This is a genomic window from Paenarthrobacter sp. NPDC089988 (genome assembly GCF_044748465.1).
Taxonomy (GTDB): Bacteria; Actinomycetota; Actinomycetes; order Actinomycetales; family Micrococcaceae; genus Arthrobacter.
The window spans coordinates 168,018-224,555 of the sequence record NZ_JBIVGD010000003.1 but is presented as its reverse complement, the minus strand read 5'-3'; the positions used below and the strand labels follow the sequence as shown (position 1 = coordinate 224,555).

Annotated in this window: 51 protein-coding genes (2 of these 51 running past the window's edge); 24 read left to right on the top strand and 27 right to left on the bottom strand. The window is 64.9% G+C overall.

The genetic code is table 11. The features are described 5' to 3' along the window. Window positions 1-157, bottom strand: the beginning of a protein-coding gene (locus tag ACIPV6_RS06390) for a GNAT family N-acetyltransferase (RefSeq protein ID WP_400270064.1). The gene continues 416 nt to the left of window position 1, outside the view; 157 of the gene's 573 nt are visible here — the first part of the coding sequence; the start codon lies at window positions 155-157; its stop codon lies beyond the left edge, outside the window. Window positions 158-202: 45 nt separating this feature from the next. Beyond that, on the bottom strand, window positions 203-1,024 hold the full coding sequence (locus ACIPV6_RS06385; RefSeq protein ID WP_400270063.1) for an endonuclease/exonuclease/phosphatase family protein: 822 nt from the start codon (window positions 1,022-1,024) through the stop codon (window positions 203-205). Window positions 1,025-1,242: 218 nt separating this feature from the next. Here ACIPV6_RS06385 and ACIPV6_RS06380 point away from each other — a divergent pair, with 218 nt between their 5' ends. Then, window positions 1,243-1,932, top strand: a complete 690-nt coding sequence (locus ACIPV6_RS06380; RefSeq protein WP_400270062.1) for a fasciclin domain-containing protein — start codon at window positions 1,243-1,245, stop codon at window positions 1,930-1,932. Window positions 1,933-2,017: 85 nt separating this feature from the next. On the opposite strand, the gene eda is transcribed toward ACIPV6_RS06380, so the two are convergent. From eda to ACIPV6_RS06355, 5 genes are read right to left on the bottom strand one after another with little or no spacing between them, the layout of a single operon-like run. Continuing rightward, the gene (gene eda, locus ACIPV6_RS06375) at window positions 2,018-2,653 is read right to left on the bottom strand and encodes a bifunctional 4-hydroxy-2-oxoglutarate aldolase/2-dehydro-3-deoxy-phosphogluconate aldolase (RefSeq protein ID WP_400270061.1); all 636 of its coding nucleotides are present in this window, start codon (window positions 2,651-2,653) and stop codon (window positions 2,018-2,020) included. Beyond that, window positions 2,646-4,103: a mannitol dehydrogenase family protein gene (locus tag ACIPV6_RS06370; RefSeq protein ID WP_400270060.1), complete on the bottom strand. Its 1,458-nt coding sequence runs from the start codon at window positions 4,101-4,103 to the stop codon at window positions 2,646-2,648. The genes eda and ACIPV6_RS06370 overlap by 8 nt, the downstream gene beginning before the upstream one ends. Further along, window positions 4,094-5,005: a PfkB family carbohydrate kinase gene (locus ACIPV6_RS06365; RefSeq protein WP_400270159.1), complete on the bottom strand. Its 912-nt coding sequence runs from the start codon at window positions 5,003-5,005 to the stop codon at window positions 4,094-4,096. Before ACIPV6_RS06365 ends, ACIPV6_RS06370 begins: the two co-directional genes overlap by 10 nt. Window positions 5,006-5,052: 47 nt before the next feature. Then, window positions 5,053-6,264: a D-mannonate dehydratase ManD gene (gene manD / locus ACIPV6_RS06360; RefSeq protein WP_400270059.1), complete on the bottom strand. Its 1,212-nt coding sequence runs from the start codon at window positions 6,262-6,264 to the stop codon at window positions 5,053-5,055. A 23-nt stretch (window positions 6,265-6,287) separates the two neighbouring features. Beyond that, window positions 6,288-7,670 carry an MFS transporter gene (locus ACIPV6_RS06355; RefSeq protein WP_400270058.1) on the bottom strand — a complete coding sequence of 461 codons (1,383 nt, stop codon included), beginning with the start codon at window positions 7,668-7,670 and terminating at the stop codon, window positions 6,288-6,290. 154 nt (window positions 7,671-7,824) lie between these two features. On the opposite strand from ACIPV6_RS06355, the gene ACIPV6_RS06350 reads away from it, so the two are divergent. Continuing rightward, entirely contained in the window at window positions 7,825-8,559 is a 735-nt protein-coding gene (locus ACIPV6_RS06350) for a GntR family transcriptional regulator (protein ID WP_400270057.1), read from the top strand. A gap of 73 nt (window positions 8,560-8,632) precedes the next feature. On the opposite strand, the gene ACIPV6_RS06345 is transcribed toward ACIPV6_RS06350, so the two are convergent. The 11 genes from ACIPV6_RS06345 to purU all read right to left on the bottom strand — a co-directional run bounded on the left by ACIPV6_RS06345 (window position 8,633) and on the right by purU (window position 22,724). Continuing rightward, complete coding sequence (locus ACIPV6_RS06345) at window positions 8,633-8,815, bottom strand: hypothetical protein (RefSeq protein ID WP_400270056.1); 183 nt, start codon at window positions 8,813-8,815, stop codon at window positions 8,633-8,635. Window positions 8,816-8,826: 11 nt separating this feature from the next. Beyond that, on the bottom strand, window positions 8,827-10,863 hold the full coding sequence (locus ACIPV6_RS06340) for a BCCT family transporter (RefSeq protein ID WP_400270055.1): 2,037 nt from the start codon (window positions 10,861-10,863) through the stop codon (window positions 8,827-8,829). Window positions 10,864-11,134: 271 nt separating this feature from the next. Next, window positions 11,135-11,941 (bottom strand): IclR family transcriptional regulator, encoded by an 807-nt coding sequence (locus tag ACIPV6_RS06335; RefSeq protein WP_400270054.1) that lies wholly within the window; start codon window positions 11,939-11,941, stop codon window positions 11,135-11,137. A gap of 49 nt (window positions 11,942-11,990) precedes the next feature. After that, window positions 11,991-13,238, bottom strand: a complete 1,248-nt coding sequence (locus ACIPV6_RS06330) for a molybdopterin molybdotransferase MoeA (RefSeq protein ID WP_400270053.1) — start codon at window positions 13,236-13,238, stop codon at window positions 11,991-11,993. A gap of 105 nt (window positions 13,239-13,343) precedes the next feature. Further along, window positions 13,344-14,561: a formaldehyde dehydrogenase, glutathione-independent gene (gene fdhA / locus ACIPV6_RS06325; protein WP_400270052.1), complete on the bottom strand. Its 1,218-nt coding sequence runs from the start codon at window positions 14,559-14,561 to the stop codon at window positions 13,344-13,346. A 135-nt stretch (window positions 14,562-14,696) separates the two neighbouring features. Then, window positions 14,697-15,113, bottom strand: a complete 417-nt coding sequence (locus tag ACIPV6_RS06320) for a heme-binding protein (protein ID WP_400270051.1) — start codon at window positions 15,111-15,113, stop codon at window positions 14,697-14,699. A 145-nt stretch (window positions 15,114-15,258) separates the two neighbouring features. Further along, window positions 15,259-17,580 carry an FdhF/YdeP family oxidoreductase gene (locus tag ACIPV6_RS06315; protein ID WP_400270050.1) on the bottom strand — a complete coding sequence of 774 codons (2,322 nt, stop codon included), beginning with the start codon at window positions 17,578-17,580 and terminating at the stop codon, window positions 15,259-15,261. A gap of 44 nt (window positions 17,581-17,624) precedes the next feature. Continuing rightward, window positions 17,625-18,518: a bifunctional 5,10-methylenetetrahydrofolate dehydrogenase/5,10-methenyltetrahydrofolate cyclohydrolase gene (locus ACIPV6_RS06310; protein ID WP_400270049.1), complete on the bottom strand. Its 894-nt coding sequence runs from the start codon at window positions 18,516-18,518 to the stop codon at window positions 17,625-17,627. Then, window positions 18,515-19,141: a cyclodeaminase/cyclohydrolase family protein gene (locus tag ACIPV6_RS06305; protein WP_400270048.1), complete on the bottom strand. Its 627-nt coding sequence runs from the start codon at window positions 19,139-19,141 to the stop codon at window positions 18,515-18,517. The genes ACIPV6_RS06310 and ACIPV6_RS06305 overlap by 4 nt, the downstream gene beginning before the upstream one ends. A 126-nt stretch (window positions 19,142-19,267) precedes the next feature. Next, window positions 19,268-21,760, bottom strand: a complete 2,493-nt coding sequence (locus tag ACIPV6_RS06300) for an FAD-dependent oxidoreductase (RefSeq protein WP_400270047.1) — start codon at window positions 21,758-21,760, stop codon at window positions 19,268-19,270. A 46-nt stretch (window positions 21,761-21,806) separates the two neighbouring features. Beyond that, the gene (gene purU, locus ACIPV6_RS06295; RefSeq protein ID WP_400270046.1) at window positions 21,807-22,724 is read right to left on the bottom strand and encodes a formyltetrahydrofolate deformylase; all 918 of its coding nucleotides are present in this window, start codon (window positions 22,722-22,724) and stop codon (window positions 21,807-21,809) included. Window positions 22,725-22,858: 134 nt separating this feature from the next. Between purU and ACIPV6_RS06290 the strand changes: the two genes are divergently transcribed. Continuing rightward, the gene (locus tag ACIPV6_RS06290; RefSeq protein WP_400270045.1) at window positions 22,859-23,539 is read left to right on the top strand and encodes a GntR family transcriptional regulator; all 681 of its coding nucleotides are present in this window, start codon (window positions 22,859-22,861) and stop codon (window positions 23,537-23,539) included. Between the two features lie 286 nt (window positions 23,540-23,825). Here the strand turns inward: ACIPV6_RS06290 and ACIPV6_RS06285 are convergent, their stop codons facing one another. Then, window positions 23,826-24,758 (bottom strand): LysR family transcriptional regulator, encoded by a 933-nt coding sequence (locus ACIPV6_RS06285; protein ID WP_400270044.1) that lies wholly within the window; start codon window positions 24,756-24,758, stop codon window positions 23,826-23,828. Between the two features lie 159 nt (window positions 24,759-24,917). Between ACIPV6_RS06285 and ACIPV6_RS06280 the strand changes: the two genes are divergently transcribed. Then, window positions 24,918-26,222, top strand: coding sequence for an SRPBCC family protein (locus ACIPV6_RS06280; protein WP_397326186.1), 1,305 nt, complete (start codon window positions 24,918-24,920; stop codon window positions 26,220-26,222). Continuing rightward, window positions 26,219-27,646 carry a ferredoxin reductase gene (locus ACIPV6_RS06275; protein ID WP_400270043.1) on the top strand — a complete coding sequence of 476 codons (1,428 nt, stop codon included), beginning with the start codon at window positions 26,219-26,221 and terminating at the stop codon, window positions 27,644-27,646. Before ACIPV6_RS06280 ends, ACIPV6_RS06275 begins: the two co-directional genes overlap by 4 nt. Here ACIPV6_RS06275 and ACIPV6_RS06270 read toward each other — a convergent pair. After that, window positions 27,643-29,796, bottom strand: coding sequence for a glycogen debranching N-terminal domain-containing protein (locus ACIPV6_RS06270; protein ID WP_400270042.1), 2,154 nt, complete (start codon window positions 29,794-29,796; stop codon window positions 27,643-27,645). The two genes, ACIPV6_RS06275 and ACIPV6_RS06270, sit on opposite strands and share 4 nt — an antisense overlap. Before the next feature lie 226 nt (window positions 29,797-30,022). On the opposite strand from ACIPV6_RS06270, the gene ACIPV6_RS06265 reads away from it, so the two are divergent. From ACIPV6_RS06265 to ACIPV6_RS06230, 8 genes are all read left to right on the top strand, one after another. Beyond that, the gene (locus tag ACIPV6_RS06265; protein ID WP_400270041.1) at window positions 30,023-30,361 is read left to right on the top strand and encodes a hypothetical protein; all 339 of its coding nucleotides are present in this window, start codon (window positions 30,023-30,025) and stop codon (window positions 30,359-30,361) included. Window positions 30,362-30,437: 76 nt separating this feature from the next. Continuing rightward, a complete protein-coding gene (locus ACIPV6_RS06260; protein WP_400270040.1) occupies window positions 30,438-31,835 on the top strand; it encodes a cryptochrome/photolyase family protein in 1,398 nt (465 codons plus the stop codon). Between the two features lie 173 nt (window positions 31,836-32,008). Continuing rightward, window positions 32,009-33,508: a CoA-acylating methylmalonate-semialdehyde dehydrogenase gene (locus ACIPV6_RS06255; protein WP_400270158.1), complete on the top strand. Its 1,500-nt coding sequence runs from the start codon at window positions 32,009-32,011 to the stop codon at window positions 33,506-33,508. After that, window positions 33,508-34,605: an enoyl-CoA hydratase/isomerase family protein gene (locus ACIPV6_RS06250; protein WP_400270039.1), complete on the top strand. Its 1,098-nt coding sequence runs from the start codon at window positions 33,508-33,510 to the stop codon at window positions 34,603-34,605. Before ACIPV6_RS06255 ends, ACIPV6_RS06250 begins: the two co-directional genes overlap by 1 nt. An 83-nt stretch (window positions 34,606-34,688) precedes the next feature. Next, window positions 34,689-35,612 carry a 3-hydroxyisobutyrate dehydrogenase gene (mmsB, locus tag ACIPV6_RS06245; protein WP_400270038.1) on the top strand — a complete coding sequence of 308 codons (924 nt, stop codon included), beginning with the start codon at window positions 34,689-34,691 and terminating at the stop codon, window positions 35,610-35,612. Window positions 35,613-35,649: 37 nt separating this feature from the next. After that, entirely contained in the window at window positions 35,650-36,423 is a 774-nt protein-coding gene (locus ACIPV6_RS06240; protein WP_400270157.1) for an enoyl-CoA hydratase, read from the top strand. Between the two features lie 115 nt (window positions 36,424-36,538). Continuing rightward, window positions 36,539-36,844: a DUF4190 domain-containing protein gene (locus ACIPV6_RS06235; RefSeq protein WP_397326590.1), complete on the top strand. Its 306-nt coding sequence runs from the start codon at window positions 36,539-36,541 to the stop codon at window positions 36,842-36,844. Between the two features lie 303 nt (window positions 36,845-37,147). Beyond that, a complete protein-coding gene (locus tag ACIPV6_RS06230; RefSeq protein ID WP_400270037.1) occupies window positions 37,148-37,381 on the top strand; it encodes a hypothetical protein in 234 nt (77 codons plus the stop codon). A 1-nt stretch (window position 37,382) separates the two neighbouring features. On the opposite strand, the gene ACIPV6_RS06225 is transcribed toward ACIPV6_RS06230, so the two are convergent. The 3 genes from ACIPV6_RS06225 to ACIPV6_RS06215 form a co-directional block, all read right to left on the bottom strand. Further along, a complete protein-coding gene (locus ACIPV6_RS06225) occupies window positions 37,383-38,045 on the bottom strand; it encodes a TenA family protein (protein WP_400270036.1) in 663 nt (220 codons plus the stop codon). A gap of 206 nt (window positions 38,046-38,251) precedes the next feature. Then, window positions 38,252-38,761, bottom strand: coding sequence for a MarR family winged helix-turn-helix transcriptional regulator (locus tag ACIPV6_RS06220; RefSeq protein ID WP_400270035.1), 510 nt, complete (start codon window positions 38,759-38,761; stop codon window positions 38,252-38,254). Window positions 38,762-38,785: 24 nt separating this feature from the next. Then, entirely contained in the window at window positions 38,786-40,504 is a 1,719-nt protein-coding gene (locus ACIPV6_RS06215) for an AMP-binding protein (RefSeq protein ID WP_400270034.1), read from the bottom strand. 142 nt (window positions 40,505-40,646) lie between these two features. Here ACIPV6_RS06215 and ACIPV6_RS06210 point away from each other — a divergent pair, with 142 nt between their 5' ends. After that, window positions 40,647-41,861: an acyl-CoA dehydrogenase family protein gene (locus tag ACIPV6_RS06210; protein WP_400270033.1), complete on the top strand. Its 1,215-nt coding sequence runs from the start codon at window positions 40,647-40,649 to the stop codon at window positions 41,859-41,861. 157 nt (window positions 41,862-42,018) lie between these two features. Here ACIPV6_RS06210 and ACIPV6_RS06205 read toward each other — a convergent pair whose 3' ends face one another. Further along, entirely contained in the window at window positions 42,019-44,220 is a 2,202-nt protein-coding gene (locus tag ACIPV6_RS06205; RefSeq protein ID WP_400270032.1) for an HNH endonuclease signature motif containing protein, read from the bottom strand. A gap of 212 nt (window positions 44,221-44,432) precedes the next feature. Here ACIPV6_RS06205 and ACIPV6_RS06200 point away from each other — a divergent pair, with 212 nt between their 5' ends. The 3 genes from ACIPV6_RS06200 to ACIPV6_RS06190 all read left to right on the top strand — a co-directional run bounded on the left by ACIPV6_RS06200 (window position 44,433) and on the right by ACIPV6_RS06190 (window position 48,415). Further along, window positions 44,433-46,244, top strand: a complete 1,812-nt coding sequence (locus tag ACIPV6_RS06200; RefSeq protein ID WP_400270031.1) for a thiamine pyrophosphate-requiring protein — start codon at window positions 44,433-44,435, stop codon at window positions 46,242-46,244. Window positions 46,245-46,271: 27 nt separating this feature from the next. Beyond that, complete coding sequence (locus tag ACIPV6_RS06195; RefSeq protein ID WP_400270156.1) at window positions 46,272-47,075, top strand: CPBP family intramembrane glutamic endopeptidase; 804 nt, start codon at window positions 46,272-46,274, stop codon at window positions 47,073-47,075. An 89-nt stretch (window positions 47,076-47,164) separates the two neighbouring features. Next, window positions 47,165-48,415, top strand: a complete 1,251-nt coding sequence (locus ACIPV6_RS06190; protein ID WP_400270030.1) for an Nramp family divalent metal transporter — start codon at window positions 47,165-47,167, stop codon at window positions 48,413-48,415. A 1-nt stretch (window position 48,416) separates the two neighbouring features. On the opposite strand, the gene ACIPV6_RS06185 is transcribed toward ACIPV6_RS06190, so the two are convergent. Further along, window positions 48,417-48,884, bottom strand: a complete 468-nt coding sequence (locus ACIPV6_RS06185; RefSeq protein ID WP_400270029.1) for a hypothetical protein — start codon at window positions 48,882-48,884, stop codon at window positions 48,417-48,419. 479 nt (window positions 48,885-49,363) lie between these two features. Next, a complete protein-coding gene (locus ACIPV6_RS06180; protein WP_400270028.1) occupies window positions 49,364-49,927 on the bottom strand; it encodes a MarR family winged helix-turn-helix transcriptional regulator in 564 nt (187 codons plus the stop codon). Window positions 49,928-50,010: 83 nt separating this feature from the next. On the opposite strand from ACIPV6_RS06180, the gene idi reads away from it, so the two are divergent. From idi to ACIPV6_RS06150, 6 genes are read left to right on the top strand one after another with little or no spacing between them, the layout of a single operon-like run. Then, window positions 50,011-50,559 carry an isopentenyl-diphosphate Delta-isomerase gene (gene idi / locus ACIPV6_RS06175; protein WP_400270027.1) on the top strand — a complete coding sequence of 183 codons (549 nt, stop codon included), beginning with the start codon at window positions 50,011-50,013 and terminating at the stop codon, window positions 50,557-50,559. Next, complete coding sequence (locus ACIPV6_RS06170) at window positions 50,556-51,662, top strand: polyprenyl synthetase family protein (RefSeq protein WP_400270026.1); 1,107 nt, start codon at window positions 50,556-50,558, stop codon at window positions 51,660-51,662. Before idi ends, ACIPV6_RS06170 begins: the two co-directional genes overlap by 4 nt. After that, window positions 51,659-52,564: a phytoene/squalene synthase family protein gene (locus ACIPV6_RS06165; protein ID WP_400270025.1), complete on the top strand. Its 906-nt coding sequence runs from the start codon at window positions 51,659-51,661 to the stop codon at window positions 52,562-52,564. The genes ACIPV6_RS06170 and ACIPV6_RS06165 overlap by 4 nt, the downstream gene beginning before the upstream one ends. After that, window positions 52,561-54,228: a phytoene desaturase family protein gene (gene crtI / locus ACIPV6_RS06160; protein WP_400270024.1), complete on the top strand. Its 1,668-nt coding sequence runs from the start codon at window positions 52,561-52,563 to the stop codon at window positions 54,226-54,228. The genes ACIPV6_RS06165 and crtI overlap by 4 nt, the downstream gene beginning before the upstream one ends. Beyond that, on the top strand, window positions 54,228-54,593 hold the full coding sequence (locus ACIPV6_RS06155) for a lycopene cyclase domain-containing protein (RefSeq protein WP_400270023.1): 366 nt from the start codon (window positions 54,228-54,230) through the stop codon (window positions 54,591-54,593). Before crtI ends, ACIPV6_RS06155 begins: the two co-directional genes overlap by 1 nt. Next, on the top strand, window positions 54,590-55,909 hold the full coding sequence (locus ACIPV6_RS06150; RefSeq protein ID WP_400270022.1) for a prenyltransferase: 1,320 nt from the start codon (window positions 54,590-54,592) through the stop codon (window positions 55,907-55,909). Before ACIPV6_RS06155 ends, ACIPV6_RS06150 begins: the two co-directional genes overlap by 4 nt. Here ACIPV6_RS06150 and ACIPV6_RS06145 read toward each other — a convergent pair. Beyond that, window positions 55,904-56,428 (bottom strand): MarR family winged helix-turn-helix transcriptional regulator, encoded by a 525-nt coding sequence (locus tag ACIPV6_RS06145; RefSeq protein ID WP_400270021.1) that lies wholly within the window; start codon window positions 56,426-56,428, stop codon window positions 55,904-55,906. The two genes, ACIPV6_RS06150 and ACIPV6_RS06145, sit on opposite strands and share 6 nt — an antisense overlap. A gap of 88 nt (window positions 56,429-56,516) precedes the next feature. Here ACIPV6_RS06145 and ACIPV6_RS06140 point away from each other — a divergent pair, with 88 nt between their 5' ends. Further along, a protein-coding gene (locus ACIPV6_RS06140) for a TspO/MBR family protein (protein WP_400270020.1) crosses the window boundary here: on the top strand, window positions 56,517-56,538 show its 5' end (the start). Its footprint extends 794 nt past the window's final position; 22 of the gene's 816 nt are visible here — the first part of the coding sequence; it begins with the start codon at window positions 56,517-56,519; the stop codon falls past the right edge of the window.

The window sequence follows — 56,538 nt, the reverse complement described above, 5'->3', positions numbered from 1 at the left end:
CGACGTATTTGCCGCGTTCCTGTTTCTGGAGGCTCTGGTTGAGCTTGGAGGGGATGCGGTAGCTAAGGCACCAGCACACGTTGGAATCGGGTTTTTTGGGGCCCACCATGGTCTTGACGTCGTCGAACACCGTGGCGGGACGGACTTCGATAGCCATCCGCCCATCCTGACATCGGTCACCTTGGCGCGCCAGAGCGGCGGGTCAGTACCTGAGGTCCGCCTGGACGGCGTAGTGGTCCGAGGGATGCACGCCAGCCACGGTTCCGGTGCCGAGAAGCGACGCCGCTACCGGATGACCGGCTCCTCCGCGCCTGGGCGTTGCGGAGAAGATGTAGTCGATCCGGCGGTCAGGCCACAACAACTGCCGGGCGGCCGCATTGGCGTTGGACCACGTGTGTCCCGCGCCGGAGCCGGCAACTTCCCACGCATCGTAGAAAGAGAGTCCCTTGGCCGGTGGTGCGGTACGTCCGGTCAGCAGACGCATCTCATCGCTGTCAGGATCGGCATTGAAGTCACCGGCGAGGATCAACGGGGTGCTCTCGTCTTGAGTTTCCTGGAGGTGGAGGCACAGTTTCCGGACGGCGTCCTGACGTTCCTGGCTTTGATCCAGCCACCACGCGTCCATCACGACGCCATGGGCGGAGAGCTCCCCGCGGGGTCCCTGAATGACCACGGAGAGCGCGCGCAGCTCCCCGAAAGTACGGCTTGCGCTCGCCGTGATGGGCCACCGGGAAAGAATTCCGACGCCGGACAACGCGGCTGGGTCTTCCTGGGCAGCAACTCCTGTGAACGAGTGATGGGGCAAGCCGAGCGGTCCTGCCAAGCGTCGGCATTGGCTGTCCTGGCCCCTCTGCCAGGACTCCGCGAGGACAACGATGTCCGGCTGGGCCTCCTTCAAGGCAGAGACGATGGCGGATTCCCTCTGCTCCCATGGACCATAAAGTCCCCACACGTTCCACGTGACGACACGGACACATGAAGTGATGAGTTCGCCGTAGAAGTGCGGAGGGATGTCCAACGCCATCCGCCCATCCTGTCACCATTCCAACGCGGGGGTCACTCACGGGCCTACTTGATCCCCAGGCGTTGGAAAAGTTTTTTGAAATCCCACCCATCCATGTGATCCCGCCCTCCGAATGGCTGGTGAGACACAAACTGCAGGTGAGGCAAAAGCGTCGCAGGCAGACCGTGTCCCACACCCAATGGATCCAACGCCCTGGTTCCACAAACAAGGAGAATGAGATGTTGTCCACAAAGCGCCCCGCCCTCGCCTTCGTTGGCCTCACTGCAGCCGCCCTTCTCGGACTCACGGCCTGTGGTGGTTCAGGTAGCTCCAGCTCTTCCGCGTCTTCGTCCGCCGCACCGTCGGCTTCGTCCATGGCGCCGTCGCCATCGGCTTCTTCCAGCTCAGCCATGGCCTCCAGTGCAGCCATGGACCCGGCCCGTGACCTGGTTGGCCCGGGTTGCGCCGGCTACGCTGCGCAGGTTCCGGACGGCGCCGGTTCTGTTGTCGGCATGGCGCAGGATCCCGTAGCTGTTGCCGCTTCCAACAACCCGTTGCTCAAGACCCTCACCGCGGCTGTCTCGGGCAAGCTGAACCCGAAGGTGGACCTGGTCTCCACCCTGAACGGCAGCGAATTCACGGTGTTCGCTCCGGTTGACGACGCCTTCGCGAAGATCGACCCCGCCACGATCGAGGCCCTCAAGACGGACGATGCCACGTTGAGCAAGATTCTCACCTACCACGTAGTCCCCGGCCAGCTGACCCCGGACCAGATCGTTGGAACGCACAAGACGGTGCAGGGTGGCGAAGTGACCGTTGCCGGCACCAAGGATGCTCTGACAGTTGACGGTGCCAACGTGATCTGCGGCGGCGTCCACACGGCCAACGCCACGGTCTACCTGATCGACACCGTGCTGATGCCCAAGTAGGCCTCTGGTCCATCAGCCTTAACACAACGCAGCAGGCGCCGGATATCCGGCGCCTGCTGTTGTGTTGTATGGGTTCTTCAGGAGGTCAGCGGCCCTGGCTTTGGAGGGCGGACGCCTGGCGGGCCAGTTCCGATATGGCTGTCCAATCCCTGGCTTCAACCAGGGAACGCGGGGTCAGCCAACTGCCGCCGACGCACGCCACGTTGGGCAGTTTCAGGTAGTCCGGTGCGGACTCCAGGCTGATACCGCCGGTGGGACAGAACTGGACTTGGGGGACGGGTGCGCCGATCGCGGACAGGTAGGAAGGTCCGCCTGCCGGTCCCGCGGGGAAGAATTTCATGACCTTCAAGCCGTGCTCCAGGACGGCCATGACTTCGCCAACCGTCGCGACGCCGGGAAGCAGCGGAACGTCCAGCGTCAGCATGTGGCGCAACAAGCCGGGAGTGACGCCGGGACTGACCAGGAAGCGGGCGCCTGCGGACACCGCGGCGTCGGCTTGAGCCGGGGTGAGGATGGTCCCTGCACCCACCAGGATGTCCGGCACCTCGTCAGCGATCAGACGAAGGGAATCCAGTGCTGTGCCGGTCCGCAGGGTCAGCTCAATGATGCGGATTCCACCATCCACCAACGCGCGGGCCAGGGGAACTGCCTGTGAGGGGTCTTCTATGGTCACCACCGGAACGACGGGGGAGACGGTCAGGACGGAGGCGGCGTCAGCCATGGAGGATCTCGTTTCCCAGGCCCGGGAGCCCGTGTTCGTCGATGACGGAGTACCAGTGTTCAAGCAGTGCGGCGAAACTGGCATCAGTTGCCAAGGCTTCATCGAAAATGCTTCGCACGTCCAGCAAGGTGTTGACCACTGCCCGCGCGGACAACTCCTGCGGCAGCGCGGCACGCAGTTCTGCCGCCAGGGGATCATTCAGGGCCGCAGCGGGAGTGATCGCGACGTGACGCATCCAGGCTGCCACGGCGAGCGCCGCCCAGCGTGGTGGGCGGCCGACGTCGAGGTTTGCCCTGACGGTACTGAGCAGCCGGAGCCCGATTTTCTGTGAACCGTCGCTGCCCACCTTCGCCGTGGTATGGCCCAGTGCCGGATTCGCGAAGCGGCCCAGCACCTGCTTGCAGTATGTTTCCCCGTCCAGGCCGTCCGGCAGGTGGAGGGTTGGCAGGACGTCGTCGAACATCATGCGTTCGCATGCGGCGCGGAAAGCGGGCTCGGACACGGCCTCTGCAATGGTTTCCTTGCCGACGGCCAGGCCGAGGTAGGCAAGCAGGGAATGGCTCGCGTTCAGCAAGCGGAGCTTCGCGGCTTCCCACCCGGGGACGTCGGTGCTGAAGACTGCGCCTGCGTCTTCCCACCGCGGGCGGGGACCGGCGAAGTTATCTTCGATGACCCATTGCATGAAGGGTTCGGCGACTACGGCGGCTTCGTCGCGGAGGCCCACTTCATGCTCGACGGCGTCAAGGTCGCCTGCTGTGGTTGCGGGGACCATGCGGTCCACCATGGTGCTGGGGAAGCTGACGTTGGAGGCGATCCACGCCAAGAGGGGTGCGCCTTCGGTTTCAGGAAGTGCCGTGGCGAAGGCGTGCACCAGCTTGTGCGTGAGTTCGCCGTTGCCGGGAAGGTTGTCGCAGGAAACCACGGTGATCGGCCCCGAGCCCAGCCGGGACCGTTCCTGCAGGCCCCGCACGATCTGGCCGATCGCGGTTTGTGGTGGATGTCCTGCGAGGTCGGCCTGGACCTGTTCATCGTCGAGGTTCAGCGAGCCGGTCTGGGGGTGTATCCGGTAGCCCTTTTCCGTAATGGTCAGGGTGATCACCGAGACCGAGGGCAAGGCGATGCGCTCAACGACTCCGGCGGGGTTGTCCCGCCCGGAAATGGCCTCGATGACGCTTGACACCACCCCAACAGGGACCGCGCCGCTGCCGCGTTCGGCCACAGTGAAGAGCCCGTCCTGGGGTGCGAGTTGTTGCACCACAGTGTCCGAGCGTTGCGTTACGCCGATGATTCCCCACCCCAGTTCGCCGGTGGATCGCATGGCTTCCTCGGTGAAGACAGCGGTATGCGCACGGGCGAAGGCACCGAGGCCCAGATGGACGATGCCGGGCGTGAGGGCCGAGCGGTCGAGGCCAAGCGGCCTATCGCCCAGGGAAGCGAGGCTCAGGCGCATACCGGTTGCCCCTCGGAGTGTGCTGTGGTCTGTTCGAATGTTGGGATGAAGCCCGTCCCGCCTTTGCCGCCAACCACCAGTGAGGCCGCAGCAGCACCGTAGCGCGCGGCCTGCGGCAGGGAATCGCCCAGGACAAGGCGGGCGGTGAGGGTACCTACGAACGCATCGCCGGCCCCGGTCTGGTCCACAACGGCAGGGGCCGGGACGGAGGGGACCCATTCGGACAGGCCGGGGCCTACCAGTTGGACTCCTTCCGCACCGCACGTGACTGCCACGTTGGCGGCGCCCAAACTGAGGAGCATGGTGGCCGCGTCCACAGCGGACGACGCTCCAAGCAGCGCGCTGGTTTCGCTGGGGAACGACGGCGTCACAAGGTGGGCCTGCGGTGCCAGCTCAGCCAGGGCTCCTGCGGCGGCGGATGCGGTGGTCAACCTTGGCCGGAAGTTGGGGTCGTAGATGAAGCGCTGGGCCAAGGATGCTGCCTTGAACACAGCGGTCCGTGAGGATTCGGAGATGGCGCAGGCAATTCCACCGGCCAGCACGGCACCCGCGGAGGCGAAGACGGACTCGTCGATGTCCTGCGGGCCCAGCGTGGATCCGACGCTCCCGGATCGGGCGTAGGAGAATTCACGCTGGCCCACCGGATCTGAGTGCACCAAGTACACGCCCTGCTGGCCCGGACGGAACTTCAGGAGATCCGTCGCAATGCCGAGTTCCGCGATCCTGGCCGCGATCGCCTTGCCGAGATCGTCGTCGGGCAGTACGGCGAGCAGCCCCGTGCGTGCCCCGGCGGCTGCGGCCGCAGCAGCGACGTTCAGGGCGTCACCGGAGCTGCCGAGTTGGGCCGGCACGCCGTGGCCGAACGGAACATCGGTGGCGACTTCCACCAGGATCTCGCCCATCACGACGACGTCGAACGGCTTGCGCTGCGGGTCTTGGTTCACAGGATTCACCAATCGTGGATCGAACCGTCGAGGCGGCGGTTGATGGGCAGGTATTTGGCGTCGAAGGGGTAGGCGGCGGCCGCTTCTTCGTTGAATTCGACGCCGATGCCGGGAGCGTCGCCGGGGTGCATGTAGCCGTCGCTGAAGGTGTAGGAGGTCTTGAAGACTTCACCGGCGGGATCGCGGTGGCCCATGTATTCCTGCACCCCAAAGTTGGGGATGCTCAGGTCCACGTGCAAGGCTGCCGCGAAGGAAACGGGTGACAGGTCGCCCGCACCGTGGGACCCCGAACGGACACCGTAGAGGTCGGCGAGAGAGAAGATCCGGCGAAGGTGGGTGATGCCGCCAGCGTGTGAAACGGAGGTACGGATGTAGTCGATCAGCCGTTCGGTGATCAGCTGCTGGCAATCCCAGATCGAGTTGAAGACCTCGCCCACGGCAATGGGCGTGGTGGTGTGTTGGCGGATCAGGCGGAATGCCGACTGGTCTTCTGCCGGAGTGGGATCCTCGATCCAGAACGGCCGGTACTGCTCCAGCGACGAGCCCAGGCGGCCAGCCTCAATCGGCGTGAGGCGGTGGTGGACGTCGTGCAGGACATGCACTCCGTAGCCGAACTGATCGCGGACGTGGGCCATCATTTTCGGTGCGAAGTCCAGGTACACAGAGGTTTCCCACGTGTCCTCCTGCGGCACATGGCTGCTGGCGGGCTCGTAGAGTTTCCCGTCCACCGGCGCAATCCCGTAGGTCTTGTCCAGTCCAGGAACGGCGGCCTGGGCACGGATGGCCTTGTAGCCCAGGTCCAGGTGGTGCTGGAAGTCGGCGCTGAGATCCTCCAGGGTGGTGCCGCTGGCGTGGCCGTAGACCATGACGCCCTCGCGGGCGGCACCGCCCAGGAGTTCGTAGACTGGCATGCCGGCGGCTTTGCCTTTGATATCCCAGAGTGCGACGTCGATCGCGGCGATCGCTGTCATGGTCACCGGGCCCCGGCGCCAGTAGGCGCCCTTGTAGAAGTATTGCCAGGCATCCTCGATCCGGCGGGCGTCGCGTCCGATCAGCAGGGGGCACAGGTGCTCCGAGAGATAGGACGCGACGGCGAGTTCCCGGCCGTTGAGGGTAGCGTCACCGATGCCGGTGATTCCGTCCTCTGTTTCAATAACGAGCGTCACGTAGTTCCGTCCCGGGGACGACACCACTACCCGTGCATCGGTGATTTTCACTGGTTGTTCCTCTTAGGTCGTGGCTATTTGAGCGAGCTGGTGCTCGGGTTGATGGTGTTGCCTGCGGTGGTTTCCTGGGGGACAGCCCACTCGGCGTACTCCTTGCCGCCACGTTGGCTGGGGGCGGTTTCGGGAAGGAACGCCAAGCAGATGACACTGACCAGGATCAAGGCCGAGACGTAGATGGCCACGCCTCCGATCGAACCGCCTCCGGCGACCAGCAACGCCGTCGCAATGACAGTGAACGGTCCACTGGCGATCATGGCCCCAAACTGCCAGACAATAGAGACACCGGTGTAACGGCCGCGTACAGGGAACAGTTCGGGGTAGTAGGAGGCCTGCGGTGCGTAGGTTCCTGCGTGTCCCAGTGCCAGGCCGGCCACGAGGATGGCCACGATCGGCAGGGTGTCCCCGCTGGCGATTGCGCCGAAGGCCGGCCAGATCAGCACCAGGTTGAGGATGGCTGCGCCGAGGAAGACCTTCTTGCGGCCAATCTTGTCCGTGATCCAACCCCACACCGGAATCATGATGAGTTCCACGACGATCGCGATGATGATGGCCTCCAGCACGAAGGCAGAATCATTGCCAAGGTTCTTCGAGTAGGCCACCAGGAACACGGTGTAGAAAGGGAACACTGCGGCTTCGACGAATTTCGATCCCATGCCGAGGAAGACTTCCTTGCGGCTCTGTTTGAATACGAGCTTCATGGGTGCTTGCTGTTGCTTGGCGTTTTCCTTCGCGGCCTTGAACGTTGCCGACTCATTCACCCGAAGCCGGATGTAGAGGCCGATGGCCACTACCACGATGCTGAGGAGGAACGGGACGCGCCAGCCCCAAGCAAGGAAGTCCTTCTCCGAGAGTTGGGTGGTGAGGAAGGCGAAGAGCGCGGACGGGACCAGGTAGGCGGCCGGGGATCCCATCTGGACCAGGCTGGCATAGAAGCCGCGCCGCTTTTGGGGTGCTGCTTCTGCGGTGAGGAGCACCGCGCCGCCCTGCTCGCCGCCCACGCCGAAGCCCTGGAGCAGGCGCACGAAGACCAGGATGACGGCAGCCCAGAGTCCGATGGTCTCGTAGGTGGGCATGAGGCCGATGGCGAACGTGCCGAGGCCCGTAATGAGCAGGGTCCAGACGAGTACCTTCTTGCGCCCGATCCGGTCGCCGATGTGGCCCCAGACGATCCCACCGAGCGGGCGGGCGAAGAAGCCCACCGCGTACGTGGAGAAGGCGGCCAGGGTGCCCACCAGAGGGTCGATGTCCGGGAAGAAGATCTTGTTGAAGACCAGCGCCGAAGCTGTTCCGTAGATAAAGAAGTCGTAGTACTCGGCCATGGTTCCGATGAAGGAGGCGCCCGCGGTCTTGCGGGCCTGCTTGGCATCGTGAACCGGCGGCGCAACGCTTTCGGTCATCATTTGCTCCTTTGCAGGCGATGAAGTCAGGGAGATTTTTATGGGGGAATGAGTGGCGGGCTTAAGGAGGAATCAGAGGCTTCCGAACCCGCGGTAATAACTACCATACAAGCACTACCATTCTAGTTTGTCAACGATGGCTTAGACTGGTGCTGTGGCTACCAAGAAACCGGAACCGGACCCCTCCGCCCCCCGTCTTTCTGTGCGGGACCGGACCTTGGATGTGCTGCGCCGCCGGATCATCTCCCTGGAACTGCCGCCCGGTTCGCCACTTTCGGAAAACGAGTTGGCGCAGGAGCTTGGGGTCAGCCGAACGCCTGTCCGCGAGAGCCTGATCCTCCTGCGGGAAGAAGGGCTCGTTGAGGTCTTTCCGCAGATTGGCTCGTTCGTTTCCCTGGTGGACCTGGCCCGGGTTGGGCAGGCGCAGTTCATCCGCGAAGCGATCGAATGTGCGTCGTTGGCCGATGTTGTCGCCGAGCCTTCGGGGATCGCCGGCCTCCGCGAGATCCTGCAGGCCCAATGGGATGCCGAAGCAGCCGGAGACATCGACCGGTTCTTCCGCCTGGATGAGGACTTCCACCGGGAGTTGCTGCAGCTGGCCGGCCACGAAGCCGCCTGGAATGCGGTCAATTCGGCCAAAGCGCACCTCGACCGTGCGCGTCGCCTGAGCCTCATCGACGCCGGACATGTCGCCACGCTCATCAAGCAGCACACCGCCGTCGTGGACGGACTGGAGAACAGCGACCAAGCCGCCGCCGACGCCTCGCTCCGCCTCCACCTTCGCGGTGTTTTCAAGGACATTGAACGGATCCAAGGGGCCACGCCCGAGCTGTTTTCCGATGGCTCCAAGCCGCGGGCGTCCCGCAGGAGCGTCGCCCGGCTTTCCTGAACTCCGGAAACAACAAAGCAGGCGCCGGATATCCGGCGCCTGCTTTGTTGTTCTGTATGGGTTCTTCAGAAGGTCAGCGGCCCAGGTCGCTGTCCACGTAGGAGCCCGTCCGCGAGTGCTCGGAGCCGCACGGGCAGCCGCCGATCAGTTCAATCCGGACGGTCACGGGGTTGGTGCCATCCACGGTGACGGACATCCGGTCCTTTGAATCATTGATCACGCGGACGGTGCTTGCCTCTACGGGGGTTTGGGGCATGGCGGTTCTACCTAACTGCTGGGTGGCTGGGGTTGGTTGTTTTCTGCCCGTGGGCTGTCGACTGTCGGAAGGCTGCCCGTGGGCGTGCCGCCGGGACAATCGGCGTCGGGGCATTTTTCGGCGCACTCGTGCCTGGTAACGAGATCGAACTGGACTCCGCGGTGTTGTTCCACGCCGGTGCGGATGGCCCGTTCCACCACGGAGGTGGCGAGCCGCCGGCGCAGGGAGAGTGGATCGCGCCGCAGGTCCTTGGCCAAGGCGAAGCAGAGCAGCAGCATCACGATGATGAACGGCAGTGCCGCCACAATGGTGACCCGTTGCAGCCCGGACAGGGCCTCGGAGGGTTCGTCACCACCGGCCAGGAGCATGACGGCGGCAACGGCGCCTGTGAGGCAACCCCAGAAGATGACCACTCCGCGGCGGGGATGTTCCGCACCGTTGGAGCTCAGGGAGCCCATGACGATCGAGGCCGCGTCTGCGCCGGTGATGAAGAAGATGGCCACGAGCGCCATGGCCAGGACAATGACGGCTCCCGTGAGCCAGTCCGGCATATGCAGGTTCTTCACGAGGTCGAAGAGGGCGCCATCGAAGTTGATGGACGGTGCGCCGTTCACCATGGTCACGAGTCCGGGGGTTCCGGCCCTGTCCGCTTCTTGCTGGACGTTGAACGCGGCGCCGCCAAAGATGCAGAACCAGACCACGCTGACGATGCTCGGGACCAGCAGCACACCGGTGACGAACTGGCGGATGGTGCGGCCGCGGCTGATGCGGGCAATGAACAGTCCGACGAAGGGCGTCCAGGAGATCCACCAGGCCCAGTAGAAGATGGTCCAGCTGGTCAGCCAACGGCGCAGCGCGTCGTCGCCTACGGCTTCGGTCCGCGAGGACATTTCTGCGAGGTCGCGGGCGTAGTCGCCGATCGAGGACGGGATGAGGTTGAGGATGAACAACGTGGGTCCGGCGACGAACACGATGACGGCCAGCACCACGGCCAGGACCATGTTGATGTTGGAGAGCCACTGGATGCCGCGGCTGATGCCGGACACTGCCGAGGCTACGAAGCAGAATGTCAGGACTGCGACGATGACCACCAGGATTGGCGTCCCCACTTCACCCATCCAGCCGTTGGACGTCATGCCGCTGCCGATTTGCAGGGCACCGAGGCCCAAGGACGCAGCGGTACCGAACAGGGTGGCGAAGATGGCCAGGATGTTGATGAACTTCCCTACCGGACCCTCAACCATGCGGATGCCGAACAGCGACGTGAAGGCTGCGGAGACCAGCTGCCGGCGTCCCAGCCGGTAGGTGCCGTAGGCCATGGCGATGCCCACCACGGCGTACATGGCCCACGGATGGAGTGTCCAGTGGAAGATCGAAGTGGCCATGGCTGTCTGGACGGCTGCTGGAGTGCGTCCATCCACCGTTCCCGGCGGCGGGGAAATGAAGTGGTACAGCGGTTCGGCCACACCGTAGAACATGAGGCCGATGCCCATGCCGGCGGCGAACATCATGGCCACCCAGGACACGGTCTTGTACTCGGGCTTTTCGCCGTCCCTGCCCAGCGGGATGTTGCCGAACTTGCCCAAGGCAAGCCACAGCACGAAGATCACGAACAGCGAGGCGAGCACCATGAACAGCCAGCCGGTGTACTCCATGACCCAACTGAGGGCTCCCTTGGAGGTATCGGACAGGCTGTCACGGCCAACGAAGCCCCAAACCACGAAGGCGACGGCGATGGCGCCCGTGATCCCGAAGGTGACTTTGTCGAGGGTAAGTTTGCGGTTCCGGCGGGCAGAGACGGCCTGCTCGGTTTTGGCGTGGCGCAGTTCTTCCAGGATCTGCTCGTACTCTTCCGAGTCGGGCAGGGATTCTGCGCCTCCGTCCTCAACGTCGAGGACTGCGGGGTTGGTTTCGTTGGGGGAGACGCTGAGGGCTTCCTTGGGCGTTTCCGTGCGGGTGCGGGTTTCTGTAGAGGGAGCATCGGCCGGCTGGTCGCTGGCCGGTAACTCCTCCGGTGTTAAGGGTTTGGTGCCACTGTTTATAGCCATGAGCGGGTCCTTTGCTCGGAATCATGGGCTTGCGTGTATGTGTGGATGCTTGGGCCTGGTTGGGGATCCCGGGCGTTCCGCAGTAATCAACAACATTCGCGGTAAGCAACAGAGTGCGCTGCATCACACCCAAAGTCAAGGGGTAATGGCTCTTTAACGGCAGTTTGATATATCAATTGGCTGGAAGCTGCGAAGTTGCGTATGATGAAGTGCGTTGCGCAATAGCACGCCAGGAGGGTTGGCGGGAGGCGCAGCTGCCTGCGGCTCGGCCTTAGCGGTGCCGGTAGCCCATCTTGGCGCTGATGCTCAGGCCTGCCTCGCGAAGGCCGTCGATGAGTCCTGGCTGGTCCTCGGGCATAAAGCGGAACGCCGGGCCGGAGATACTCACGGCCGCGATGACATGACCCAAGTGGTTGAAAATGGGCACGGCAACGGCAGTCAGGCCGATCTCGAACTCCTCATGCACCACCGCGTAACCGTTCCGCGCGACGTCGTGCAACTGCTTTTCGAGCACTCCCCGGTTGGTGATGGTCCTGGGCGTCCGCGCGGAGAGTCCCACGGCTTTGAAGACCTGGCTCCGTTCGTCGGCCGTGAGGGCAGCCAGGAGCACTTTGCCGCTGGAGGTCGCATGCAGCGGCGTCAGGCTGCCCACCCAGTCGTACGTGGCCAAGGTTGAGGGACCCATGGCCTGGTCCACGTTGACTGCGTAATTGGAGCGCAGCACAGCCAGGTTGACGGTTTCCTTGTATTCGGAGGCCAGTGCTTCCAGGACTTCCCTGGCCTCGTGCACCACGCTCAGCCTGCCGGGGATGGAAGAGGCCAGGCGCAGGATTCCGAAGCCGAGCTGGTACTTGCCCCGCTCGCTGTTCTGCCGGACCAGTTCACGCGTGACCAAGGAACTCACCAGCCGGGACACCGTGGACTTGTGCACACCCATTTCGTCGGCGATCTCGCTGACGCCGGCGTCTCCCTTGCGGGCAAGGATTTCCAGGATCTGGAGGGCGCGGTCCACTGACTGGACGCCTCCGCCCTGGGCGTCTGCGTCCTTGTCGATGTCCGGGTTGCTGGGTACGGCCATGATTCTCATCCTAGACCGGCCCGGACCGCCCCCCGGGACACTCAGCGGCTCATAGGGGCCTCCCGCCGGGCGTGGTCCACGGCAAGGGCATGACGGGAACACCCTGGCCCGCCTCAACGCCTTCGGGTGGAACGGCCATGAACCCATCCGCCCAAGCCAGTCCCCGCATCATTCCCGGGCCGGTGTACGGGACGGGGAGAGCGAGTCCGTGCTCGATCGTGCAGGGCACCAGCCGCGTCCTGCCGGGGTCGGCGTCAATGTCCGCGCCGGACGTCAGGTTTACGGCAGCGGGCAGGTCCCGCTTTTCGAGGGCGGCAAGCAGCGGCCCGCCAAGGGTGATGAGGGCGATCATGGCGGCGAGCGGATTTCCCGGGAGCCCGATCACGAACCGTCCGTCCGGAAGCTCCGCCAGGACCGCGGGGTGGCCTGGCCGCATGGCTATTCCGTCAAGCAGCAACCGTCCGCCCATCGCGCGAACTGCGGCGCGGAAGTGGTCGGTCCCGGATTTGCCCGTCCCTCCGGTAGTGATGGTGACATCCGCCCATGGACCGTCCGGGCCGGAGAGGGCCCACAGCCACTCCTGGTACGAGTCGCCAATCCTGAGCTGACCGCCGGGCAGGCCGCCCAGTTGCGAAATGACCGTTCCGAGCTGCGGCCCGAAGGTATCGCGGACTTGCCCGGGGCCGGGCTCACCTGAGGTGACCACTTCCGATCCGGTAAGTACGACGGCGACCATCGGCTTGCGCCGAACCTCCACCTCGTCGTGGCCTGCTACGGCGGCGAGGGCAATATGTGCCGGATTCAGGAGGGTGCCTGCAGGAATGAGGACATCGCCGGCGGAGGCCTCCTCGCCGGCGGGGCGGATGTGGCGGCCCGGGAGTATCTCTCCGGGCTTCGCGTCGGGTTTGAGCGAAAGGTGTCCTGGCGCGTCGCCGGTTACGAGGCCGCTTTCCTTCCGAAGGATGCCTGAGGCCCCTGCGGGTCCCAGGCCGCCTGTCGCGATGATGCTTGCCTGGTGCGGCCTCAATGCCGTTCCCGGCGTGATGAGCGTCCATGGCCCGCTGCCGCAGATGGCCCAGCCGTCCATGGCCGAGGAAGCATAGTGCGGGATGTCCCGGGTTGCTGCCACGGCGGAGGTCAGCTCGCGTCCTATCCCGTCCTGAAGTGGTACCAGGAGGGAGCCAAGCGGTGCGGCGCAGTCAAAGGCAAGCTGGCGCGCCTGGGCCCAAGTGGGCGCGTGTTGGTGACCGCTGGGCGGGCTGGCGATGGGAGGGTCGGCGACGGCCTGTGCGAGCATGGCGGCCCACTTCCTGGTGCGGGGTGCTGTTAAGTGCAGATGCCGGGGGCGGCAGGGCCTTCCCGTGGTGCTTACCCTGCCGCTCCCGGTATCTGTGGTTCCGTACTAAGCCTTCACGTATCCGTTGGGGTTCAGTACGAACTTTGTTGCCGCTCCGGCGTCGAACTCCGCGTAGCCGCGGGGTGCGTCTTCGAGCGGGATGGCCTTGGCGTTGACGGCCTTGGCGATCTGGACCTTGTCATGGAGGATCGCCATCATGAGTTGGCGGTTGTACTTCATCACCGGGCACTGTCCGGTGGTGAAGGACAGGGATTTGGCCCAGCCGGTGCCCAGGGAGAGCGAGAGCGAGCCGTGCTGGGCTGCCTCGTCGATTCCGCCCGGATCACCGGTGACGTAAAGGCCCGGGATACCCAGGGCACCACCGGCGGCCGTGACGTCCATGAGGGAGTTCAGCACCGTGGCGGGTGCCTCGTGGGAGGCGTCCTTGCCGTGGCCGCGGGCCTCGAAGCCCACGGCGTCGATGCCGGAATCCACTTCCGGGACGCCGAGGATCTGCTCGATCTGGTCCTTCGGGTCGCCCTTGGAGACGTTGACGGTTTCGCAGCCGAAGGAACGTGCCTGGGCCAGGCGGTCCTCGTTCATGTCGCCCACAATCACGACGGCGGCGCCCAGCAGTTGGGCGCCGACGGCAGCGGCGATACCGACGGGGCCGGCACCGGCAACGTAGACGGTGGAGCCGACGCCGACACCGGCGGTAACGGCGCCATGGAAGCCGGTGGGAAAAATGTCCGAGAGCATGGTCAGGTCCAGGATCTTCTCCAGTGCCTGGTCGCGGTCCGGGAAACGCAGCAGGTTCCAGTCTGCGTACGGGACCAGGACATACTCTGCCTGGCCTCCCACCCAGCCGCCCATGTCCACGTAGCCGTAGGCGCTGCCGGGACGGTCGGGGTTGACGTTGAGGCAGATGCCGGTCTTGCGTTCCTTGCAGTTCCGGCAGCGGCCACAGGAGATGTTGAACGGCACCGAGACGATGTCGCCCACCTTGATAAATTCGACGTCGGGCCCAACCTCAACCACTTCGCCGGTGATTTCGTGGCCAAGGACCAAATTCTGCGGTGCCGTGGTCCGGCCGCGGACCATGTGCTGGTCCGAACCGCAGATGTTGGTGGTCACGGTGCGCAGGATGACGCCGTGGGGCACCTTCCTGCCAACATTTGCAGGGTTGACGCCCGGTCCGTCCTTCAACTCGAACGTCGGGTACTCGGTGTTGATGATCTCAACTACACCGGGTTCCTTGTAGGCGACTGCTCTGTTTCCTGACATGACACTCCTTTGGCCATTTGCTGATGGAAATGGGACTGGCCAGTTGCCCGAAAGCGGCGCTTCGGTGAGGAAATACCTCCCCAGGTTTCAGGCCACCGAAGCACCGTTCACGGGCAACTGGACAACTTTTGTGCTTTAGGCGGCGTCCTGGAGTTGAACGGCGGCCCCTGCCGACGCCACCGTGTGGTCGTTCTCCACGGTGCTGCCGCTGACGCCGATCGCTCCGATCACGGTGCCGTTGCTGTCCTGGAGCGGGATGCCGCCGGGGAAGGTGATGAGCCCGCCGTTGGAGACTTCGATGTTGAACAGCGGTCCGCCGGGTTGCGACAACCCACCGATGGATCCCGTTGGCATATCGAAGTAGCGCGCCGTGCGTGCCTTCTTGATGGAAATATCGATGCTGCCCAGCCAGGCCCCGTCCATGCGGGTGAAGGCTTTGAGGTTGCCGCCGGTATCAACGACGGCGATGTTCATGGCCGTGCCGGTTTCGCGTGCTGATCCAAGTGCGGCGGCCAGGACGGCCTCCGCGTTGGCTTGGGTGATGTCAGACAATGCTTCTCCTTTGATTCATGTCTTGTCACGGGCGTTTTTCAATGGGAAGTCTGTGGGTGGCGATAGACGACCACTGATATCTTCTAAAGCATCGGAAAGATATATCAGTCACATACTATGACACCGATCACACGATGTACAGGTCCTACGCGGCTTCCATCCGGATGATGACGGACTTCGACGTGGGCGTCCCGCTGGTATCGGCCACCGAATCCAAGGGCACAAGCACATTGGTTTCGGGGTAGTAGGCCGCAGCGCAGCCCTTGGGCGTCGAATAGGCAACGATCCGGAAGTTTTCCGCGAGGCGCTCGACGCCCTGGAACTCCGAGATCAGATGTACCAGCTGCCCGTCGGTGAAGCCGAGTTCGTCGATGTCGGCTTTGCTGACCAGGACCACGCGGCGGCCACCGTGGATGCCACGGTAGCGATCGTCCTTGCCGTAAATGGTGGTGTTGTACTGGTCGTGCGATCGCAGCGTTTGCAGCACCAGGCGGCCCGGAGGGATCTTGATGTATTCCAGCTCGTTTCCGGTGAAGAGCGCCTTGCCGGTGGGGGTGTCGAACGCCCGGGCGTCCCGCGGGGGATGGGGCAGCACGAAACCGCCCGGATGGGCAATGCGTTCCTCGAAGTCTTCAAAGCCATCGATCACCGCCTCGATGTGCTTCCGCACCAAGGAGTAGTCGTCCCGCAGGGAGATCCAGGATGCTCTCGGAGTATTGGGCAACGGCCGGCCCCCAGCATCAGTGAAGAGCTTGTGCGCGAGGTTGCACACAATGGCCACCTCGGAGTGGAGGTGTTCGCTGGCGGGCTTGAGTCGGCCGCGGGAGGCATGGACGGCGCTCATGGAATCCTCCACGGTGACGCGTTGGTCGCCCGAGGCCTGGGCGTCCTTCTCCGTGCGGCCCAGGGTGGGCAGGATCAGGGCCCGGCGGCCAGTGGAGAGATGGGAGTGGTTAAGCTTCGTGGAGATCTGCACGGTCAGGGCAGTGTTGGCCAGTGCATCCTCGGTGACCAGGGAGTCCGGGGCGGCCCGGACGAAGTTGCCGCCCATGCCCATGAAGAAACGGACCTTGCCGTCCCGCATGGCACGGATGGCCGCGACCGTGTCGTAGCCATGCTCACGCGGTGAGAGGAACTCGAACTCGTGATCCAGCCGGTCGTGGAACGTCGAAGGCATCTTTTCGAAGATGCCCATGGTGCGGTCGCCCTGCACGTTCGAGTGGCCGCGTACCGGGCACACGCCGGCCCCGGGCTTGCCGATGTTTCCTTGGAGGAGGAGGACGTTGACCACGTCACGCAGGGTGGGCACAGAGTGCTTGTGCTGGGTCAGTCCCATGGCCCAGCACACGATTGTGGCGTTGGAGGCCAGGAGCCGTTCGCCGGTGGCGTGGATCTGTTCCAGGGTCAGGCCGGAGGCTTCAACAATGTCATCCCACTCCACCTTCTCCAGGTGCCGCAGGTAGTCGTCCACGCCCACGGTGTGGTTGGTTATGAACGCGTGGTCAAGCACCGAGTCCAATCCCGGCGTGGAACGGCCCGCAGCTTCGGCCTCCAGCAGGTACTTCCCAAGGCCCTGGAAGAGTGCCTGGTCCCCGCCGGCGCGGATCTGCAGGAAATCGTCCGTCAGCTCGGTGCCCACCAGCATGCCGGAGACGTTCTGCGGGTTCTCGAAGTGCAAGAGCCCGGCTTCGGGGAGCGGGTTGATGGAGACGATGATGGCGCCGTTTTTCTTGGCTTTCTCCAGGGCGCTGAGCATGCGCGGGTGGTTGGTCCCCGGGTTCTGCCCGGCCACGAAGATCAGCGATGCCGTCTCCAGGTCCGTCAGGCTGACTGAGCCCTTGCCGATCCCGATGGTCTGGACCAGGGCCGAGCCCGAGGACTCGTGGCACATGTTGGAACAATCCGGCAGGTTGTTGGTGCCGATCCCGCGGACCAGGAGTTGGTACACGAAGGCTGCCTCATTGGAGGTGCGCCCGGACGTGTAGAAAACAGCCTGATCCGGCGAAGCCAGGCCCCGGAGCTCCTGAGCCATCAGTTCGTAGGCGTCGTCCCAGTCGATGGGCACGTAATGGGTGGCGCCCTCATCAAGGAACATCGGATGCGTCAGCCGTCCTTGCTGTCCCAGCCAGTAATCATCGCGGGTCTTCAGGTCCGCCACGGAGTGCGCGGCAAAGAACTCCGGGGTGACCCGGCGCCGCGTGGCTTCCTCGGCGACTGCCTTGGCACCGTTCTCGCAGAACTCGGCGGCGTTGCGCTTCTCGTGCTCCGGCCAGGCGCAGCCCATGCAGTCGAACCCATCCAGCTGGTTCACGGCCATCAGCGTCTGCACGCTGCGTACCGCGCCCATCTGCTCGAATGAGATCTTCAAAGCATTCGCTACGGCAGGGATGCCTACAGCCTTGGTCTTGGGTTTGGTGACGGTCAGCTTCGACTCGTCGATGTTATGGCGTGGTGCTTTGGAAGCCATGGTGGTCTTCCCTCCAGATCAGGAACGGGCGGCGATGCCGCGGGTCAGGCGGCGCCCGCTGCCACGGGCTGTTCGGCGGATGCCGGAACCCCGGCCTGTAGGCGGGCGGCTGCTGTGGTGTGGAGCAGCAAGAGTGCGGTAGTCACTGAGCCTACGCCGCCGGGTACCGGCGTCAAGGCCGCCGCTACGCCGGTGACGCTCGCCTCGTCGACGTCCCCCACCAGGGTGCCGTCGGGCAGGACGTTGGTGCCGACGTCGATCACTACGGTCTTTTCGGTGACGTGCGCGCCCGTCAGGAGGCCGGTGCGGCCTGCGGCGACAACCACGACGTCGGCCGGCCGGGTGTACGTCTCCAGGGGACCTGACTTGGAATGGCAGACAGTAACGGTTGCGTCCCGTTCCAGCAGCAGCAGGGCCAACGGCTTGCCCACCACAGCGGAACGCCCGACGACGGTCACGTTGCGGCCCGCTACCGGCACCTCAAAGTGCTCAAGAAGCTCCACCACCGCGCGGGCCGTGGCCGGAGCGAAAGCCGGCCGCCCCACAGCCAGGCGGCCCAGGCTCAGGGGATTGGCGCCGTCGATGTCCTTTTCCGGAGCGATCAGCCCCACCAGGCTGTCAGCCGCAACGCCGGTTGGCAGGGGCGTCTGCAGGATGATGCCGTGCACCGAGGGTTCGGAGCTGAGGTCCTTCAGGACGCTCGCGAGGACATGTTCCGTCGCATCGGGTCCAAGGTCCACGATCCGGCAATCGATGCCTGCCCTGTCCGCCGCCCGTTCGATGGAACGCACGTACCAGTGGGTGGACTCGTCGTCGGTGGCCACCACCACGGCAAGGGTGGCGTGGATGCCTTCGTGTTGGGCCAGCCGGGCCTGGTCCTGGGCACGCTGCTGGACGAGGGAGGCCAGCCGTTTGCCGGAGAGTGTGATGGTGTTCATGCGAGGATCCTTTCGCGGACCCGCTTCACCAGGGAATCGGCGGCGAGGACCACTTTGTCCTCGAGCCCGTCGGTTTGCCCTGCGAGTTCGGCCCGGATGGCCTGGTCCTTGATGGCCACTACGTTGATGTCGATGTTCACGCGCGCAGTGGTGGCTGCGGCCCGGGCGGCGTCGGCTGCGGCGGCGACGTCGCTGATGACGTTCATGTTGGCCACCTCGAAGAGTTCGGTGGCGAGGTCAACAATGCTGCCGGACAGCTGGATGAGCTGCGCGGGGGTTTGGGCGGCTTCCACCAGGGCTGCGTCAATGGCTGCTTTCCTGGCAACCTTGAGTTCGTCCGTGCCGGCGGGAAGTTTGTAGGAATCGATGACGCCTTGGAAGGCGGTTTCGTCGGCGTCGGCGAGGCGCAGGGCCTCGAGCCTGTACTGGTCGGCGTCGTTGGTGATGCGCTCCACGAGTCCTGCATGGGCGGCATACTTTTCACCGGTGGTGTAGCGGGCAACCATGGCCACGAGGGCGGCGCCCTGTGCTGCGTGCAAGGCTGCTGCTGCACCACCGCCCGGAGTCGGCTGGCGCGCCGCGAGCCGGGCGAGATAGTCGTTGATGGTTTCTGAGCTGATCATGTGTCTTCCTGGGCGGGTGTCCGGAGTGGGGTCATCCTGGGTGGAGAAAGAGCGAAGGCAGCGCCCGGACCCGGTTGCGGGGTGAATCGGGTCCGGGTCGCTGCCTGTGGCGGCTGGAGGGCCGGTTTAGCCGCGGAGCCTGCTCATGGTGGGGTCGTACAGCGGATCCTCGGTGACGGTGGCCTGGATCCGGCGTCCGAAGTACTCGATTTCCACCGAGTCGCCCAAAGAGACCGCCGAGGGCAGGTAGGCGTAGGCGATCGGCTTCCTGACGGTGTACCCGAACGCTGCGCTGGTGACGTAACCAACGGCCTGGTCCTTATAGAACACCGGTTCCTTGCCGAGGACGAGGCTGCGGCCGTCGTCGACGGTCAGGCAGCGCAGGCGACGTGCGGAGCTTTCTTCGCTGCGCCCTTCCAAAGCGGCCTTGCCGACGAAGTTCTCTTTGGCCATCTTGACCGCGAAACCGAGGCCCGCTTCGAAGGGGTCGTGCTCGGTGGTCATGTCCGTGCCCCAGGAACGGTAGCCCTTTTCGAGGCGGAGCGAGCTGAAGGCGGCGCGGCCGGCGGCGATGACGCCGAACGGCTGGCCGGCCTTCCACAGTGCATCCCACAGGCGCTGGCCGTTGTCTGCGCTGGTGTAGAGCTCCCAGCCGAGTTCGCCCACGTAGGACAGCCGCATGGCGGTGACGGGGATCCCGCCGATCACCACGTTCTTGGAACGGAAGTACTTCAGGCCGTCGTTGCTGAAGTCATCGTTGCTGATGGTTCCCACCAGGTCGCGGGCCAGGGGACCCCAGAGGCCGATGCAGCAGGTGCCGCCGGTGGTGTCGCGGACCTGTACCCAGTCTTCGGCTCCGCCGTTTTCGGTCTGGTGGCGTGCTGCGCGGTCAAAGTAGGCGGTGTCGATGTTGCCGTTGGCGCCGAGCTGGAACGTGTTCTCGTCCAGTCGTGCCACGGTGATGTCGCTTCGGATGCCGCCCGCGTGGTCCAGCAAGAGGGTGTACGTCACGGCGCCGGGCTTCTTGGCCAAGTCTCCGGTGGTCAGTTCCTGGAGCAGCTTCAAGGCTCCGGGGCCGGAGACTTCGAGGCGCTTGAGCGGTGTCATGTCGTACATGGCAACAGCGGTGCGGGTCTTCCACGCCTCGGCTGCGGCGATGGGGGAGCTGAACATCGCGGACCAGGCGTCGCGGGCCGGGGGCTGCCACTCGTCCGGCATTTCCTTGAGCAGTTCGGCGTTGGCCTCGAACCAGTACGGACGCTCCCAGCCTGCGCCTTCCAGGAAGAAGCCGCCCAGCTGCTTGTGGCGGGCGTGGAACGGGCTGACGCGCAGGTTGCGCGGGGAGAGCTTGGGCTGGAGTGGGTGCAGGACATCGTAGATTTCCACGAAGTTCTGCTGGGAGGTTTCGCTGACGTATTCGGGGGTGAGCTGGACTTCCTCGAAGCGGTGGATATCGCAATCGCCCAGGTCGATCTTGGACTTGCCGTCCACCAGCACCTCGGCCACGGCGCGGGCAACTCCGGCAGAGTGGGTGACCCACACGGCCTCGGCCACGTAGAAGCCGTCCACTTCCTTGGACTCGCCCACCAGGGAGCCGCCGTCCGGGGTGAAGGAGAAGATGCCGTTGAAGCCGTCTTCGATTTCGCTTTCGCGCAGGGCGGGAAGGATCTGCTTGGTGGCTTCCCAAGCCGGAAGGAAGTCCTCGAGGGTGAAGTCCAGGCGCGAGGGCATGTTGTGCTCGCTGATGCTTTCCGGGTTGTACTTGCCCAATTCGTCCAGGTCCACGGGCATGGGGCGGTGGGCGTAGGAGCCGATGCCGTAGCGGTCGCCGTGCTCGCGGTAGTAGAGGTCCTGGTCCTGGTGGCGGAGGATGGGCAGCTGGGCGCCGTTGGGCAGCTCGTTCTTGCCTTGCTGCGCCGGGACCGGGGTGGTCTTGACGTACTGGTGGGCCAGGGGGAGCAGCGGCACGGACATGCCGATCATTTCGCCGATCTTGGCACCCCAGAAACCTGCGCAGGACACCACGATGTCGGCCGGGATCACGCCGTCGGCCGTCTGCACGCCGGTGACCCGGCGGCCGGACTGTTCAATGCCGGTGACTTCCGTGTTGCCCTGGTACTTGACCCCTGCGGCTTCGGTGCGCTTGATAAGGAGCTGCACGGCGCGGGCTGCCAAGGCCAGGCCGTCCGAGGGGACGTGGAGGCCGCCCAGGATGTCCTGTTCGTTGATGAGCGGGTAAAGCGCCTTGCACTCCTCGCGGGTGAGGATCTTGCCATCGATGCCCCAGGACTGTGCGTAGCCAAGCTTGCGCTTGAGGTCGGTGAGGCGCGTCTCCGTGGTGGCGACCTCGAGGCCACCCACCTGGTTGAAGCAGCTCTGGCCGTCCTCGGTCAGGGAGAGCAGCTTCTCCACCGTGTACTTGGCGAACAGCGCCATGGTCTTGGACGGGTTGGTCTGGAAAACCAGGCCCGGGGCGTGCGAGGTGGAGCCGCCCGGCATGTTCAGGGGGCCTTGGTCCAGGACGGTGATGTTGTTCCAACCGCGCTGAACGAGTTCGTCGGCGAGGTTGGTGCCGACGATGCCGGCTCCGATGATGACAATTCGGGGCGTCGATGCCATGAAAGTTTCTCCTGCTAGTAAGTCGTGCGGGGCAAGGGCGGGCTGGTTACCGGAAAACGACCGTGCTGGTCTGGTCCAGCAGGACGCGGTGTTCGCAGTGCCAGCGGACGGCACGGGACAGGGCGAGGGCTTCGGCGTCCTGGCCAACAGTGGAAAGGGCCGTGGGACCGTAGCTGTGGTCCACGCGGATGACTTCCTGCTCGATGATCGGGCCCTCGTCCAGGTCGGCCGTGACGTAGTGGGCCGTTGCGCCTACCTGCTTCACGCCGCGGTCGTAGGCCTGGTGGTAGGGACGGGCGCCCTTGAAGCCGGGGAGGAAGGAGTGGTGGATGTTGATCGCGCGTCCTTCGAGCTTGCGGCACAGGTCATCGGAAAGAACCTGCATGTAGCGGGCCAGGACCACCAGGTCCGCCTGGTATTCGTCCACCAGGTCCAGGAGCTTCTGCTCGGCCTCGGCCTTGGTGTCCAGGGTGACAGGAACGTAGATGAAGGGCAGTCCGGCCGCTTCGGCCATGGCACGGTGCGTCTCGTGGTTGGAAACCACGGCCACCAGTTCGCCACCCAGGCTGCCGCCGCGCCAGCGGAAGATGAGGTCGTTCAGGCAGTGGCCGAACTTGGAAACCATCACCAGCACGCGCTGCTTGGTCTGGTCGTGGAAGCTGAACTTCATGTCGAAGCGGTCCGCGATGGAACGGAACTCGTCCTCGAGCTGCTCCGGTGAGTAGCTCGACGGGCCGGAGAAAGCCGTGCGCAGGTGCAGGGTCTGGCGCAGGCTGTCATCGAACTGCTGGTGCTCTTCGATGTTGAATCCACGGTCGAAGAGAAAAGTGGTGACCGCCTGCATGATGCCGGGCTGTTCGACGCACGACAGTGTGAGTACGAACTTTTGGGCCTGCTCTTCCTTGAGCTGCCCGTGTTCAGCCGGCAAGGTGCTGAGGTGTGAGTCTGAAGCCACGAGGGTCATGTGTCCTCCTTAGATGGGTTTCCTAGATATATTCCTGAATTGCCTACTGATATATTAGGATTGAGATCAGCGTATACTGGACCTTGGAACGGGGTCAATAGGTTTTTTCGTCACTGCGGAAGGGGCTCGGCATCATGGCACTCGAAACTCTGGCACCTGCTGCGGACGCCGGCAGGAAGTCCTTGGCGGACATCGCCTACGAGAGCGTGCGTGACCGGCTGCTGACACTGGACATCAAGCCGGGTGACCTCCTCAACGACGATCAGCTCGCCAAAGAGATCGGGATCGGGCGCACCCCCGTGCGGGAAGCGCTCAAGCGGCTGGAATTGGATCGGCTGGTTGTGACCTATCCGCGCCGGGGCACCTTCGCTACCCGCGTGGAAGTGACAGACCTGGCCTTCATTTCCGAGATCCGGGTCCAGCTGGAGCCGGTGGCGGCAGCCAGGGCTGCCCGGGTGGCAACCCCCGCAAGCCGGGAACACCTGCGGCGCGTAGCGGCCGAAGTGAAAGCCTTCGACCTCCGCGCGGCCACCGTGGTGGAAACGCTCAAGCTGGATGCGAGCGTCCACCAAGGCATCTACGCCGCGGCGGCGAACCCGCACCTGGAAGACGTCCTGATCCGCTACGACAACCTGGCAACCCGGATCTGGTGCATGGTGCTGGACCGGCTGCCCAACCTGGAGCACCACGTCCATGAGCACGTGGATCTCCTGCAGGCCGTCATTGACGGCGATGAGGCGAAGGCGGCCGAGTTGGCCCGCGTCCACGTCAGTGGCTTTGAGCAAGCGGTGCGCCAGGCATTGTTCGCCGCCTGAGAACTGTGTCCGTCGGACACTGATCCTCTGCGTGCTATTCCCCGCCCCCCAGCTGCCGCCATTTTCGCGGCAGCTGGGGGCGGGGCCCCTTCTACGCACGCTGCCGGATCAGCGTCCGCCGGTGTTCGGGCGGGGGGGCCCCTTTTACGCACGCTGCCGGATCGCCACTGCCCTCAGCATGAGGTGCTGGAGTTGATATACGACGCCGGGTGATCGCCTTTCATGGAGACCGTCCGGCGTATCGCGGGTCTCAGCGGGGTGCGCGGATGGATGCTGCGCGCCAGGTTTACGGCTCATCTTCGGGGCGCGCTGTCAGGATCCATTGCGCCCTCTTCTGCAGGATGCCCAGTGACTCCCTGATCAGCGGGGACGACATGCTGCCCCTTCGCGATGCGGCGACTATGCGGCGCGCTGGCTTCCCCTTGCCAGTGATACGCAGCCGGACCACGTTTTCGGCATTGCTCAGGGGCGCCAACCGCGGCAGCAGGCCCACGCCCAGGCCGGCGCCCACGAAGGCGATTTGGGTTTCCCACTCGACCGCCTCATGCGCAATCCGCGGCGTCACACCCACGGCCGTGAAAGCGGCGGTGAACAGTGCGTGATAGGTGGACCCTGCCGTCTCGGTGATCCACGGTTCCGATGCCAACTCCTCCAACGTCACGGTTTCCCTCGATGCGAGCGGATGGTCCGCCGGAATGATCACATCCAGGGGATCGTCCAGGAGGACCGTCTGCTCGAAGCGGGGATCATCCTCACCGTAATTGTCCGATTGCATGGCGACGATCACCGCGAGGTCGATGCGTTCTGCCACCAGCAGGTCGAAGCAGCGGGACGGGTTGGCCTCGAGGACCTGGACCTCCAGTTGTGGACGTGTGGCGCGGAGCGTGGCGGCGAGTGGCGCAAGCAGCTGGGCTGCCGCCGTCGAGAATCCGCCGAGGCCGAAGCGGGACTGCACCTGGTCGCCGGCCTCCATGGCTGCGGCGCGGAGCCTTTCCCACTCGGCAATGAGGGCGTCCGAACCTTCCACCAGGAAGCGGCCCGTGGCGGTCAGCCGCACGCCCCGTCCGTCCTTGGTGAGCAGCTGTAATCCGAGGACGCGTTGGAGCTCGCGCAGTTGCGCTGAGACGGCCGAGGGGGAGTAGCCCGTGAGCTCCGCGGTAGCCCCAACGGTGCCGCACCGGGCGAACACCCGGAGCGTGATGAGACGGGGATCGATCATGCACCTATTGTGCATGGTTATCTACTGAATCTTGCGCTTTTGTTGCAGTTCAAGAATCCCTAATCTCTTACTACGAAGACTTCGACAACGCCGGTCGCGACGACGCACCCGCGGTCCCACGAATCACCAGACACTGACCCAGCCTCCCGGGAGGAACCCATGACTGCTCCAGCGAACGCACCCCTGAACACCCGCGGAAAACTCGCCTCGACACTGCCCGCCGAACAGCTGGCGGAAATCTCCGCGTTGTTCGAGTTCCGTCGCACGGGTTACTCCCTCGATGCCCCGTTCTACACCGACCCCACCCTTTTCAAGATCGACATGGAAGCGATCTTCGGTCAGCACTGGATCTTCGCCGGAAGCGTCGCCGAACTGCCGGAGCCGGGCGACTACATCACGGTGGACTACGGCCCCTACTCCCTCATCGTGCTCCGCACGGACGAAGGCGAAGTCAACGTCCTGCACAACGTCTGCCGCCACCGCGGTGCCCGCGTCCTCACCGATGCTGCCGGCTCCACGGGCAACCTGGTGTGCGGCTACCACTCCTGGACCTACTCGCCGGAGGGCAATCTGATCCACGCTTCGGCTCCCGGCGAGGCGAAGTTCGACAAGAACTGCTTCGCCCTCAAGCGCGCCCACAGCCGCGAGGTGGCCGGACTCATCTTCGTGTGCATCGCCAACGAGCCGCCCACGGACTTCGACGAGACCTCCAAGATCTTCGAGCCCTACCTCGCACCGCACGATCTCTCCAAGACGAAGATTGCCTACCAGCAGAACATCATCGAAGAGGGCAACTGGAAGCTCGTCATGGAGAACAACCGTGAGTGCTACCACTGTGACGGCCACCCCGAGCTTGCCTGCTCCCTCTTCCCCACCTGGGGCCTGACGGAGGGCCTGATTCCCACCCACCTCGAAGAAGTGTGGGAGCGCAACAAGGAAGCCCAGTCCTCCCTTGAAGAGCGGTGCCGCCGCTACGGCCTGCCCTACGAGGTGGTGGAAGAGCTGGACACGCGTATTGCAGGCATCCGCATTTCGCGCGAATCGCTCGACGGCGAGGGCGAGTCGTTCTCCGCCGATGGCCGCAGGCTCTCCAAGAAGCTCCTGGGCGACTTGCGGGACTTCCGCCTGGGCCGCTGCTCCATGCACCTGCAGCCGAACAGCTGGTTCCACTTCCAGAGCGACCACGTCATCACGTTCGGTGTTTTCCCGATCAACGAACACCAGACCCTGGTCCGCACCACCTGGCTGGTAGCTGACGACGCCGTGGAGGGCGTCGATTACGACCGCGAGAAGCTCACCTACACGTGGGAGCAGACCAACATCCAGGACAAGGCCTTCGTGGAGCTGTGCCAGCAAGGCGCCGGCAGCCCCGCCTACGAACCAGGTCCGTACATGAAGAGCGAATACCAGGTAGAAGCCTTCATCAACTGGTACGTACAGCGCGTTCAGGAGCACTTGGCATGATCGAAGTCCTCACCGAAACGGCAATCCAGGAACCGCAGCGCATCCGCGGTCTTGAGATGCCGTGGAACCGGGTGATGGGCAGCACTGAGGCACCCGCCCGCGCTGCCCGCGCCCTGGGTCCATGGCACCCGCAGGAGTTCATGGCTGAATGCGTCGAGACCGTTCCCGAGGCTGGCGGACTGATGACGTTCGTGTTCCGTCGCACTGACGGTGCACCGCTGGCGTTCCGCGCAGGCCAGTACGTCAACATCGCCTTTCCCATTCATTCAGGAGTCGGAGCCGCCGGGGAAGACCAGGATCCGGTGGACCGCAGCTACTCGCTGTCCAGTTCGCCCACGGAACCGTGGACCTTCAACATCACCGTCAAACTCGACCCCACCGGGCTGGTGTCACCGTGGGTGCACCAGAACGTCAGGCCGGGAACCGTCCTTGAGATGCTCGGGCCGGTGGGTGCCTTCCACCTGCCCGACGCCGACCGTAGGGCACGGTATCTGTTCCTCGCCGCCGGCGCGGGCATCACGCCCATCATGTCCATGGTCCGCACCATCCACTCGCTGCCAGGGCATGCCGATGTAGTGGTGCTCTATCACGGCGCGGAAGCCGGGGGCTTCGCCTTCCACCGGGAGCTGGCCTACATCGCCTCCGTGGACTCACGGATCAAGGTGTTCTACTCCTTGGGAGACCGCAACAAGCCCGAAGAGTGGGAGGGACTCAGCGGCCGGCTGACGGCAGCCATGCTGGACGAGGTTGCCCCCGATGCCAACGGCCGCCAGGTGTATGCCTGCGGTCCCGAGGGTTACCTGAACACCGCCACCGAACTCCTGCAGAAGGTGGGCGTGGACGATACCTCCATTTACATGGAGTTCTTCTCGGGGGACCGCCAGACTCTTCTTGAATACGCAGCGGAGCTGGCACTGGCCGTGGACATCGCTGAGGAAATCGCCGAGGAGATCTCGGATTCCGCCGAGGACTACTTCGAGAGCCAGCCCGCGGCGTTTGGGATCTACGAACCCGGATACGACGCCGAGGGTACCTTGGCGGCGACCGGCCTGCCGCTGGAAACCGTGGAACCGGAAACAAACGGCTCGGAGGCCCCTGCAGCCAGCCCGGAGCCGGAGGCCGCAACTCCGGATGCGTCGAATTTCGACACCGTGGGAACAGGCAGCCTCACCATGTCCTTCCTGCGCACGGGAATCAACGTGCGGATCGATCCTTCCGAGCACATCCTCGGGGTGGCCCAGCGTGCGGGTGTGCGGATCGGTGCCAACTGCCAGGAAGGCATGTGTGGTTCCTGCAAGGTGGTGAAGCTGTCCGGCGACGTGGACATGAACCACCAGGGCGGGATCCGGAAACGGGAAATCGATGCCGGCAAGTTCCTGCCCTGCTGCTCAACGGCGCAGACCGACCTGGTGATCGACGCCTAGTCCTGCGGCTTTCCCTGATGCGCCCACTCCACCAACTCGGACATCCACGGCCGTTGTCCGTGGTGGACCGTGAGGCCATCGGGGATGCCGCGGACCGTGGCTTGGTTGCCTGAAGCGTCGATCGTGATCCGGGCATCCCCCATGGGGGCGTTGCTGATATGCAGATCCCCGAAGTCGCGTGGAAGAACGGGATCAAGCCAGATGCCGCCCAGGGAAATGTGCGTGTCATAGCGCATGAGCGACGTAACCACGTGGATGGGTGTGGTGGCGGCCCACGCTTGCGGGGAACAGGCCGTGGGGTAGGGAACGGGTTCCGTGAACTGCGCCCGGTCGAAGCCGCAGAAGAGCTCGGGCAACCGTCCGCCGGAGTACTCGGCAGCTTCGAGGAGCGCAGTGCCGATCCGCTGTGCCTCCTCGACGTACCCGTACCGCAGGAGCCCGGACATGATCAGGGCATTGTCGTGCGGCCAAACCGAGCCGTTGTGGTAACTGGCCGGGTTGTAGGCGGCCATGTCCGTGGCGAGGGTCCGGACGCCCCAGCCGCTGAACATCCTGGGCGACATCAAGTGCTCCACCACGGACGGGACCTTGTCCTCGTCCATCAACCCGAACCAGAGGCAGTGGCCCATGTTGGAAGCGCAGGCATCCACGGGCCGTTTGTCCCGGTCCAGGGCCACGGCGTAGTAGCCCTTGTCCGGCAGCCAAAAGTCCTCGTTGAATCTTTGCTTGAGGCGATCCGCGCGTTCCCGCAGCTCGTTCGCCAACGCGAGGTCGCCGTCGTCGTACGCCATCCAGGCGCGCGCCACATAGGCGCCGTGCACGTATGCCTGGACCTCGGCGAGGGCGATGGGCGCCTGCGCCAGCGTGCCGTCCGCAAAGTTGATGCCGTCCCAGGAGTCCTTCCAGCCCTGGTTGATGAGGCCGTGCTCGTTGGGCCGGCCATACTCCACAAAGCCGTCACCGTCCCGGTCGCCGTAATTCCGGATCCAATCGAGGGCGCGGTCGGCGTTGGGCAGGAGCGCGGTGATGGTCTCCTTGGAGAATCCCCAGCGGCTCACCGAACCGAGCACCACCACGAACAGGGGAGTGGCATCCACGCTGCCGAAATAGGCGGAGTTCCCTTGCAAGGCCTGTCCCGTGCTGACATCCAGGCGGACCTCGTGCAGGATCTTGCCGGGCTCTTCCTCGGTGTCCGTGTTGACCTCTGTGCCTTGCCGGTCCGCGAGTGTCCGCAGCGTGCCCAACGCCAGCGACGGATCCACTGGCAGGGCCATCTCGGAGGCCCACAGCGAGTCGCGGCCGAACAGCGTCATGAACCAGGGGGCACCGGCAGCCACCACTACCCTGTCCGGATGGTCCGGATCCTGGATGCGCAGGGCCCCCAGGTCCTCGTAGCTGCGGCGCAGCGTGCGCTCGATGGACCGGTTGCCGATCTGCAGGGCCGGGATCTTCGCAACCCATTCCTGCCGGCGCCGGTCGCTCGGTGACATCTCCCCGCCGGCCGGATGGGTGAACGGCACCGAACTCCCATCCAGGGTGGGGGCGACGCTCACATGGGTGCTCCATTTGCCGAACGCCGGAACCGTCACCCTGAAGCCAAGGGCCTTGGCCCCGACGCCTGCGCCCTCGGCCCGGATGACCACCGACTTCCTGATGCCCTCCCAGACGCCCCGGATTTCCAGCGAGTCGTTCTCGATACGCCGGGTCTCGTGCCACTCGCGCGTGATGCGGGCTTCCTTGACCTCGAACAGGTCCGCGAAATCGGCCTCGACCACCAGGGTGATGCGGCATTCGGCAGGCTGCCTGGAGTAGTTGCGGACCGTGATTTCCTCGAGGATCCCGGCGCCCACCTCCCGCAGGCGTTCCACCAGCAGCGGGCTGTCCGCGTACCCGTCGGCGCGTGGAACACGGCAGGCGAAGAGTGCGCGGTAGGGTTCCTTGGTCTCCGCGGCCAAGGATTCCAGGGGCTGATCGTTGATGGTCAGTTCCCAACGGGACACGATCCGGGTATCGAGATGGAACACGCCGTGCGGAAGCTCCGGCCGGATGTCCCCGTTTGAGGCGGAGATGCAAAAGGACGAGCCCTCAACCAGAGTGACGGTTCCGGAACCCAATGGACCGGCGGCCGTGTCAGCATTCCATCCAGCCACGTGAAGCTCCTTATTAAGCGTCGGCAGGGACGTACTCGACGCTACGCCGGAGGACCCGCGGAAGCCAGACCCGGCAGGCCCCGGCAGCCGCGGAATCGCGCCGCGGAAGTTGCAACCGGGAGTTAACCTTCACCCCGGCGTGTGGGCGGAGAATAGCGTCTATAGTGAGACTTGCAGTACTCGCTGATGCAGACCGGCGGCCCTTTTATGGCCGGAGGCCTATCCAATGACCGATACCCAAATTGGTGCATTCCTGCGGGAATGCATTGTGTACGAAGAAGACAGCGAAGAGGGCCTGGATCTTGAGGCCCTGTACGGCCTTTACATCAGCTGGTGCGTCCTGGGGAACAAGATCCCCGTGCCTGACAGCGCCTTCCGCACGTCCGTCCGCCTCAACGGCGTGAAGCACCACAAGCGCGACGGCAACCGTTACTACCCGGGCTTGCGGATGGTGGGTGCCGCCGCCCGCGACTACGTCCTGAACAGCGTGCCCGAAGCCTACGAGGTCAGCGTGCCGCCGGTGCCGTTGACCGACGACGACGGGGTCCTCCCGGCCGCCGTCTGAAAGTTCGCACAGCAGGTGCCCCTAAGATGCCTTCTTAGGGGCATTTGCCGTTTCAAGACCCGGAAGTGGGACTCAAGTGAAGCCATCCATCGTCTGGTTCCGTGACGATCTCAGGGTCCGGGACAATCCCGCCCTGCGTGCCGCCGTCGACGATGGAGGGGCCGTGGCCCTCTTCGTTCTCGATGAAGAATCGCCGGGAATCCGCCCGCACGGGGGTGCCGCGCGGTGGTGGCTGCACCACTCCTTGACGGCCCTGCGCGAGGACCTCGATGCGCTGGGCATCCCGCTGCTGCTGCGCCGCGGGCCTGCTGCGGAGATCGTCCGGAAGACCACGACGGCGGCAGGTGCCGGCGCGCTGTACTGGAACCGGCGGTACGGCGAAGTGGAGCGGACCATCGACGCCGACGTCAAGTGGTGGGCCGGGGATGAGGGGCTCCATGTGGAGAGCTTCCAGGCGTCCTTGCTGCACGAGCCGTGGAAGGTATCCACCAAGACCGGCGGCCAGTACAAGGTTTTCACGCCCTTCTGGAAGGCCGTCTCCGCACTGGACTTCCGCAAGCCGTTGGCCATCCCGGCCAAGGGGCACGGCTTCACTGGTGATCTTCCGGCCTACGAAGACCTGGAATCGTGGCACCTCCTGCCTACCAAGCCGGACTGGGCGGGTGGCCTGCGGGAGCGCTGGACCCCGGGGTCGGCTGCGGGGCACCAACGCTTGAAGGCTTTCGTGGACCGGGGGCTGGACGAGTACAAGGAGGGCCGCAACCGCCCGGATGAGGACGGCAGCAGCTGCCTTTCGCCGTACCTGCGTTGGGGTGAGCTCAGTCCGTTCGAGGTGTGGCACGCGTTGGAGTCCAGGCGTTCGGAAAGCGCGGCGATTTATGCCTCAGAACTTGGCTGGCGGGAATTCTGCTGGCACCAGTATTTCCACAACCCCACCCTGGCCACCGCCAACCTGCGCACCGAATTCGACCGGTTCCCCTGGGCCTGGCCGGGCGCCTCGGGCAACGCGGAGGACGGCAAACACCCCGGCCACGAGTCGGCCGCGGCGGAACTGCGGGCCTGGCAGAAGGGGGAGACCGGGTTTCCGATGGTTGATGCCGGGCAGCGCCAGTTGTGGCGCACCGGCTGGATGCACAACCGGGTGCGCATGGTGGCTGCGAGCTTCCTGGTCAAGAACCTCGGTATCCATTGGCAAGTAGGCGAGCAGTGGTTCTGGGACACGCTGGTGGATGCCGATCCGGCCTCGAATCCGGCCAACTGGCAGTGGGTTGCCGGCTCGGGAGCGGATGCCTCCCCGTTCTTCAGGATCTTCAACCCGGAGGCCCAAAGGACCAGGTTCGATCCGCAGGGTAAGTACATCGCCCACTGGATTCCGGAGTTCGGAACACCGGATTATCCGGAGGAAATCGTTGATCTGAAGACCACCCGGCAAGAGGCCCTGGAAGCGTACAAGGAGCTGAAGGAGGTGCACTGACATCCGCGCGGCTGCACGCGCGGGGCCTTCTGGAAATTAGTAGGAAGTCCGAGTATATTCGGGTTCAGAGATGATCTGGATCACAGTTGGCGACGTATGCCACTGTGCTCCAGCCAGGCGCCACAGCCGATCGGCACGGCGATCATTCACGAATGCAAAGGAGCATTTCCACCATGGTGCGCGAGCTTTCACACTACGTAGACGGGCAACGGATCGACGGCACATCCGGCCGTTTCAGCGACGTCTACGATCCCTGCACGGGCGAGGTCCAGGCCAGGCTCCCGTTGGCAAGCGCCGAGGAGGTCCGCAACGCCATAGCCAACGCGGAGAAGGGCCAGCTCGAATGGGCCGCCATGAACCCGCAGCGTCGCGGCCGGATCCTGCTGAAGTTCGTGGACCTGGTCAATGAGAACATGGACGAGCTCGCCACGCTCCTCTCCTCTGAACACGGGAAGACCTTCGCCGACGCCAAGGGCGACATCCAGCGCGGCATCGAAGTGGTGGAGTTTTCCGCGGGAGCGCCGCACCTGCTCAAGGGCGAATTCTCGGACAGCGCAGGGCAGGGAATCGACGTCCATTCGCTGCGCCAGCCGCTGGGTGTGGTTGCCGGGATCACGCCTTTCAACTTCCCGGCCATGATTCCGTTGTGGAAGTCCGGCCCTGCGCTCGCAGCCGGCAACGCCTTCATCCTGAAGCCGTCCGAACGCGATCCCTCCGTCCCCCTCCGGCTGGCCGAGCTGTACAGCGAGGCCGGGGTTCCCAACGGCGTCTTCAACGTCATCAACGGGGACAAGGAAGCCGTGGACGCCCTGCTCGAGGATCCCAGGGTCAAGGCCATCGGCTTTGTGGGTTCCACTCCGATCGCCCAGTACATCTACGCGACGGCGGCGGCGCACGGGAAGCGCGCGCAATGCTTCGGCGGGGCGAAGAACCACATGGTGGTCATGCCCGACGCCGACCTGGACATGGCTGCCGACGCCCTGATTGGTGCCGGGTACGGTTCCGCAGGCGAACGCTGCATGGCCATCTCCGTGGCGGTTCCGGTGGGACAGGAAACCGCGGACGCCCTGGTTGCCAAGCTGACCGCACGGGTCAAGGACCTCCGCATGGGGCACAGCATGGACAAGGACGTGGACTTCGGCCCGGTGGTGGCGGCCTCGGCAAAGGAACGGATCGAGGGCTACATCCAGTCCGGCGTGGACGAGGGTGCAACCCTGGTGGCCGATGGCCGTGGGCTCACGGTGGACGGGTACGACGGCGGCTTCTGGGTGGGTCCCACCTTGTTCGACAACGTCACCAAGGACATGAAGATCTACAAGGAAGAGATCTTCGGACCGGTCCTAAGTATCCTGCGGGCGGCCGACTACGACGAAGCGCTCCGGCTCTGCAGCGAGCACGAGTTCGGCAACGGTGTCGCAATTTTCACCCGCGACGGCGACGCGGCGCGCGACTTCGCCAGCCGCGTCGAAGTGGGCATGGTGGGCATCAACGTCCCGATTCCGGTGCCGATCGCCTACTACACGTTCGGCGGTTGGAAGGCCTCCGGATTCGGCGACCTCAACCAGCACGGAGCCGACGCGTTCCGTTTCTACACCAAGACCAAGACCGTCACCTCGCGGTGGCCCTCCGGCATCCGCCAGGGCGCCAGCTTCGTGATGCCGGCGGGCAGCTGATGGGAGAGGCGGGCAAGGAATCAGAGCAGCAGGAAGAAGACGTCCTCTTCGAGCGACGCGGCCACTTGGGGATCGTGACGCTCAACCGGCCCCGGGCAGTCAACGCCCTCAACGCGGGCATGGTGAAAGCCATGCTGCAGCAGTTGGCTGCCTGGGCTGATGACGATTCCGTCCGGACAGTCCTTGTGCGGGGCGCCGGTGAACGCGGCCTCTGTGCCGGCGGCGACATCGTGGCCATCTACAAGGACATGCTGCACGGAGGCACGGAAACGGCCGAATTCTGGGCCCACGAGTACCGGCTCAACGCCATGATCGCCAGCTACCCCAAGCCGTACGTTGCGTTCATGGACGGCCTGGTCCTCGGTGGCGGCGTTGGCGTCTCAGCCCACGGCTCGCTCCGGGTGGTCACCGAGCGGACGCGCACCGGCATGCCGGAGACCACTATTGGCTTCGTGCCCGACGTCGGCGGCACCCTCTTGCTGTCCCGCGCGCCCGGCGAGGCGGGAACCCACGCCGCACTGACGGGGGCGCACTTGAGCGGCGCGGACGCCATTTTCCTCGGGCTCGCGGACTCATTCGTGCCGTCCGAAAGCCTCGCGGCACTCGCCGAAGCGCTGGAAAGCGCGACGGCGGCAGACGCCGTCGCGCGTTTTGCCCAAGCCGCGCCGGACTCGCCGCTGGCGGACCAACGGGAGTGGATCGATTCCTGTTACACGGGCGATGACGCCGAGGAGATCGTGCGGCATTTGCGCGGGACCGGCGGCGAGGCCGCTGCTGCCGCGGACACCATCGAGGGCAAATCGCCGACGTCGGTCAAGGTCACCTTGGAGTCGCTGCGGCGCGTGCGGGGGCTGTCGGTTGATCAGGGCATGACGCTCGAAGAGGCGCTCGACCAGGAGTACCGCGTGGGACTTCGTTGCCTGTCCGGTCCGGATTTCCGGGAAGGCATCCGCGCGCAGGTGGTGGACAAGGACCGCAACCCGCAGTGGAAGCCGGCGTCGCTCGCGGACGTCCACAAGTCCGACGTCGAGGGCTACTTCGCTCCGCTCGGCGAGCGGGAGTTGGGACTGGCAGTCGAGCAGGTCCAAAGCAGTTGAGCCAGTCCAATCGATGTGAGCCAGCCCAACCCAATGAGCCAGTCCAACCCAGTGAGCCAGTCCAATCCAGTTGAGGAGACGAAATGACAGAGAACGCAGCATTAGCAACGGGACTCATCGCTTTCCTCGGCCTTGGCCATATGGGCGGTCCCATGGCGGCCAACCTGATCAAGGCGGGGCACGAAGTGGTCGGTTACGATCCTGTCCCGGCAGCTGTGGAAGCGGCGAAAGCGCACGGAGTGCCCATGGCGGACTCGGCAGCCGACGCAGTCCGGGACGCCGCCGTGGTGCTGACGATGCTCCCCAGCGGCAAGCATGTGCTGGACGCCTACCGCGGTGTGGGCGGGCCAGGACTGCTCTCAGTGGCCGGGCCGGACACGCTGTTCCTGGATTGCTCCACCATCAACGTCGACGAGGCCCGGGAAGCTGCATCGCTGGCGGTGGATGCCGGTCACCGTTCCGTGGATGCTCCCGTGTCCGGTGGCGTCGTGGGTGCTGAGGCCGGGACCTTGACGTTCATGGTGGGAGCCTTGCCGGAGGACTTCGAGACCGTGAAGCCCATCCTTGAACTCATGGGCAAGCGGATTGTCCACTGTGGCGACCACGGGGCGGGGCAGGCCGCGAAGGTGTGCAACAACATGATCCTTGGCGTGTCCATGATCGCCGTGTCCGAGGCTTTCGTGCTCGGTGAAAAACTGGGGCTCACGCATCAGGCCTTGTTCGATGTCGCGTCCAACGCCTCGGGGCAGTGCTGGGCGCTGACCACCAACTGTCCTGTTCCTGGTCCTGTGCCCACAAGTCCTGCCAACCGCGATTACCAGCCCGGGTTCGCGGGGGCCCTGATGGCCAAGGACCTGCGCCTGGCGGTGAATGCCCTGGAGAGCACGGGCGTGGCGGCTGAAATGGGTCCATTGGCCTCCCGGATTTACGATGCTTTTGCCGCTGGTGAAGGTGCGGCTCGGGATTTCTCCGGCATCATCACCGATATCCGTGAAAAGTCTGAGTGAGGATTAGTTGGTGACCATTGCTGCGGAGAGGGAGAGTATGACGTTCGAGAACATTCTGGTGGAGCGCCGGGGCCGGGTTGGCCTGGTGACATTGAACCGGCCGTCGGCGCTGAATGCGTTGAACACGGCGCTCATGAATGAACTCGTTGCGGCGGTGACGGACATGGACCGGGATCCGGGCGTGGGCGCCGTGGTGGTCACGGGATCCGCCAAGGCCTTCGCCGCCGGTGCCGACATCAAGGAAATGTCCTCCAACAGCTACATGGAGATGTACGCCGCCGACTGGTTCCGGCACTGGGAGGATCTCACGCGTTTGCGGATCCCGGTGATCGCCGCTGTTTCGGGGTTCGCCTTGGGCGGGGGCTGCGAACTGGCCATGATGGCCGATTTCATCATCGCCGGGGATAATGCCAAGTTCGGCCAACCGGAGATCAACCTGGGAGTGATCCCGGGGATGGGCGGCTCCCAACGCCTCACGCGGGCCGTGGGCAAGGCGAAAGCGATGGACATGGTCCTCACGGGGCGCTTCATGGAAGCCGACGAGGCTGAGCGTTCCGGACTGGTCTCGCGCGTGGTGCCTGCCGCCGAGGTGGTGGACGAGGCGTTGAAGGCGGCGGAGGTCATCGCTTCGAAGTCCAAACCTGCTGCGATGGTGGCCAAGGAAGCGGTCAACGCCGCTTTTGAGATGGGGCTCGCGCAAGGCGTGGTCTTTGAGCGCCGGGTGTTCCATTCGCTGTTCGCCACGGAGGACCAGAAGGAAGGCATGGCCGCGTTTGCCGAAAAGCGGCAACCGGAGTTCAAACACCGTTGAGTGGCCCATTGTGCGCGTCATTTTTGGATTGGCGCGCGCACAACAAGCCTTGCAACGCGGAATCGGCGAGTGCCCCGGTTAGACTCCTTGGCACGGACCAAATGGGGAGAGAAACATGTCAATGGAGAGTGTTCGCGCCGAATCGTCGGAAACCGGAGCCGAGCCCGCAGGGGAGAGCCAGCCGGTCAACAACCTCGCCATCGTCTCGGCGGCCATGGCGGCACTGGCGGTGGTGGGGTTGTTCCTCGCCGGCATGGCCATCATCGCCGTTTTTGTGGTGGGAGCCGGGCATGTGGCGTTGAAGCAGATTGAGCAGCGCGGCGAGCGCGGACGTCCGTTCGCCATCTCGGCCCTGGTGGTCGGCTACGGAATCGCGGCCTTGTCCCTGGTCTCGGCGCTCATCTACACGTTCACCCGGTAGGGCGCAGCTCACTCGCTTTTCTGCGTCACTAAACGCCGGTTCCGGCACTAATCGGGGGCGGGCCGTCATGAGGGCGGGCCCCTCGACCGTGAACGGGGATCTCCAATGACGTGGCAATTCTGCGACAACCACCGCTGCCCGGACAGTTGGCATTGGACCGACCTCGCCGGGGTCCCGGAGCAGTGCCCCGCGGTGGAACACACCGAAGAGGCGGGCCCCCATGATCCATTGCTAAGTATGCTGATAATATAGGTGTGCCGAGACAGAAGACGTACAAGGACTGGCGGCCGGGGGGTGTCAGCAATGACGGAGCGGAAGGTTCCGGAGGTGGTGAACCAGGAGAGTGTCCGGCGAGAGGCGGCGGTCGTCCTCGCCGAAGGTGACCTGACCCTGACTGACCTGTGGATCGAGTTCTTTGCCCGCGGCGGCATGGCAGGCGCAGAAGAGTTTGAAGCCTTCATCCAAGGCATCATGCCGGTGGAAAGCACCGATCTGCAGATCCTCGACCTCACATTGGTGGAGCTGCAGAGTCCCTGACTCAGCGGACCGGCGACGACTCCAGTGCGGCGTCGAAGAATTCACGCTCCAAGCGCACCGCCTCGCGGAACGTCGTAGCAACGCGCCCGCGCACCTCGGCAGACACAGGCTCGACGGCGTCAAATTCCTCGCGCAGCCAGGCCACCCACGCGTTGTACCCGGGGTTGTTGTGCAGGCGGATCCAATCAGCATGCTTCGGTGCGGCAGGCCAGGTGGCGCTGTCCCCGGCCCGTGCGGCCCAGTCGCCATACAGCCATTCGGCGACGAGCAGGACTGCAAGGACGTCCGGGTAGGACCGGGTGGCCAGTGCGTTGCGCATCAGCGCGTCGAAGGAGCGCGTTGCTGCTCCCAGTTCCGGTGCGAGCCTGTCCTCCTCCGGGACGCCGAGTTCGTCGAAGCTGTCCTCGAAATAGGTGTTCTCATCCGAGGCGAAGGCGCCCAGGACCCTGGCGAACACCAGCCGCGACGGTAGCGAAGGCGCTGAGGCAACCGCCTGGCCCAGGAGTGCGGTGAAGGCATCGCAGAACTGGTAATCCTGCACCAGGTAGCGGCGGAGGTCCTCGTCTGCGAGGCTGCCGTCGATCAACCGGTCAACGAAGGGATGATTGATGGCCGCATCCCAATCGGCGGCGGAGGCGTTCTTCAGTTCTTCGGCAAAGCCCATGCGTGCGTGCTCCTGGTGCTCGGTTGAATGGCCTTTCAACCGTAGCCTGCAACGTCCCGGCGGCGTGAAGTGTGGCGCTGATGCACCGAGCCTTGGAGGAGCTCGGAGAGCCGGCCGCAGCACGTCGCCATCGAAGCCCAGTCCCTTGAGGTCAGGCCAAGAGACATCCCGGGTCACCCGCCAATGCGACGGCGCTGACCTGAGCGCTAATCGTCGGTGAAATCCCCGGCATCCCTGCGGAAGGTGCCCAGGACGCGGATGAGGTGGTCGACGTCGTCGTCCTCGAAACCCGACTTGCCGAAAACGTCGGCGTTGAGCGCCGCCGTCGCTTTTTTCGCAAGGGTGCGGCCCTCGGCGGTGAGCTCGATCAGCGTGGTCCTGCCGTCCGTGGGGTGCGGCGAACGGGCCACCAAGGCGGCCCGTTCCAAACGGTCGACGGCGTTGGTCACCGAGGTGGGATGCACCTGGAGGAGGGCGCTGGCTTTGTTCATGGGCAAGGCGCCGCTGCGGGCGAAGCTGAGCAGGGCGAGGAGTTCGTAGCGCGCGAAGGTCAGGCCGAAGGGTTTGAGGACCGTTTCGATGCGGGCCAGGAGGATCTGCTGCGTGCGCATGATCGCGGTGATTGCAGCCATGGGCGCGGCAACATCGCCCCAACCATGCCGTTCCCAGTTCCGTTGGGCGTCGGCAATGGGGTCTCGGGGGAGCGGGTTGCCCATGGGCCTCCTTGGTGGTGTGGGGGACTAGTCTTTCAGATTTGGGAACTCTTCTTCCGTGTATTCCACGCCCAACCCGGAGGGCAGCGGTCCGTCTCCATGCCGTTTGATCTCCGTGCCGCGCAGCTCAACCCGGCGGATCTTGCCTGAGATGGTCTTCGGCAGTTCGCCGAATTCAAGCCTGCGGATTCTCTTGAACGGTGCAAGGTGCTCCCGGGCGTAACGGAGGATGTCCTCGGCGACGGCGGGCCCGGGTTCGAAGCCGGAAGCGAGCACCACGAACGCTTTGGGCACCGAGAGCTTCACCGCGTCGGGCGAAGGTACGACGGCGGCCTCCGCCACTGCGGGGTGTTCGATCAGGACGCTTTCGAGTTCGAAAGGCGACAGGCGGTAGTCCGATGACTTGAAGACGTCGTCGTCCCGGCCGACGTAGGTGATCACACCGTCAGCGTCACGGCTGGCCATATCGCCGGTGTGGTAGTAGCCGTCGCGGAAGGCTTCCGCCGTTTTCGCTTCGTCGCCAAAGTAGCTTTTCATGAGTCCCACGGGCCGCGGGTCCAAGCGCAAGCAGAGCTCGCCGTCGTCGGCTTCCTCTCGGGTGACGGGGTCCACCAGGACGACGTCGTACCCGGGTAGCGGCCGCCCCATGGAACCGATCTTCACCGGCTGTGCAGGGGTGTTGGCGATCTGGACGGTGGTCTCGGTCTGACCGAAGCCGTCCCGGATGGTCACGCCCCAGGCTTCCTCCACCTGGCCGATCACCTCCGCGTTGAGGGGTTCGCCTGCGGAGACAACCTTGTGGGGCGGGTTCTTCAGCTGCGTGAGGTCCGCCTGGATGAGCATCCGCCACACCGTGGGCGGGGCGCAGAAACTCGTGACACCCTCGCGGTCCATCTGTTCCATGAGGGCTGCGGCACTGAAGCGATCGTAGTTGTAGATGAAAACGGAGGCCTCGGCGATCCACGGGGTGAAGACGTTGGACCACGCGTGCTTGGCCCAGCCGGGAGAAGCGACATTGAGGTGGATGTCGCCGGGTTCCACACCGATCCAGTACATGGTGGACAGATGGCCTACCGGGTACGAGGTGTGGGTGTGCTCCACCAGCTTGGCCCGCGATGTGGTGCCCGAGGTGAAGTAAAGCAGCAGTGTCTCGTCCGCACGTGTGGGGGCATCGGGAGTGAAGTCCGTGCCGGCGTCGTGGGAGTCTTCGTACTGTTTCGCATCAGCGTTGGTACGTTCCCCGCCAACCTCGATGAGCGTGTAGTTTCCTGTGACCTCTGCGAACTTGCCGATGTTCCCGCTGCCGACAGCAACCCAAGCCGCCCCGCCGCGCTCCACCCGGTCCTGTAGGTCGCGGGCACCCATGAGCGTGGTGGTGGGGATCAAGACGATGCCGAGCTTGATTCCCGCCAGCATCAGCTCCCAGAGTTCCACCTGGTTGCCCAGCATGACGATCATGTGCTCACCGCGTTTGACTCCCTGGCCGCGCAGCCAGTTGGCCACTTGGGACGACCTCTCCGACAACTCCTTGAAGGTGCGCCGGGTGGAACTGCTGTCCTGCTCGACGATCACCAGTGCTGCTTGGTTTTGCCGTTCCGGGGTTGCGGCGATCTGGTCGAACCAATCCAAGGCGAAGTTGAAATGCTTGAAGCGGGGCCACTGGAACTCGCTGTGGGCCTGCCCGTAATTCTCGCGAAGCTCAAGCAGGCGGTCGCGGGCCGCACGGAAGTCGTCGGTGACTGTCATAGTCCGCCTTTCGCTGGGGCATCGACGCCGGACCCGGCGCCCGTGGGCCGCTGAGCCGGCCTAGTGATCCACATCACCTTGCAATATACTAGGACATCCAAGGGTTTGGAAGAGCCTGCGCGGGACATGACGAAGGGGTCACATGCTCGACGAAAAAGCCGGCACGGCCACAAGCGGTGCAGCCAAGGAAAATGTCCTCCCTCCTTATCCGGAGGCGGACCTGATGTACGTGGTGGACCTGCTCCCCGACGGGGAACGCGCCCGCTATGCCGAAGTGCGCGAGTTCCTTCAGGGAGAGGTGCGGGCCGCCAGCATCGACTACTGGAACCGGGAAGAGTTCCCCTTTGGCTTGCTGCCCGACATGGCCAAGTTTGGGCTCGGGAGGCTGCAAACGGATGGCTCATCGAAGCTCTTCAAAGGGCTCATGTACACCGAGATCGCCAGGGCGGACGTATCGCTCTCCGCGTTGGTAGGCATCCACAACGAACTCATCGTCGGAATGATCCACGAGCTGGGGTCCCCCGAGCAAAAACAACGGTGGTTGCCGGGGCTCGAAACCTTCACGCAACTGGGCGCCTTCGCGCTCACGGAGCCGGAGCACGGCTCCGACATCGCCGGAGGGCTCTCGACGACGGCGCGGTGCGACGGCGGCGAATGGGTCATCAGCGGCGCCAAGCGCTGGATCGGGGCCGGGACCATCGCGGACTTCGCCCTGGTGTGGGCCCGCGACGAAGCCGACGGGCACGTCAAGGGGTTCATCGTGGAGACGGACCGACCCGGTTACGCGGCAACAAAGATCACGCACAAGATCGGCCTGCGCATCATGCAGAACGCGGACATCGTCCTGGACGAGGTTCGCGTGCCCCTGGACAATCTCCTTCCCGGTGCCACCGAGTTTTCCCGCGCCAACGATTTGTTGCGCGACTCCCGGGCGTGGGTCGGATGGCAGGCTGCCGGGATCCAGCTCGCGGCCTTCGACGTCGCCCGAAGCTACACCTTGAGTCGGTTCCAATTCGGCCGGGAGTTGGCACGCTTCCAGCTTGTCCAGCAACAGCTCGCGGACATCCTGGGCAATGCCCACGCTTCGCTGTCCTTGATGGTGGAACTCGCCCGGATCCAGCAAGCGGGAAAGCTGGAGATGGTCCAGGCTGCCATGGCCAAGGCCACCACCACGCGGTTGGCCCGTGCCTCCGTGGCGATGGGGCGCTCGCTGTTGGGCGGCAATGGGATCAGCACGGATTACGAGATGGGGAAACTCTTCGGAGACGCCGAGATCCTCTATACCTACGAGGGCAGCTACGAGATCAACTCGATGATCGTGGCCCGGGCGGTGACGGGCAAATCGGCGTTTGTGTGAGGGACACAGGCACTGCCTCTGTCCTTCATACCTTTGCGCGCTCTTGGTCCTGATGCCTCGCGTGCTGCCGTCCGTGCTCTGGGTCCGTTCGCCGCGCTGGATGTGCCTGCCGGCCTAGTACATCCGCAGTGCAGGGCGAATCCACGCGCGCGGCAGCCTATCTCCGCATGGACGTGTGGTGGTGGTTTCGTCGGGGTGTTTGGGTGGGGTCGATGTGTGGTGGTGGGGTGAACCAGGGGATGCCGTTGTTGGTGGTGATTTTCCATTGTTCTTTGTGGATGAGGTGGTGGTGGTGACTGCAGAGGAGGACGCCGTTGTCGACGCTGGTGGGTCCGCCGTGTGACCAGTAGGTGATGTGGTGGGCTTCGCACCAGGGTGTGGGCATGGTGCAGTCGGGGAAGGCGCAGCCTTGGTCGCGGGCGTTGAGGGCTTGGCGGATGGGTGGTGGGAAGATCCGGGTGGTGCGGCCGATGTCCAGGATTTGTCCGTCGCTGCCGAGCAGGACGGGGAGGATGTCGGCGTCGCAGGCGATTTTGCGGAGGGTGCTGGGGTGGATCGGGCCGGCGAAGGTGGCTGATGCGCTGCTGAGTCTCCGGCCGGTGCCGGTGCCGGTACCCGTGTTGCCGGGTTCGCTGTGGCTGCCTGTGTCGCCGGGGTCGTTGCCCGGCCCGGTGCCGGGGTCGTTGCCCGGCCCGGTGCCGGTACTGCCAGGTTGGCTGCCTGGCCCGGTGCTGGTGCTGCCTGTGTTGCCCGGCCCGGTGCTGCCGGGTTCGCCGCCTGGCCCGGTGCTGGTGCTGCCCGTGTTGCTGGGTGGGTTGTTGGGTGGTGTGGTGGGGTTGGTTTGGAGGTGGGGGAGGAGTTCGTGGGCGTGGATGTAGGTGGTGAGTTGGGGTTTGAGGCCGCCGTTGGCTGGGAGGCGGCCTGTTTTCAGGGCCAGTGCGCAGCCGCCGACGAGGCCGTCGAGGAGTTTCTGGGCTCGTGAGCGGCGGTCCAGTTCCACGACCTGTCCGCCCTGCCCGGCGTGATCGACTTGTCCGGCTTGCCCGGTTTGTCCGGCGGGGGTGGTGAGGTTGGTGGTTGTGGTGGTTGCGGGTGCCGTGGTGGTGGCTTCTTGGGGTGTGGTTGTGTGGGCTTGTTGATCCGTGGTGTTGGGGGTGAGTCGGGGGTTGGTGGCGGTGTTCATGACGGTGGCGAGGGTTTCGTATTGTTCGGCGGTGGCGAAGATTTCGATGTGGTGGAGTCCGCGTCGGGGTTTGCGGATGAAGGCGCCTTGGAGGGTTCCGAGTTCTTCTTCGCTGGGTTCGGGGCCGTCTTGGTCGATCCGGTTGATCCAGCGGCGGGCGGTTTTGCTGACGAAGTCGGGGTCGGTTTCGGTTCCGGTGCGGGTCAGGGCGTGCTCCATGGCGGTCAGGGTGTCGGGGTGGGCGATGAGTGCTACCTGGTCCAGGGCGCCGGTGATGATGGTCGCCGTGCGGGAGGGTAGGAGTGCCGTGGCCAGGGCTTGTGCGAGTTCGGGGTGTCGGGGTGGGAGGGGTTCGCCGGTGAGGGTGGTGGAGGGCAGGAGGGCCGCGGCTTGGGACAGGCGGCGCCGGGCTTCGCGGATCTCGATCCGCAGCCGCGCGCGTAGGAACTCCGCGGCGTTCCGATACCCGTCATCAAGCACGGAGCCGTGGACCCGAACCCCGGCCACGTCCGTGACACCAGCACCAACACCAACAGCCCCAACACCACCAGCGCCCGCACCCGTACTGCCGCCGCTGCTGGTGCTGTCGCTGCTATTGGTGCTGCCAGTGGTGTGAGGGCTGATGGTGTGAGGGCTGGTGGTGTGTGGGCCGGTCCGGGCGGGTGTCTCGTCCTCGGTCCAGCCGGTCCGCCACCCCGTGATGCCGCGTGACCCGGCGGCTGCGGTGCCGGCGTGTTTGGCTTCTTCGCGGGTCCGTTCCACCGCCTGGGCCGCGACAATTTGGAGGTACTCGATGGTGCGGGCGAGTTCCTCGACCCGGCCAGCGAAATCCGCCGCTTCCCCGAAATCGAACAACCCCGCTGCCGGGAGGGCCGTGGCTCGGAGGGTTTCAAGTGCCGTGGCCCCATCATCCAAAACATCACTCAAAGAGGCGCCCAGACCACCACCCAGGGCCCCAAGGGCACCAAGGGCATCGTCGAGGGGCTCGTAAGAATCCCCAGGGGATGGTGTCGACCTTCCCTGCAGGAGCTGCGCCGGGTCACCCGGCATTTTTTTGGTCACGCCCTTGGCATCAAGCAGCAGCCCGGCAACACCCGGGATGGCCCCGGAACCCGCGGCAGGAGCCATTCCGGACGCACCCGTCCGTGACGCCTCAACCTGTTCGCTGAATCCCATAAACCCACCCTTTCACCACACCAATCCCCCGTGACCACCCCACCTTCCCTATGTGGAAAACCCGCTCGAATGGTGTCGGCGGACATGACTAACGCGTGGCGCCACACATTTCGCGAAATCCGGGATCGTCGAAATTTTGAGCGCCAAATCCATAAGGATACTTACTATGATTAGAGGCGGTAAACGACTAACTTGACTACAGGAGCCCGGGCATGACTCAGCGGACTGTTTCGGATCTGATCGTGGAACGCCTCAAAGCATGGGGTGTGGACAGGGTGTTTGGCTACAGCGGCGACGGCATCAACGGATTCATGGGTGCCCTCCGTCGCGCCGAGGACCACGTGGAATTCGTGCAGGCACGGCACGAGGAAGCTGCGGCCTTCATGGCGGTGGGCCACGGCAAATACACCGGCGGGGTTGGGGTGGTTACTTCCACCCAGGGTCCCGGCGCAGTGCACCTCCTCAACGGCCTCTACGACGCAAAGATGGACGGCGTGCCCGTAGTGGCGATCATCGGACAGCAAAGCCGGACAGTCCTGGGATCCGCCTACATGCAGGAGATCGACCTGCTCACCCTCTTCAAGGATGTCGCGGCCCAGTTCGCCCAATTGGCCAGTTCCCCCGAACAGGTCCCCATGCTGATCGACCGGGCCTTCCGGGCAGCGCTGGAAACACGGACCCCGTGCGTCGTGATCGTGCCGCACGACCTGCAAACCGCCGAGGCCCCCGAACTGGAGCCCGAACACGGCATTGTGGTCACCGCTCCTGTCTGGCATCCAGCGAGGGTAATGCCAAGGGACGAGGAACTCGATGCCGCCGCCAACATCCTGTCACAAGGCGAACGGCCGGCCTTCCTGGTTGGCCAAGGCGCGCGCAACGCCCAACAAGAAGTGGTGGCGTTGGCGGAAAAGCTCAACGCGGGCATCACCACCAGCCTCCTCGGGAAACCGTACGTGGACGAGAGCCTGCCCTTCGCCGCCGGGACCATGGGCCACCTCGGCACCACCGCGAGCGCGCACCTCTTGGAGAACTGCGACACCCTGCTGATCATCGGCTCGAACGATCCTTGGACGGAGTTCTACCCACGGCCCGGCCAGGCCAGGGCGGTGCAAATCGACATCGATGGCAGAAAGATCGCCAACCGGTACCCCGTGGAACTCGGCCTCGTGGGGGACGCCGCCGAAACCCTGCGCCAACTGTCCGCCCGCTTGGACGCGAAACAGCAGGAGAAGGAAAGCCAGCGCGCCCAGTGGCGTGCCGACGTCGAAGACCAGGTCCGCGCATGGCGGAAGCTTTCGGAAGAACGGGCGCGGATCGCTGCCAGCCCGGTCAACCCGGAACTTGTTGTTCGTGAGCTGAACGGCCGGCTCCCGGACAACGCCCAGGTGAGTATCGACGTCGGCAGTTGCGTCTACTGGTACGCGCGCCAGTTGACCCTTCCGCCCGGAGTCCCGGCCCACTTGTCCGGGACCCTCGCCAGCATGGGTTGTGCCATCCCCTACGGGCTTGCCGCCAAACTCGCCAGGCCGGACCAGCCCTTGGTGGCACTGGCCGGCGATGGCGGAATGCAGATGCTGGGCGTCGCCGAGCTGATCACGGTTGCCCACCGCTGGCGCGATTGGTCCGACCCCCGGTTCGTCGTGTGCGTTTTCAACAACCGGGACCTTGCCGAAGTGTCGTGGGAAAAGCGCGAAACCGAAGCCGAGCCCCGCTTCAATGCGAGCCAGGAACTGCCGGACTTCCCGTTCGCCGGCTATGCCGAGTTGCTTGGCCTGAAGGGCGTCTGCGTGGACGATCCGGCGCAGCTTGGAGCCGCTTGGGACGAGGTGCTGTCAGCCGACCGCCCCGCTGTGCTGGAAGTCCTCACGGACCCCGGCACCCCTTTGCTCCCGCCCTTCCCGACCGGTGAACAGAAGCTCGGGGACATGCAGTCCGCACTCAAGGCCGAAGGTTCCGACGGCGGGCATGCGCGGCGTCTGCTCGATGCGTACGCGGATGGGGAGGCGCGGTTGCGGGACTCTTGAGATGCTGAAGGGGTGACCACACTCTCCATGGATGCGCCGCGGACCGCCTTGAGCTGGAAACTCCTGCCCGCGGGGCTTCTCTCGGTGTCCGGAATCCCGTTGTTCGCCCTGGGCAACGATCTGCTGGGCTACTCCTTGGTCACGCTCAGCCTGGTCACGGCCGCGTTCATCGACCGGAGTTTGCTGCGGCACCTCGCCTTGATCGCCGCGGGGATGGTGATCATCAGCCTGGTGCCGCTCAATGCGGACCTGAGCCTGGAGCACATGGCCCTCATGGGCGGCGCATTGGCCTTGGCGGTACTGGTTCCTTGGCTGGTTTCGCGCTTCGCCTACCGGGAAGACATCATCAGGTTCCCGGTCAACACGGGGCGGAAATGGCCCCTCGCGGCCAAGCTCTATTTGGTGGGAGTGGTAGCCCTGGGCTACTTCATCCTGCCGGCCTACCTGATCAGCACCGGCGTCTACCGGAACTGGCCTGAGGCCTCGGATCCCACCATCTTCTGGCGGCTCTTCCTCGGGGTTAATACCGTGGGCATCTGGGACGAACTGTTCTTCATCTGCACCACGTTTACCCTGCTGCGGCACCATTTCCCGGATTGGTTGGCCAACCTGCTCCAGTCCGTGGTGTTCTGCTCGTTCCTGTGGGAGATCGGCTACCAGTCATGGGGTCCCTTGCTGACGTTCCCGTTCGCACTGCTGCAGGGCTACACCTTCAAGCTGACCAAGTCCTTCACGTACGTGGTTTCCGTCCACCTGATCTTCGACTTCGTGCTATTCCTGGCGCTGGTGCACGCCCACAACCGGGAGTGGCTGCCAGTGTTCATCTACTAGCAAACGGTCTACCGAAGCGGAACTTTTCGGTATGCCTAACTTTCGGCTATCCTCGCAATATCATTACGCCCCAATGACGAGGATTGCCCGTGGCAACACCCACCCTGGAAAAACGAGCAGCCCCCGGCCGTGTCTGGTCGCGGCTGCTGCTGCTCGGCCCGGCTTTCGTGGCCGCCATTGCTTACGTCGACCCTGGGAATGTTGCCGCCAACCTCACGGCAGGCGCCAACTACGGCTACCTTCTGGTCTGGGTCCTGGTGGTAGCCAACGCCATGGCCGTACTGGTGCAATACCAATCCGCCAAGCTGGGACTGGCCACGGGTATGAGCCTCCCCGAAATCCTCGGCAAGCGCCTGGGAAACAAGCGGAGGCGCGCCTACTGGCTGCAGGCGGAAATTGTCGCAGGCGCCACTGATATGGCCGAAGTGATCGGCGGTGCCGTGGCGCTCAACCTGCTGTTCGGCCTCCCCCTGCTGACCGGCGGCGTCATCATCGGCATTGCGTCAATGCTGCTCCTCACCCTGCAATCGCGGAGGGGGCAGCGCTCCTTCGAATACGCCATCCTTGTACTGCTGGGGGTCATCGCGGTGGGCTTCATGTCCGGCTTGGTGGTCAGCCCACCGGATCCGGGTGAAGCACTCGGCGGGCTGCTCCCGCGCTTTGAAGGCACGGACACCGTGCTCCTCGCCGCCAGCATGCTCGGCGCCACCGTAATGCCCCACGCCATCTACTTGCACTCCGCGCTGGCCCGGGACCGCCACGGGTTCTCCCCGGATCCGATCATCCGGACCCGCCTCATCAAGGCCACGCGGTTCGACGTCGTGGGCGCGTTGCTGCTGGCCGGCGTCGTCAACATCTCCATGCTGCTGCTTGCGGCCACGAGCCTGCGTGGGATCGAGGGAACGGACACCATCGCCGGAGCACATGCGGCCGTCACATCAGCGCTGGGTCCGGCAATCGGCGTCGTCTTTGCCATCGGCCTGCTGGCCTCCGGGCTGGCCTCTACCTCCGTGGGTTGCTATGCGGGCGCCACCATCATGGGTGGCCTGCTGAAGGTCCGTGTGCCGCTGCTGGCCCGGCGGGTCATCACACTCATCCCCGCGTTGATCATCCTGGGCGCCGGAATCGAACCGACCCTGGCCTTGGTCCTGAGCCAGGTGCTGCTGAGCTTCGGCATCCCCTTCGCCTTGATTCCGTTGATCCGGCTCACGGGCAAGAAGGATGTCATGGGGCTCCACACCGACTCCCTGCCGCTGAAGATCGCGGGATGGACCAGCGCTACCCTGATCGTCGGCCTGAATTGCGTGCTGATCACGCTGACGTTGTCAGGCCAGGGTTAGTTCAGGCGGCACCCGCGGCCAGGCCTACGGGCTGCTTCCCGGCGCAGTCCTCGGCGGGCACGTAGTCTGCGTGTCCGCCGGCCAGGCTGGCCTGGCACTCGGCCACGCGGTGTTCAACATCGCCGTGCACGGCCGAGGTGATGGCTTCCACCACGGCGATCTGGCCGGTGGTGTCAGGTACGCCGGGGAACTGGACCTGCGGAACTTCCTCGGCGATGGTCGCCGGCGCTTCGGTCACTGCGCGCATCCGGACCAGGGCTATCGCGGAAATCAGGAACCAGGCCACGTTGGTGACCACTGACGGCCACGCCCCGTGGACGGCGCCGTTGATCATGAAGGCGACCGCCCCGATCAGGTTGGCCGTCTGGAAACGTCGGCCCGCTTTCAACCAGCCCATGGAGACGCTCAAGTAGGCACTCAGGATGAGTACGGCGCCTGTCCAACCGGCAATTTCCCACAGCAATTCCATGGTGGCCTTTCAAAAAAATGTGCCCGTCGTGCTTAGGTGCTGTGCGGGAAAATGGGGAGTGGCATGACTTGCCAGAGCTAAGTTACCAAGCGCGCACAGTCACGTTCAATAGGTGATCAGCCACCTCACTGTGTGATTCTGCACACGACGCTTGCAAGGCCCAGTCGACCCCGCCGTTCCTCTCTCACCAAACACCCCCCTTCCGCCGTTCCTCTCTCACCAAACACCCCCTTTACCGGAAGGCTCTATCATCTGCACTCCGGCAGCCAACGGAACCTGTGTTTCGCGAGTCCGGCGTACCGCCACAACTCCCTTTGGATGGGGAAAGTGCCGACGCGCCGGGCCAGTGGGCTTCCGACCACCTTCCGGTCGTCAAAGTCGGTGGTAGCGGCACAGCCCTGCGTAGCGGATTACGACGGCGGTCGGCTCGCCGGGCAGCGGACGGCCACCAGGCGCCGCCCCCCCGTCGAGCAGCCTCCCTACTCCCAGGCGTCCTTGTCTACCGAGATCTCCTCGGCCATGTCGTCCAGGAAACGCATCACCACGTCCCTTTCGGCCGGCGTGAGGCGGGCTGCGGCCAGGAACCGGCGGGCGTGCTGCCTGCCCACGGTTTGCATGGCAGCCTCATGGGTTTCCGGTGTGATGGCAATGGCCAGGGCCCGCCGATCGGAGGGATGCGGCTGCCGGGTGACGTGACCAGCGCGTTCCAGGCGGTCCAGCAACTTGGTGGTGGACGCCGTCGAGATCTGCAACTGGGCGGCGATGGCGCCCGGCGTGGCGATGACGCCCCTGTTCGCGGAGACAATCAGGTAGTGGAGCGCCCGCATGTCCGAGGGGTTGAGCTTCATGTACTTGAGCGAGGCCTCGGACAAGCGCTCTTCCGCGTCGCGCAGCCGACCCAGGGCAGCCATCAGTTGACTGATCTGCCGCAGGTCGGCGTCGCTGAGCCCACTCCTGTCCACGAGTTGCTGCAACGGATCGTTGGCTTCCATGTCGTAGAGACGGGAGGAGGACGCAGCGTCAACTTCTCCCTTTTTGAGCATGAAAGTATGTTACACCTAACTGCCTACATGGTAGTCTTTTTTCTAGCTTGTCTAGCAATAATCGCGTTGGAGGAAGGCTCACCATGAACACCGCAGAGATGGTTGTCCTTCTGGACGATGCCGGCACCCCCATCGGGGAAGCCCTCAAATCCCGGGTGCACACAGAGGACACACCCTTGCACCTCGCCTTCTCCTGCTACCTCATGAACCGCGCCGGCGAGCTGCTCCTGACCCGCCGCTCCCCGGAAAAGAAAACCTGGCCTGGCGTGTGGACCAACAGCTTCTGCGGACACCCCGGCCCGGGAGAAGATCCGGAGGAAGCCGTCATGCGGCGGGCACGCTTCGAACTGGGGACGGACATCACCCGCCTGGAACTGGCCCTTCCGGACTTCCGCTACAGGGCGGTGGACCCTAGCGGCGTGGTGGAAAACGAACTCTGCCCTGTCTACGTCGCGCAGATCCATGGGGAACTCCGGCCCAACCCTACGGAGGTGGCGGATTGGGTGTGGGTCTCGCCGGAGCTTTTGTCTGGAGCACTCGAACATACGGCCAGCGCGTTCAGCCCATGGCTCGCCCTGCAGTTTCCCCAACTCCTTGAGGCCAAGGGCCTCACGCTTGGAGTCTCGGCATGACCACCATGCCGAACATGGTCCGGGCCAGGCCACATCTCTGCTCGGCCATCGAGGGCGAACTGTCCGCCCTCATTGGCGGGCGGACCAAGACCGCTGTCCGGTACGGCCCCGAATTCCACCGGCTCTGGAAGATCGCCGGGGAAAACGTGCTCGGCGGAAAGTTCGTCCGCCCCCTGCTGCTCGTGGAGACCTACGACTCGCTGACAGAAGCAAACGCCCGGGACCGCGGCACTGCCATCTCCATCGCCGCCGCCATCGAACTCCTGCACTATGCCTTCCTGCTGCACGACGATGTGATCGACGGCGACCTGGTGCGCCGCGGGCGGCCCAACCTGATCGGGTCCCTCCTCGCGGAGGCCGGTCAACTGCCGCCGTCCGGGGAAAGGCCCGACGCCGGCCGTCCGGACAGCGCGCTGCACTGGGCCCAGACCGGCGGCATCCTGATGGGCGACATGCTGCTCGCCGCAACCCACCAGGCGTTCGCCCGCGCGGATCTGCCGCAGGAAACCCGGATCCGGCTCTTGGACCTGCTGGAACACACCATCAATGAAACAGTGGCCGGAGAACAGATCGATGTGGGCCTCGGAGATGGCATTATCGCCCCCGAACTCGAAACCATCCTGACCATGTGCGGATACAAAACCGCGACGTACACGTTCGAACTGCCCCTGCGCGCCGCGGCGACGCTTGCCGGCGTCGAACCTTCCACGGAGTCCACACTGGCAGCGGCGGGCCGCCACCTGGGCCTGGCGTTCCAGCTCCAGGACGACCTCCTGTCCACCTTCGGGGATCCGCGCCAGCACGGCAAGGATCCTTTTTCCGACCTCCGCGAAGGCAAGCAGACGGCGATCATCGCCTACGCGCGGAAGACCAGCGCGTGGGCCGGGATCGAGCCATGGTTTGGCCGCGCGGACCTGGGCGGCAGCGACGCCGAAAGAGTCCGGGAGCTGCTGTCCGGGTGCGGGGCGGAAACCTTCGTCCAAGGCCACATCGACCAACAAACGCGTGAATTCCGCAAGGCCATCACCAGCGCAGGCATCCCCGGCGGAGCCCGCGATGTGCTGCTGGAGCTCGCCGGACAACTCGAAGGACGCCAATCATGAGCCTCGACGTGAACACCTCCTTCAGCCACTTCACCCGCACCGCCGAGCGGGCCGCCAACCAGGTCATCGCGGCGTACTCCACGTCCTTCGGCCTGGCCACGCGCCTCCTGGGTCCGCGGCACCGCCAGCACGTCCGCAACATCTACGCCCTGGTCCGCGTGGCTGACGAGCTGGTTGACGGCGTCACCGCCGAGGCCGGACTGAGCCGCAAGCAGCAATGCGAGGCCCTGGACCACTTTGTGGACGAAACCCACCGGGCGCTGAAGATCGGGTACAGCAGCGACCTCATCATCCATGCTTTCGCACAGACTGCCCGGGTGGCGGGAATCGACGAGACCCTGGTGGACCCCTTCTTCGCTTCCATGCGCACCGACCTCGGTGCCCAGGACTCGGCGCCGGCCGCACCGCTCCGCTTCGACGCCGCTGCCCACCAGGGTTACGTCTACGGTTCGGCCGAGGTTGTGGGACTGATGTGCCTCAAGGTCTTCGTGCGGGGGCAGGCCATGGACGACGCCGACGCTGCGGCCTTGGAGTACGGCGCCGGACGGTTGGGGGCTGCTTTCCAGAACATCAACTTCCTTCGCGACCTCTCCGACGACACCACGCGCCTGGGCCGCAGCTACCTCGGGACCGCGGACCACCTGGAAGACGCGGACCGTGCCGAATGGGTGAAAACCATCCGTTCCCAACTGGCCGACGCCAACGCCGTCATCCCCTTGCTCCCCCACGATGCCCGCGCGGCCGTGCGCAGCGCCCTGGCACTCTTCGCAGCGTTGACCCGGCGGATCGAGCGGACGTCCGTTGCCGAACTCTACGAGTCACGGGTCCGCGTGCCCGATGTCTTCAAAGCCGGACTGGCCGCCCGCGCGGTCGCCGCAACCTGGTTGGAACCCCGCTCATGACCAGGACAGTAGTGATCGGCGGTGGCATTGCTGGGCTTGCCACCGCCGCGCTCCTTGCCCGCGAAGGCCACGAGGTCCAGCTCCTGGAGAAGCTCCCGCGGGTGGGAGGCCGCGCGGGAACGCTGGAACGGGACGGCTTCCGCTTCGACACCGGCCCGTCCTGGTACCTCATGCCGCGCGTCTTCGACCATTTCTTCGAGCTGCTTGGAACCAGCACGGAGGAACAGCTGGATCTGCGCACGCTGAGTCCCGCTTACCGCGTCTTCAGCGAACCGCACGACGCCGGAACCCGGCCCGAGCCGTTGACCGTCCCCTTGGGCAGCGACCAGGTGCGGGACGCATTCGAACGCCTCGAACCCGGCAGCGCTGATCGCTTGCGAGCCTACCTGGACTCGGCCCGGCACACCTCTGACATGGCCGAACGGTTCTTCCTCTACAACCCGTTCACCCGGCTCAAGGCACTCCTGCAGCCCGATGTGCTCCGGGGACTCCCCGAGCTGGCCCGCTTGTTGGCCACGCCCTTGGACAAGTTCATCGCCCAGCGCTTCCAGCATCCCGTGCTGCGCCAGGTGCTGGGCTATCCGGCAGTGTTCCTGGGGACCAATCCCGCGGATGCTCCCGCCATGTACCACCTCATGAGCGCCCTGGACCTGGGCGATGGGGTGCAGTATCCGATCGGTGGCTTCTGGGAACTCGTCCAACGCCTTGAAGCCCTGGCCGTGGAGGCCGGTGTCCGGATCCACACCGATGCCCAGGTGCTGCATATCGCCACCAGGCAAGCCCAAACCAAGGGCCAGGAACGCTTCACGCCACACGGCCATTTCCAGGGTCCGGCACCGTTCCGCAGCAGGCGCTCCCGCGAGGTCACAGGCGTCAAGTGGCGGGACGCAAGCGGAGCCGAGCACTTCAGCGTGGCGGACACCGTTGTGTCCGGGGCCGACCTGCACCACACGGAAACGCAACTGTTGGACATCGCGGACCGCAGCTATCCGCGTTCGTGGTGGCAGCGCCGGACAAGCGGACCAGGGGCGGTCCTGGTGATGCTGGGAGTCCGCGGCCAGCTCCCCGAATTGCCGCACCATTCACTGTTTTTCACGCGGGACTGGGAAGCCAACTTCGAGGCGATCTTCGGCAAGCCCTCGCGAATTCCGGATCCCGCTTCGATCTATGTCTGCAAGCCCAGTGCAACGGACTCCGGTGTGGCTCCGGGTGGCCACGAGAACCTGTTCGTCCTGGTGCCCATCCCGGCCGATCCATCGCTGGGCCCAGGCGGCGCGGAGGGCACGGGAGACTCGCGGATCGAGGCCATCGCCGACGCCGCCATTGACCAGGTCGCCGGCTGGGCGGACATTCCGGACCTCCGTGAGCGCATCGTTGTCCGGCACACGATTGGCCCCGCGGATTTTGCCCGGGACTACAACTCCTGGCGGGGAGGCATGCTGGGACCGGCGCACACCCTGGGCCAGAGCGCCATGTTCCGGGCGCAGAATGCCTCCAAGAAGGTAGATGGTTTGTACTACGCTGGGGCCACCACGGCGCCCGGGGTCGGTGTGCCCATGTGCCTGATCAGCGCCGAACTGGTCCTGAAACGGATCCGTGGCGACCACAGCGCCGGGCCAAGCCCCGTGCGCCGCCGCAGCACCACCGGCAGGAAGGTTGGTTGATGGGCTTCGTGTACCTGGCAGCCCTGCTCGCCGGCATCGGATGCATGCTGCTCCTTGACCACCGGTTCCGGCTCTTCTTCTGGCACGACGCCAAGGCAGCGGCGATCGTCACCGCCGTCGGGCTGGTGTTCCTCCTCGGCTGGGACTTGGCGGGAATCGGCCTGGGCATCTTCCTGCGGGGCGAAGGGGCCATAGCCACCGGAATCCTGCTGGCGCCCGAACTCCCCCTCGAAGAGCCGGTGTTCCTGCTGTTCCTTGTTCTCTGCACCATGGTCCTGTACACGGGCACCCGGCGGATCCTCGAGCGGCGGGTGCAGACGCAGGTAGCCCCGGGCAGTTCCGAACGCGAACGGGAGCACGCATGACGTACTTCTGGCTCGCCCTGGCGTTCGTAGGTGCCGCGGCTGTTGCCGGTGCGGCTTTTGCAAGGAGCACGACGGCGGCACGCGCCATCGCGGCCGGCGGCAGCCAACGTGGGAACGGACAGCGGGACGGCACCGCCAAGGGGCCCTCTGCAGCGCATTGGCGGGCCGTGGGGCTGGCCTTTGCTGCCTTGGCGGTCCTCACGGCGGTGTTCGATTCAGTGATGATCGGCATGGAGCTGTTCCACTATGACGAAGCCCATCTCCTTGGCGCGAAGATCGGCCTGGCACCGCTGGAGGACTTCGCCTACCCACTGGCCGCCGTCCTGCTCCTACCCGGGCTGTGGTTGTGGTTGACACGCCGCACGGCTGCCCACACGAAGGCGGCCACCTCGGAAGATGCCCGCGACTCCGTGAGCCCCAATCCCCCGGTCCCCTCCGGATCCCGCCCCGCCGGACTGTTTTCCCAAGCCATCCTCGCCTCGAGGCCGGTGAGCTGGATCAACACGGCCTACCCCTTTGCCGCGGCCATGCTGCTGACCAACCGGGAGATCGACTGGGTGCTCATTGTGGGCACGTTCTACTTCCTGATCCCCTACAACCTGGCCATGTACGGAATCAACGACGTGTTCGACTACGCCTCGGACCTGCAGAACCCCCGCAAGGGCGGCATCGAAGGCGCCCTCCTGCCGCCCCGGCTGCACCGTCCCATGCTGTGGCTGGCCGCCATCACCAACGTGCCGTTCCTGGTGGTCCTGGCCTTTGCCGGCGGGCCCGCCGCGTGGGTGAGCCTCGCGGTCAGCGCCTTCGCCGTGGTGGCCTACTCCGTGGCCGGACTGCGCTTCAAGGAACGCCCGCTGCTGGACTCCATCACGTCCAGTACGCACTTCGTGAGTCCCGCCGTCGTGGGTTTGGCGCTGGCCGGGGCGGACGTGACGGCGGGCCTCCTGATCCTGCTGGCCGCGTTCTTCGTCTGGGGCATGGCGGCGCATGCGTTCGGTGCGGTGCAGGACATCGTCCCGGACCGCCAGGCCGGCATCGGTTCCATCGCCACGGTGATCGGTGCCCGCGCAACGGTGCGGCTCGCCGTCGTGCTTTGGTTGCTGGCTGGACTCGCAATGCTGGCGACGCCGTGGCCCGGGCCGCTGGCAGCCGTGGTGGCCCTGCCCTACGTGGCCAACTGTGCGCCCTGGTGGAATGTCACGGATACGACGGCGGCACGCACCAATAAGGCCTGGCGCCGCTTCATCTGGCTCAACTACGGTTCAGGATTCCTGGTGACGCTCGTCCTGATCCTGCAGTGGAGCCTCAGCTCATGATGGCTCGTGGCCGTCGGCAGGTTCGTGGTCGATCGTGTCCAGGGCCTCGCTCATGTGCCGAAGGAAATCCATCACCACGTGGGCTTGCTCCGGGTCCAGGCCGCTGGCAACGTCCAGCATGCGCCGGTGCATGGCGCCCAGGGTGTGCCGGACTTCCTGGTCGGACGTGGGCGTGGGCCGCAGGATCAGCGCCCGACGGTCCGTGGGATGCGGTTCCCTGCGGATGTGCCCGGAATCAACCAGCCGGTCGATCAGCGTGGTCATGGACGCCGAGGTTATGCCCAACCGGTCGCCCAGGTCCTTCGGCTTCATCACGCGGCCATCAGCCTCGGCTTCGAACAGATACCGCAGCGCCAACAGGTCCTTTTCGCCCATCAGCATGGAGGAGCGGGTCCGTTTGCGCATGGCCTGTTCGGACACCCGGTAGTCCCGGAGGGCATTCAGGACGCCAACGGCGAGTTCCTTCTGTCCCGGGTCCTTCCCGTACCAATAGCCCTTGGCGTGGCCGTCTGCGTCCATCCAACAGTCCTTCGCAAAACATGAAGCTCGATTACCTAGCATCTGATAGTAAGTCCGGAGAGGTCCCTCAAGGAAAGAGGCTCTGCACGTGAAAACGAAAAACTCGGATT

Coding starts and splice junctions, on each gene's coding strand:
- ACIPV6_RS06385 (WP_400270063.1), bottom strand. CDS start 1,024: ATGGCGTTGGACATCCCTCCGCACTTCTACGGCGAACTCATCACTTCA.
- ACIPV6_RS06380 (WP_400270062.1), top strand. CDS start 1,243: ATGTTGTCCACAAAGCGCCCCGCCCTCGCCTTCGTTGGCCTCACTGCA.
- eda (WP_400270061.1), bottom strand. CDS start 2,653: ATGGCTGACGCCGCCTCCGTCCTGACCGTCTCCCCCGTCGTTCCGGTG.
- ACIPV6_RS06370 (WP_400270060.1), bottom strand. CDS start 4,103: ATGCGCCTGAGCCTCGCTTCCCTGGGCGATAGGCCGCTTGGCCTCGAC.
- ACIPV6_RS06365 (WP_400270159.1), bottom strand. CDS start 5,005: ATGGGCGAGATCCTGGTGGAAGTCGCCACCGATGTTCCGTTCGGCCAC.
- ACIPV6_RS06355 (WP_400270058.1), bottom strand. CDS start 7,670: ATGACCGAAAGCGTTGCGCCGCCGGTTCACGATGCCAAGCAGGCCCGC.
- ACIPV6_RS06345 (WP_400270056.1), bottom strand. CDS start 8,815: ATGCCCCAAACCCCCGTAGAGGCAAGCACCGTCCGCGTGATCAATGAT.
- ACIPV6_RS06340 (WP_400270055.1), bottom strand. CDS start 10,863: ATGGCTATAAACAGTGGCACCAAACCCTTAACACCGGAGGAGTTACCG.
- ACIPV6_RS06335 (WP_400270054.1), bottom strand. CDS start 11,941: ATGGCCGTACCCAGCAACCCGGACATCGACAAGGACGCAGACGCCCAG.
- ACIPV6_RS06330 (WP_400270053.1), bottom strand. CDS start 13,238: ATGCTCGCACAGGCCGTCGCCGACCCTCCCATCGCCAGCCCGCCCAGC.
- fdhA (WP_400270052.1), bottom strand. CDS start 14,561: ATGTCAGGAAACAGAGCAGTCGCCTACAAGGAACCCGGTGTAGTTGAG.
- ACIPV6_RS06315 (WP_400270050.1), bottom strand. CDS start 17,580: ATGGCTTCCAAAGCACCACGCCATAACATCGACGAGTCGAAGCTGACC.
- ACIPV6_RS06310 (WP_400270049.1), bottom strand. CDS start 18,518: ATGAACACCATCACACTCTCCGGCAAACGGCTGGCCTCCCTCGTCCAG.
- ACIPV6_RS06305 (WP_400270048.1), bottom strand. CDS start 19,141: ATGATCAGCTCAGAAACCATCAACGACTATCTCGCCCGGCTCGCGGCG.
- ACIPV6_RS06300 (WP_400270047.1), bottom strand. CDS start 21,760: ATGGCATCGACGCCCCGAATTGTCATCATCGGAGCCGGCATCGTCGGC.
- purU (WP_400270046.1), bottom strand. CDS start 22,724: ATGACCCTCGTGGCTTCAGACTCACACCTCAGCACCTTGCCGGCTGAA.
- ACIPV6_RS06290 (WP_400270045.1), top strand. CDS start 22,859: ATGGCACTCGAAACTCTGGCACCTGCTGCGGACGCCGGCAGGAAGTCC.
- ACIPV6_RS06285 (WP_400270044.1), bottom strand. CDS start 24,758: ATGATCGATCCCCGTCTCATCACGCTCCGGGTGTTCGCCCGGTGCGGC.
- ACIPV6_RS06280 (WP_397326186.1), top strand. CDS start 24,918: ATGACTGCTCCAGCGAACGCACCCCTGAACACCCGCGGAAAACTCGCC.
- ACIPV6_RS06275 (WP_400270043.1), top strand. CDS start 26,219: ATGATCGAAGTCCTCACCGAAACGGCAATCCAGGAACCGCAGCGCATC.
- ACIPV6_RS06265 (WP_400270041.1), top strand. CDS start 30,023: ATGACCGATACCCAAATTGGTGCATTCCTGCGGGAATGCATTGTGTAC.
- ACIPV6_RS06255 (WP_400270158.1), top strand. CDS start 32,009: ATGGTGCGCGAGCTTTCACACTACGTAGACGGGCAACGGATCGACGGC.
- ACIPV6_RS06250 (WP_400270039.1), top strand. CDS start 33,508: ATGGGAGAGGCGGGCAAGGAATCAGAGCAGCAGGAAGAAGACGTCCTC.
- mmsB (WP_400270038.1), top strand. CDS start 34,689: ATGACAGAGAACGCAGCATTAGCAACGGGACTCATCGCTTTCCTCGGC.
- ACIPV6_RS06240 (WP_400270157.1), top strand. CDS start 35,650: ATGACGTTCGAGAACATTCTGGTGGAGCGCCGGGGCCGGGTTGGCCTG.
- ACIPV6_RS06235 (WP_397326590.1), top strand. CDS start 36,539: ATGTCAATGGAGAGTGTTCGCGCCGAATCGTCGGAAACCGGAGCCGAG.
- ACIPV6_RS06230 (WP_400270037.1), top strand. CDS start 37,148: ATGACGGAGCGGAAGGTTCCGGAGGTGGTGAACCAGGAGAGTGTCCGG.
- ACIPV6_RS06225 (WP_400270036.1), bottom strand. CDS start 38,045: ATGGGCTTTGCCGAAGAACTGAAGAACGCCTCCGCCGCCGATTGGGAT.
- ACIPV6_RS06220 (WP_400270035.1), bottom strand. CDS start 38,761: ATGGGCAACCCGCTCCCCCGAGACCCCATTGCCGACGCCCAACGGAAC.
- ACIPV6_RS06215 (WP_400270034.1), bottom strand. CDS start 40,504: ATGACAGTCACCGACGACTTCCGTGCGGCCCGCGACCGCCTGCTTGAG.
- ACIPV6_RS06210 (WP_400270033.1), top strand. CDS start 40,647: ATGCTCGACGAAAAAGCCGGCACGGCCACAAGCGGTGCAGCCAAGGAA.
- ACIPV6_RS06205 (WP_400270032.1), bottom strand. CDS start 44,220: ATGGGATTCAGCGAACAGGTTGAGGCGTCACGGACGGGTGCGTCCGGA.
- ACIPV6_RS06200 (WP_400270031.1), top strand. CDS start 44,433: ATGACTCAGCGGACTGTTTCGGATCTGATCGTGGAACGCCTCAAAGCA.
- ACIPV6_RS06195 (WP_400270156.1), top strand. CDS start 46,272: ATGGATGCGCCGCGGACCGCCTTGAGCTGGAAACTCCTGCCCGCGGGG.
- ACIPV6_RS06185 (WP_400270029.1), bottom strand. CDS start 48,884: ATGGAATTGCTGTGGGAAATTGCCGGTTGGACAGGCGCCGTACTCATC.
- ACIPV6_RS06180 (WP_400270028.1), bottom strand. CDS start 49,927: ATGCTCAAAAAGGGAGAAGTTGACGCTGCGTCCTCCTCCCGTCTCTAC.
- idi (WP_400270027.1), top strand. CDS start 50,011: ATGAACACCGCAGAGATGGTTGTCCTTCTGGACGATGCCGGCACCCCC.
- ACIPV6_RS06170 (WP_400270026.1), top strand. CDS start 50,556: ATGACCACCATGCCGAACATGGTCCGGGCCAGGCCACATCTCTGCTCG.
- ACIPV6_RS06165 (WP_400270025.1), top strand. CDS start 51,659: ATGAGCCTCGACGTGAACACCTCCTTCAGCCACTTCACCCGCACCGCC.
- crtI (WP_400270024.1), top strand. CDS start 52,561: ATGACCAGGACAGTAGTGATCGGCGGTGGCATTGCTGGGCTTGCCACC.
- ACIPV6_RS06155 (WP_400270023.1), top strand. CDS start 54,228: ATGGGCTTCGTGTACCTGGCAGCCCTGCTCGCCGGCATCGGATGCATG.
- ACIPV6_RS06150 (WP_400270022.1), top strand. CDS start 54,590: ATGACGTACTTCTGGCTCGCCCTGGCGTTCGTAGGTGCCGCGGCTGTT.
- ACIPV6_RS06145 (WP_400270021.1), bottom strand. CDS start 56,428: ATGGACGCAGACGGCCACGCCAAGGGCTATTGGTACGGGAAGGACCCG.